Below are 57,671 nucleotides of genomic sequence, written 5' to 3' on the forward strand. Positions count from 1 at the left end.
TCTCCGATGGCGACATGCTACAGCTTTTAGAAGCGAGTTTTTTTTAAAGGGCACTCAAGCCCCTTAGCATCCAGGAATTTCTCAAACTCCTTGTAAAAATCATCGCATCTAACGAAGATTTCTACTAACTTTATATCTGTCATTAGTTCAGCATTTAGATTGTAGTTTTTGTTTCAATTACAAATTTAAAGCTGAACTTTTGTTTTTAGTACAATATCCAACCCTAATATATTAATAACTAAACGCTTAATTGCCGAACTCACGTTAATATAAAACACCGCCACTAACAGCCGGCTATATGTAAAAGGATCTCATGGATTTCACAGACAGGCACTGCCTTAAAATGATCCGATACGAATCTGTGAAAGTCTGTGCCATCAGTAAGCATAAAAAGCGCAACGGCTGGATTGTTATATGGAATTGCCGCGGACGGGCAATCTGGCCCTTACAATGATGTTTTCTGTCTGCATGACCAGCAGGCATATTTTCCAACTGGTCTATCTTCCAAAAAAAACCGCCCCGGTTAAGGGAGCGGTCTTAAAAAGATCCCGGATGGCGGTTAAGCAACCGGCTCCAGGTATTGCGAGTAGGCATATCCTTCAGTACCATCATCGGTACGTACGGATGACCATTGGTCGTTTGCCTGGCTGATCAAGGTGATGATCTCATCTTTCTGAGCCTTGCCCACGATTGGCTGGTCGGTACCCGGTCCTTTGCGGATGTTCAGCGCGGTTTCCTGTGTGGCCACCCGCACTTTGGAGCCGGCCTCGGCCCTGGCATTGACATTTAAAACCAGGTCGCCGCTGGTATAATTTGGATCAATCTGATCATAGATGCTCCAGAGCTGATCCTTTACGGCTCCGCTGGGGGCATCGCCGTCGATGTATAAAACGCCGTCCTGTTCTCTTACTGCAAGGTTAGTGACGCCGGCAGTATTGGCCGCATCAATGAGTGCTTTGTATTTTTCTTCCAGTGCCATAGTAAGGTCCTCCTTTTATTTTACGGTTAATTTTTGTTCCACTTTTTTGGGGTGAATCGCATTCACTTTCTGCATCAAAGTAGCCAGATCTGCTTTTTTGATCTCGCCGGTAAGTGTTACCACGCCATCTTTTACTTCAGCCTGTACACCCGGATGATCCTTGATCGCGTCTTTGATGGCGGTATTTAACAGGTCATCAGGATTGATGGCAGGGGGAGGAGGAGGGGCCGGTACGGTCGCATTGTTTACAACGGATTTTACACCTTTTACTTCTTTTACAGCAGGATCTACTGCTGTTTTGGTAGCGTCGTCCTTTACAGTGCCTGAGATGGTAACGGCACCTTCTTGAACATCAGAAGTGAGCTGTGCAAAATCAGGATTTGCGGCCAGTTTAGCATCTACTTCCGTTTTAATGTCTGCATCGCTTTTTCCCTTGCAGGAAGGCAGCGCAAAAGCAAATGCAGCAATGGCAATCATGGCCAGAACTTTTTTCATTTGATTCGGGTTTTAGTGAAGAAATTTAATTACAACGAATATAAGTTAAATCCGATATAAAAAATTTAGGGGCAGGTTTTTTATTTCTTAATTTTTAAGCCCGGATAATTTGGCAATTTGAAAACTTGAAGATTTGAAAATGGGGGCTTCTCTGTCAACAGGGAACAATAAGGGAACTTTAATCCCCTTCCTCCAGCTCCATCAGCCGGGTAAAAATGGTTTCATAGTCTTTTTCCAGCCGCTCATTTTCACGGGAGGCCTGCGTGTAATCCTGCTCGGCTTTTAAGAACCGGTCCTTGTCTGAATAGATATCAGGGTTTGCCAGATCCTTTTCCAGCTGCGCCATCTCCGCCTTGTTTTTATTCAGCGCTTCCTCCGTTTGCTGAAACAATTTCTGCTGTCGCTGCAATTCTTTTTTGTGCTCCTTGCTGATGGGGGTATTAACGGCCGGTGCCGGCGTACGGACCGGTGCTGCTGCGACCGGCTTTTTTTTTGAAGCTGCCGCTTCTGTTTTTGCTGCTGCCTGGTTTTTACGCATCCGTTCGTTCCAGGCTACCCATTCATCATAAGGCCCTTTAAATTCCTTGATCTGCCCGTCAACGATCTCCCAGATCTTGTTGGCTGTTTTGGAAATAAAATGACGGTCGTGGCTTACGAGGATCATTGTACCCTCGTACCGCTTCAGCGCGTTGATCAGCAGGTCTACACTGTGCATGTCCAGGTGGTTGGTCGGCTCATCCAGCATCAGGAAATTGGCCTTGCTCACGATGGTCTTTGCCAATGCCACCCTTGCTTTTTCACCGCCGCTGAGGATGCGGATCTTTTTATCGGTGTCATCGCCACTGAATAAAAAACAGCCCAGCAGTGCCCGCAGTTCCAGGTCCGTCATCTGGCTGCCGCAGCCCCGCATCTCTTCCAGGATCGTATGGTCAAGGGCCAGGGCCTCCAGCTGGTGCTGGGCGTAGAAGCTTTCTTCCACATTATGCCCCCATTTCCGGTTTCCGGCGTAGGATTCCGCATCGGCGATGATCCGCAGCAGGGTAGATTTTCCTTTGCCGTTGGCGCCGATAAGAGCGATCTTATCTCCCCGGTCGATCTCGGCCTTTGCATCCCGGAGGATCACGTTCTCTCCAAAGGCTTTCGACAGGTGATCCAGCTCCACCAGCACCCGCCCGGGTACTTTATCCACCCGGAAGTTGATCCGCAGATCGGGGCGCTCAATGGCTACGTCCTCGATCCGGTCCAGCTTGTCCAGCTTTTTCATAATGCTCTGGGCCATGGCCGCCTTGCTGGCTTTGGCCCGGAACCGCTCTACCAGCCGTTCGTTCTGGCGGATATAGTCCTGCTGGTTTTCATATGCCTTTTGCTGCATTTCGATCCTTACGGCTTTTTCCTTCTCGTAAAAGTCGTAGTTGCCATTATAAATATGCAGTTCGCGCTGGTACAGCTCTACGATCTTCGTTACCATACGGTTCAGGAAGAATTTATCGTGGCTCACGATGACGACCGCTCCCTGGTAATGCTGCAGATATTTTTCCAGCCATTCGATGGAAGGCAGATCCAGGTGGTTGGTTGGCTCATCCAGCAACAGCAGGTCAGGCTTGGCGAGGATCATTTTCGCCAGCAGCACCCGCATCCGCCAGCCACCGCTGAACTCTTTATAAGGACGGTTCAGGTCGGCATTGGAGAATCCCAGCCCCTGCAGTACTTCTTCGCTTTTATGTTGGATGTTGTAGCCGCCCAGCAGCTCCATTTCATGAAGCTTGTCCGTATAATCGATCAGGGTTTTTTCATCGCCGGTCTTTTCAAGCTCCCTTCCCAGGGCTTCGATCTCTTTTTCGAGCTGCAGCACCTTTTCAAAGGCGCCCATGGCTACCTGCAGGATCGATTCATTGGTATCGAAGCTCAGCAGGTCCTGATGAAGATAACCTATGGTGGTCTCTTTGCTGCGTTCTACCGTACCCGCAGAAGGCATATATTGGTTGACAAATAATTTCAACAGGGTAGACTTGCCGGTACCGTTGTAGCCGATCAATCCGATGCGCTCATTGGGCTGTATGTGCCAGGTGGCATCTTTTACGATCACTCTTGCGCCAAATTCAAACGTAACATTCTGTAAGCCGATCAACATATTTGCTGCTATTTTTACCCTTCAATTAAAATAATTGATTGTTTATCAGTATTTTTGTCTTCTTGAAACCTGCAAATTTAGTTAATACGAACGAGTAAATGACATTATAGGTTCTTATGAAAAAGCTTTTGATCCTGATCGCAGTCTTAATCGCTGCTTTGGTAGTTTATCAATTTGTATTAAAAAAGGAGAAACCTCCCCGGGAAAAACCGGTGCCCATTGCCGTGAGCAAACACAGCGATGTGTTCAACCATTCCATGGATGCGGTGCTTGCCAGCTATTACGTAATGACGGACGGGTTTGTGAACTGGGATTCAGCGTCGGTTGGCAAGGCCGCGCTTACCCTGCAAACAGCGCTTACCGATTTTAAAGCGGAAGAGCTCAAACAGGACAGCGCCATCTATCAAACGGCTCAATATCCGCTGGAAATGGCAAAAACCAACACCGGTGTTATTGTAAGTACAACGGACTGGACGGAAAGACGGCATGCATTGAATGATCTGTCGGATGCGCTGAGGATGTTGTTGCTGACGGTAAAATATGACCAGGCTTCTGCATATTGGCAGGAATGCCCGATGGCCTTTGGAGAGGGGCGGCCGGCAAACTGGCTGAGCAGTAAAAAAGAGGTTGTGAATCCGTATTTGGGAAATAAAGATCCGAAATATGGAAAAACCATGTTGAATTGCGGCGAAAATAAAATGGTCATCGATTTTACCAAACCGGATTCTGCTCAGACAAAATAAATCACTTATATTTGCAACCCCAAAAGAATGATCGGGTGATTTCAGACTCCTTAGCTCAGTTGGTAGAGCTACTGACTCTTAATCAGTAGGCCCAGGGTTCGAGTCCCTGAGGGGTCACTTCATGGGACAAGTCTAAAAAGAAAAGCTTGTCCCATTTTTTTGTTCCGTAATTTGCTGGTATTCTGATAGATAAGGCTCCTCGCAGAATTTACTCTTTGAACCCGATGTCATGTGCCGTCAAATACTCAAAATTCGGGGGACATCGAACTTAGCCCTCCCATCAAGAATATCCCGAACATCAAAAAACATCTTTTTTTCACTAAGCGGTTCATGTTGCCCTGTCACCAAATACATAAGCTATCTACTCAAAATGTTTTTAGTTACAAATTCGGTGAAAAAGAAATCCCTGTAAATATTCCCGATAGGGATTTCATTAGTACCAATATACACCGTATTATTATCCACAGACTCAATGTGTTTAACATTAATAATATATGACTTGCTCACACGTACAAACACTTCTTTCGGTAATTGGTCATGGATAGTTTTGATATTCATTGCCGTAATCACTTTCTGATTTTCGGTATGCATCACCACATAATCCTTTAAACCCTGTATAAAATGGATGTTATTTAAATAGACCTTGAAAATTCTGCGGTCTGCTTTTACAAAGAAAAAATCGTCGGTTACCTGCCCTATATTGTTATCGGCATCGTTAGCTTTGAGTAGTTTTGAATAAGTAAGGGCTTTTTCAACTGCTTTTTGAAAACGCTCGAATTTTATGGGTTTTATCAGATAATCAATCGCATCTACCTCGTAGCTGTCTGTAGCAAATTCAGAATAAGCAGTTGTAAAAATCACAAATGTTGCTTTGGGGATGGTTCGGGCAAATTCAATCCCATTAATTCCCGGCATTTGTATATCAAGAAATATCAATTCAACGATATTGCTTCCCATAAAATCGGCGGCAGCATTCGGGGTATTGAACGAACCGGTTAAGTTTAAATTACCAGTTTGATCAATCAACATCTCTATGGCTTCCCTTGCCAAAGGTTCATCATCTATAATAATACAATTCATAATTGCGCTCTTTATAATATATAACGAAATAATCACCTGTAATATTCAAATTTCCTTTTTTTAGTGCAATGGAGTAGTCTTTTCCACAAGTCATAATATTATGGTCAAGGATACACAATATGTTTCCTGGTTATCTTCTATGGACAAACTATGTGATGCCGGAAACAATAGTTCCAGTCTTCGACTGATGTTTGCTAACCCCACCCCCCCGGTGTTGGTATTGTTAACTGATTTCAAAGCGGGTTTTGAATTAATACATTTAAAGAAAAGCTCGTTATTTCTAATATCAAAAAAAAGGTGTACATAAGATAATTTAGCCGGGTCGTTATTGTGTTTAACCGCATTTTCTACAAAGGAAATAAATAGCAATGGAGGAACCTGTACACCGCCTAAATTACCTTCTTTAGAAATCAGGAAATCAAAGCTATCCCGTCTTACTTTTTCCAGATTTAAAAAATCTTCCAGAAAATGAATATCAGAAGTTAGGAAAACTTTATCCCTTGCACTGTCGTATAACTGGTAACGCAGCAAATCACTCAGCTTTATTAGAACCTGCGATGCCTTCTCCGGGTCTTTTTTGATCAAGACATTGGCATTGTTTAGCATATTAAAAAGAAAATGCGGGTTAATTTGGTTTTTTAGCTGTTCTAATTCTGCATAGGTCTTTGACTTTTCCAGTTCATCAATTAATTGCTTATCCACCATCCATTTCTGAAACAATTTTACTGATGACGAGGCTGCAACAAGCACCATGATCAAAAAAGAAAAAAGAGGAATGTTCAAACCGTTTTCATTAGTGGCGGAGTTGTAAAAGTAGCCGCTAATAGCAGATATAATTATTACAGCCAAAACGGATAAGCAGTATTGAACATTTTTGTTTTTAAAGAGCAACTTCGGAACCAACAAATACATATTGACATAGAACAATAGGAAAAAGAATATTAAAATCAGCGTAGGCTTTGAAATTTCCGGAGTACTGTTATATAGCACTATAGTGATTAAAATAATCAATAGTAAATGTCGGACTAACCTGTATTTGGATGATATTAAAAACTGGAATACCCAATTCCCATTAATAGACTGTTTATGCGAAAAATCGTTCATTGCGATATAATTTAAGTCGGACATCAAAACAAATTTAAACTTTAAAATAGGAGCTATATCCGTTTTATACCAAAGCACCCATTTTTTATACGAAAGTGAGAATTACCTCTAATACAGCGAAAACTGAGATCTTTTTTAGTAGTAACACGGTACATTTTGCTATAAAAAACATCCCATTTGGTATAAATCCCAAAACTACAGTACCATAAAAGAATAGTTTAGCCACCAAAATTGTAATCCATCTTATATCTTAACAATGAGATACAAACTCTTTTATTCGCTACTGTTTGTAACAATTTCATTCGCGGCTTACTCACAGGAAAGATTTACTTTAAGCGGGACAATTGCTAGCCAATTAGATAACGAGACAATCATCGGTGCAAGTATTTTTATCCCTGAAGTGAATGTTGGTACTGTTACTAATTCGTATGGCTTTTATTCAATCACCCTACCCAAAGGAGAATATACAATTGAAGTCAGCTATTCGGGCCTTGAGAATATTGAGGAACATATTTCTCTGACGGAAAGCATCAAGAAAAATTTTTCAATGACTGAAAGAGACGAATCCTTGGAAGAAGTAGTGGTTACAGCTAATACTTCGACAACCAATATCCGAAAGCCGGAAATGAGCGTAAACAAACTTTCCATTGCCACCATCAAAAAGATGCCGGCAGTTATGGGTGAAGTTGATGTCTTGAAATCTATTTTAACACTTCCGGGAGTTTCAAGTGCACAGGAAGGGGCAACCGGCTTTAACGTCAGGGGCGGTTCGGTTGACGGCAATTTGGTGCTATTAGATGAAGCTGTTGTTTATAACACCTCGCACTTGTTTGGCTTTATCTCGGTCTTTAACGCCGATGTAATTAAAGATTTAAAACTGTATAAAGGTGGAATACCTGCCAACTTCGGCGGACGCACTTCTTCTGTTTTGGATATTTATCAAAAAGAGGGAAACAATAAAGAGTATCATGTTAATGGCGGATTTGGTGCCGTTTCCAGTAGATTATTGGTAGAGGGGCCTATTGTAAAGGAGAAAAGCTCTTTTGTGATAGCAGGAAGAGGTTCGTATGCTCATTTGCTCCTGAAACTGGCAGACGAACCAAATTCAGCATATTTCTATGACTTGAATGCCAAATTAAATTACAGATTGAACGATAAAAATAACTTATTCCTATCGGGATATTTGGGAAAAGACAATATGAGTTTCAACAATGTGTTCATTAACAACTATGGAAATTCATTCGTTAATTTACGTTGGAGCCATATTTTTTCCGATAAATTATTTTCCAACGTATCAGCTATTTACAGCAATTACGATTACGGATTGAAAATAAAAATGGTCGGTATTGATTGGAAATCGGATATTAAGAACTACAACTTCAAATACGACTTTAAACACTATTTATCGGATAAGCTGAACTTGAGTTACGGTGTTAATTCCATTTACTACAAGTTTAATCCCGGAACAATAAAATCTTTTGGTATGTCTTCCGGCATCAATCCCGATCAGCTTGCGAAAAAATACGGTTGGGAAAATGCGATATACCTTAGCGCGGAGCAAAAGCTTTCGGATGAAATTTCATTGAATTACGGGCTTCGATATAGCAATTTCCAAAGATTAGGCGAACAGGAAGTAAATGTTTATGCCAATAACCAGGCAGTGGTGTATAATTCTGAGTTGCATATTTATGAAGCAGGAACGCCAACAGGTACTGTTAAATATGGTAAAAACAAGAAAATTACTGGTTTTGGGAATTTAGAACCTCGTCTTGCAATTTCTTATGCTATTAATAATGACCAATCCGTGAAAGCGAGTTATAACCGAATGAGCCAATATATCCATTTAATTTCCAACACAGCTTCGGTTTCCCCATTGGATATTTGGGCGCCAAGCGACCGGTCTTTGAAACCTGAAATCTCGGACCAACTTGCTTTAGGATATTTCCGGAATTTCAATAGCGGAAAATATTCTTTAGAAGCAGAAACATTTTACAAGAAAATTAAAAACAAAGCCGATTATATTGACGGAGCCGAATTGATCGCTCAAAAAGCTATTGAACAAGTATTGTTAAATGGAGAGGCAAGAGCTTACGGTTTGGAAGTGATGCTAAAGAAAAATACCGGAAAATTGACTGGCTGGCTCGCTTATACGCTTTCCAGAGCAGAACAAAGAACACCAGGGAGGAGTGCAGATGAACCGGGCATAAACAACAGGGAGTGGTATAGGGCTAACTACGATAAAACACACTGCCTTTCGCTTGCAGCCGCTTTTCAATTGTCCAAAAAATGGAGCCTCGGCGGCATTTTCACCTATCAAACCGGAAAGGCCGCAACTTACCCAGTCGGCAAATATCAATACCAGGGCATTACGATTGCTAATTATGGAGAAAGAAACGGCAGCTCTATTCCGGCATACCATCATTTAGACTTATCGGCAACGTGGACGCCAAAACCCGACAGCAAAAAAAGATGGAAAGGCGAATGGGTGTTTAGTATTTACAATCTTTACAACAGAAGCAATGCCGCATCTGTCATGTTTGGTCAAAATACCGAAACAGGGCGCAGCGAAGCAAAACAAATGTCCATTTTCGGCATCATTCCGGGTGTAACCTACAATTTCAAATTTTAGTTAATAAAATCGAACAATGAAAATATTTAAAATTTATCTCATAATACAATTGAGCATTTGCCTGGTTTCCTGTACTGAAAAGGTAATCGAACCAGATTTGAAAACCGTAATGCCAAGATTGGCAGTTGATGCCTCTATTGATTGGGTAAAGAATACTTCCGGCAATGAGCAAAAAATTAAACTGACCACAACGACAGGATATTATAGCAATGAGTTTCCAACAGTTTCGGGAGCAAATATAGTGATTGCAAATTCAACAAATACAATTTTTCACTTCATAGAAAACCCCGGAACAGGCGAATATATTTGTAGCGACTTTCAACCAGTCATCGGAGAAACCTATACGCTTACCGTTTCTTTAAATGGAGAAAGCTACATCGCAACTGAAACGTTGATGAGCGTTCCAGATATTGAGAATAACATCGAACAAAATAATAAAGGTGGAATGGGTGGCGACGAAGTGGAAATCACATATTATTATCATGATAATGCAACACTGCAAAACAATTATCTGTACAGCGTTAGAAATCCTCGTGTAGCATTCCCCGAATATGAGGCGGAGAACGATGAGAATACTCAAGGCAATTTAGTTCCTGTCTATTATTCTAATAAAGATTTAAAAGCCGGGGATTTAGTAAATATCAAGATATATGGAATATCAAAAAGATATTATGAGTATTTCAGAAAGTTATTAGCTGCTTCTGGGGCTGATACAGGCCCCTTTCCGACCACACCAGGTTCTGTAAGAGGAAATATACTCAATCAGACCAACTCTGCAAATTTCGCTTATGGATATTTCAGATTATCAGAAGTGGATGTAAAGGATTATACTATACAGTAATGATTTTTGCGATTGATGATGTATAGGCTCATCATAAATAAAGCAATAGATTATCTTCCATATACCGTACTTGCATAATATGTAAAGCATCGTATTCAGTTCACTAAACAAACAATAACTTTAAAAATTAAAGAGCTGGGCTACGAGCAGGGTAATTCTTTAACGTCCTATGAAAAAGCTGCTGAACTTATTTTGGGTAAAACAACCGAACTGAAAAATCGTGAGTTAAAAAATGGATTTGAGAAATTCTTGACAGTTGCACTCATCCTGTTTTAAAGAAGATAGATCCATTATCTTGTTTGATGTTGCTTACGCCATATCCGTTTTTGGTGGTTCGGCGCGAGACGCCGCGCAGGATAAAAATGATCGGCGCCCACATGCCAAGACAGCCGGGTGCTCAGGCTATCCTGATCATAACCCTTTTTTCATTATATTTAATCCGTATATACAATAGCAGTCCGTGAATTTTTTTAATACATACCGGCCCTGTGAAGAACTGGAAGATATCGTCGAGTTCTACTGGCGTTCGAGGTCTTATTTGAAGCGATCACTGATCCAGGAAATGTACACGCCTACTTTTCAGGCAATGACCTTTAATCTCAGCGGTCAATATGAAGATATCGTATCCGAAGGAATGTCCTTACGGATGGATAAGAATTGCTATCTGATCGGTCAGCCGCTTTCCAAAAGGGTTTCTATAAGTAATCCTTCCGGAATTGATATTCTGGGCGTAAAATTTACTCCCCTGGGTCTGTACCGGATCACCGGGATCGATATGAGACATGTTTCGGATGAGATCATTGACGCCAGTGATGTGTGGCATCGCAAGATCGATCTGCTCTACGAAGAAATTCTCGATAAAGAAAGTATTGCTGAACGTATTAATGCAATAGAGCATTTTCTTAAAAGAAAAAAAGCCCGTCAGAGCAGCAGCGAAAAGATTTATCTGCTAAGCAGCAGTATCCGTCAAATGGAAGCAAAAAGGAGTTACGATGTTTCCAGGCTACGCCAGGATCACTTTATCACAAAGAAAACGTTTGAACGTTATTTTTTGAATTATATAGGCGTTACCCCCAAGCAATATGCCAATATCTGCCGTTTCAACAATGTCTGTATGTATCTGGACAGAATATCGAAACAGCCGGATTGGCAGGATATTGTAGTGGAGTTCGGTTATCACGACCAAAGTCACTTCATACGTGAATTTAAGCGGTACTCCGGTAAAACACCGGTAGAATACCATTCACCATCACGCAATGTTTCCGCTTCTCCGCCGGAAGCGTCACTCCAACAGCTCTTCGGTTAATTCTCCTCTTTTATTTCATCTCAGATCGATTGTCTCTTTTATACAATGGAGAAAGGGTCTTTCGCGCTATTTTGCCCTCAATTTTTAAACACTTAAAGATGAAAAAAATTGTTAGGGGTATTTCCGGAATGCTGTTCATGGTCTCCTTATTCAGCGCATGTACCAAGGATAAGCCATGTGATCCGGAGGACGAAGAAAGCCCGTGCTATGCGGGGATCATGAACCGTCAATATTTCAACATGAAAATTGATGGTGTTGAATGGAACGCCACAAATGTGCCGGGTCATTTGTTCTTTGTTGAGTCGCCCAACCCGGAAGTGGACGGGGATACCGGAGCTCCGTTTTTCCGGGTTGAATTGGTGGGGCTTACAGGAACGAAACCCAACGGCGTCACCATCGAATTACAGTTGCCCCAAGATCGGTTCTCCAATCCGAAAGGGACTTATCCGGTAATTGCCGATCCCAGGAAACTACAGAAGGCAGGCGGCTCGTCGGTATGGGTGTATGCGATCAACGGCACAGAAGCGGAGTATGGCTCCTTATTTCCTGAATCTATTGTTGAAGATGTGCCCCTGATGCCCGATGTGGGAACGGTGACCATTACAGATTTTGAATTGGGTGATACCAAAGAGAACAGTAACCGGAAAAGACTGTACCGCATAAAAGGTACATTTTCCGCTTCAACAATCTATGGTTATGATGTGCCTGACGGATTTAACGGCGACACGAAGTCTATTGCTGAAGGGGAGTTCAATCTTGTCAATGCTTTATCCCTCAAATAATTCAGGCAGACAGTTGTTGTGCAACCTGATTGCTAAAGGCTACAATACCATCAGGCTGTCTACCTTATCCTGGTCGATCTGTTTTACCAGCGCCTCAAGCGAATCAAATTTGACCTCTTCCCGCAGGAATTGTTTTACGGATACGCGCAGGGTTTGCTCATAGATCGAAGCGTCAAAGTCAAAAATGTTCACCTCCACAGTACGACTGGTCCCATTAACGGTGGGACGCAGACCAATGCTCATCATGCCCTTAAAGCGTTGCGGAAGCCCGAGGAGGGTCACGTACACCGCGTAGATCCCGTTGCCGGGTATGATCTTTTCCTCATCGGTAATCTTCAGGTTGGCTGTAGGATACCCCAGCTCGCGGCCCAGCTTGTTTCCGTGGACTACTTTTCCCTCAAAAAAGAAATCGTAACCCAGCAGATGGTTGGTGGTGATGGTATCGCCTTTGAGGATGGCTTCCCGTATTTTGGTAGAGCTGATGGAAATATTGTCGAGGATGTGCTTGGGGATCTCCTGCAGGGCGTAATCGTATTTTTGCTGAAGCTGTTCCAGCAGCTTGTAATCGCCCATGCGATCCCGGCCAAACCGGTGGTCATAGCCAATGATGATGGTGTGCGGTTTGAATTTAGCGATCAGGAAATTGCAGAGATAGTCTTCGGGGAGCTGGTTGGCAAACACCTCGGTAAACGGAATGATCACCAGGTGGTCCACATCAAGGGCATCCAGCAGCTCGATCCGTTCATCAAGGGTATTGATCAGGCGAAGCCCGAGAATCGAAGAGTTCACTACTTTGCGGGGATGCGGGTGGAAGGTGATGATCACGGATTCCCCGTTTACGGCGCGGGCCTGTGTGGTAAGCTGGCGGATCACTTTGCGGTGGCCTTCGTGTACTCCATCGAAGGTTCCAATGGTAATGACGGCATTTTTAAATCCGGGCAGCGCCTCAATGTTCCTGTGAATTTGCATAAAGCGCAAAATTAGCTCTGAAACTTCAAACTTCAAACCTCAAATATCAAATCCTGTCTTATCTTAGCGGCCTTAACCAACAGGATTAATCAATGTCGTTGTATTCCAAAAGAGGAGTTTCCGCGCAGAAGGAAGAAGTACATGCCGCTACCGAAAAGCTGGATAAAGGTCTTTATGAAAAAGCTTTTTGCAAGATCTACCCGGATGTACTGGTTGGAGATGCCGGCTGGGCAAATGTAATGCATGCAGACGGCGCCGGAACCAAGAGCATCCTGGCTTATCTCTATTGGAGGGAAACCGGCGATGTCAGTGTATGGAGCGGTATTGCACAGGACGCTATCGTCATGAACCTGGATGATCTTTTATGTGTGGGGATCTATGACCAGCTGGCGTTTTCTTCTACCATCGACCGCAATAAGACCGTTATCCCCGCCGCAGTTTTGTCGGAAGTGATCAACGGAAGCCAGGCCTTTTTTGATACCATGCGGAGCTTCGGGATCAATATTACCTATATGGGAGGTGAAACGGCGGATGTGGGTGATGTGGTGCGCACCATCGCCGTAAATGGCACGATGACCGCCCGCTGGCCACGGGAAAAGCTGGTCACCAATGAAAAAATAAAGCCGGGAAATGTGATCGTGGGACTGGCATCTTTTGGTAAAACGCATTACGAGCAGGATTACAACAGCGGTCTGGCCAGCAACGGACTCACCAGCGCCCGGCACGATGTACTGAAAAAAGAGTACGGTCAAAAATATCCCGAGACCTTTGAGCCCGGTTTGCCGGATGACGTGGTATATATTGGCCCGCACCGGATGACGGATACTGTTGACACAGGCAACGGCCAGACAACGATCGGAAAACTGCTGTTAAGCCCCACCCGAACTTTTGCCCCTGTGCTGAAAGTATTGCTGGAGCAGCATTTTGATGCTATTAACGGGCTGATCCATTGCAGTGGGGGCGGGCAGACCAAGTGCATGAAATATGTACCTGACCAGGTGAAGGTCATTAAAGATCAACTATTTACCCCTCCGGTCATTTTTGATATCATCCAAAAAGCCAGTGGGGCAGATGCACGGGAAATGTACCAGGTGTTCAATATGGGAACGCGGATGGAGATCTATACCAACGAAAAAGATGCGGACACCATTATTGGTGTGGCAACGGCGCTGGGCGTGGATGCCCGGGTGATCGGCAGGGTAGAAGCCAGCGAAAAACAATCATTGGAAATTTTTACCGGCAGCGAAACCATCCTGTTTTAGCTTTCTGAAATTTACTTCTTTCCCGGGTCTCCTGAAAGGGCCCCGGAAAAGAAAAATCCAGGCTGATGTCCATCCGGTTACTCATTCCCCGGCGTCTCTTGCGGAAGACACCGCGGGGAATGTATCCGGCTGTAACGGCTCCTCAGAGAGACATCGTGGAAATGCGGCTACGGTCTCTTAAGCCTTCAGCGCTTCCACAATGCGGTTGTATAATTCTTCATCGCTCACCGGCTCCGGCTGAAACGCGGTCCCGATCACCTTTTCATAGAGCTCTATGTAGCGGTTAGAGATGGTCCCAATCCACTCGTCGCTCATTTCAGGCACGGTCTGTCCCTCCTTGCCCATAAAATTGTTAGCGATCAGCCATTCCCGTACAAATTCTTTACTGAGTTGTTTTTGTTTCTCACCAGCTGCAAGCCGTTCGCCAAAGCCATCGGCATAAAAGTACCGGGAGCTATCGGGCGTATGGATCTCATCCATCAGGATGATCCCGCCGTCCTTTTTACCAAACTCATATTTGGTATCTACCAGGATCAATCCCTGCCTGGCCGCCAGCTCCTGTCCGCGTTTAAAAAGCGCAAAGGCCAGCCTTTCCAGCTCATTCCACTCGGCTTCTGTGGCCAGCCCCTGGCGGACGATCTCCTCCTTACTGATATCTTCATCATGTCCTTCATCGGCCTTGGTGCTGGGGGTGATGATGGGGGCCGGAAAGGCTTCGTTCCCTTTCATCCCTTCCGGCAACGGCACACCGCATAGTTCCCGTTTCCCGGACTGGTACGTTCTCCAGGCATGGCCGGTCAAATGACCCCGTACCACCATTTCTATTTTGAAAGGAACGCACCGGATGCCAATAGAGGCGTTAGGGGCGGGAACCTGTTGCAGCCAGTTGGGACAAATATCTTTGGTGGCCTGCAGCATGAATGCAGCGATCTGGTTCAGTACCTGTCCCTTAAAAGGAATAGGACGGGGCAGGATCACATCAAAGGCCGAAATACGATCCGAAGCGATCATGACCAGCAGATCGTTATTGATCGTGTACACATCTCTCACTTTGCCTTTATAAAAAGCGGTTTGACCAGGAAAATTAAAATTTGACATGCTGCGAAAATAATCAGGCTTTGGTTATGAACAGCGGGTTGACCGGAAAAATTTCAGGAACCCTTTTTCTCGTTAAAAATTAAATTTTTATTTTTAACTAACAAATGTTATTTTAACATTGAAATAACTAAACCTTGAAATTTATGAGCTTCACTATTCGCCTGTCATTTGCTGCATCTCTGATTTTATTGTTGGTTACGGGAAGTTTTGCTCAGATATCTGTTTCTGTATCCGGAACCATTAAAAACAGCGAAACGGGGGAAGCGGTCAATGCCGCTTCGGTCGTTGTTTCCGGAAGTGTAACAGGCACCTATTCCAGGCCCAACGGAAATTTTGAACTGAAAGCCGCCAGCTATCCCGTCAATCTGATTGTCTCTTCAATTGGCTACGTGACCCGGGAGGTCGCGGTTACAGACGCTGCTCCTGTATCGATATCCCTGGAGCCCCGGAGCGATCTGGGACAGGAGGTTGTCGTTTCCGCCAGCCGGGTAGCAGAGCGGATCCTGGAGTCGCCCGTGACCATCGACCGGATCAACAGCTCCGCCATCCGGAACATGGCTGCCCCCAATTTTTATGAGGCCTTGTCCAATGTAAAGGGAGTGGATCTGACCACTTCCAGCTTAACATTCAGAACCATCAGTACAAGGGGGTTTAATGGCAGCGGAAACCTGAGATTTAACCAGCTGGTTGACGGCATGGATAATCAGGCGCCGGCTTTAAACTTTTCGGTGGGCAATGTAGTGGGAATGACGGAGATGGATGTGGACAATGTAGAATTGTTGTCCGGAGCGTCTTCTGCGCTCTATGGTTCGGGCGGCATGAATGGAACATTGTTGATGACGAGTAAAAATCCATTCAAATACCAGGGACTAAGTGTAAACATCAAACAGGGGATCATGCATATCGCCGATCCCGAAAGCAAGGCCAAACCGCTTTACGACTGGTCGGTCAGGTGGGGGCAGCAAATCGGTCAGCGGTTTGCATTTAAATTATCCGCATCTTATATGAAGGCGCATGACTGGGTAGCCAATGATACCCGCGATCTGAATCGTAATAATGTGATCAGCTCCTTAAAGCCGGGTGGAACAAGATCAAATGATCCCAACTATGATGGTGTAAATGTTTTTGGGGATGAGGCAAGTGCCAGCATGGCCAGTATTGCGCAGGTTTACCAGGCGCAAACAAGGGCTGCAATGCTGCAGGCTACCGGTGGTGCGGTAGACATTGTGAACCTTTTTAACACGCTTCCGGCAGATGCCTCACCCACACAGATCGGGACATTGATCGCAGGATTGCCTGCCGCTTTACAGCCAGGGGCTACCAACCTGGTACCGTTTTATTTTGGATTGCGGAATAATGTGTACGGCGGGCAACTGGTGAGCCGCACGGGCTATAACGAAAAAGATCTTGTAAATTATGATGCATACAGCCTGAAGACCTCCGGGGGATTGTATTACAAGATCACCGATAATATCGAAGCTTCGTTACTGGGATACTGGGGGATGGGAACCACGGTTTATACCGGCGCAGACCGTTATTCGCTGCTGAACTTTAAGATCGGACAGTATAAAGCCGAATTAAAAGGAAAAAACTGGTTCCTGAGGGCTTACACGACCCAGGAAAATTCCGGTGATTCCTATACGGCAACAACGGCTGCCCTCTATCTGAACCGGCAATGGCGCTCTGATGCGGATTGGTTCGGATTGTACTCCGGAACCTATTCCGCAGCCCGGTTGCAGGGTGCTTCGGAGGAGGCGGCTCATGCTGCCGCAAGGGGCGCGGCCGATGCCGGCAGGTATTTGCCTGGTACGGCGGCTTACGACAGCGCCCTGGTCAGGGCTAAAAATACAAGCATCAAAGATGGCGGGGCAAAATTTGCCGATAAGTCGGACCTGTTCCATTATGAAGGTCAGCTGAATCTTTCAGAACAAATAAAATTTGTGGAAACCATTCTGGGCGCATCTTACCGGGTGTACTCGCTGAATTCGGAAGGAACCATTTTTGCAGATACAACAGGCCGCATAAAAATAAACGAGTATGGCGGTTATGTGCAATTACAAAAACAGTTGCTGAATGATGTGCTGAAACTTACCGGTTCCGTGCGTTTCGATAAACGGGATGGTTATAAAGAACGGTTTACACCAAGGGCCAGTGCCGTAGTGCGTGTGGCCCGGGATAATAATATCCGTTTTTCGTTCCAGACAGCCTACCGTTTTCCTTCAACGCAGGATCAGTGGATCAACCTGAATACCCCGGGCAGCCGGCTTATTGGAGGCGATCCCAGTTTTGTGGATTATTTCCAGTTTAATACCAACCCGGTTTATACATCGGAAAGCGTGGCTGCTTACCGGAGTTCGATTGCATCCGGAGCTCCTGACCCCACCTTATTAAAGATGGCGCAGTTCACCTCGGTAAAGCCCGAGCGCATGAGTTCCTTTGAACTGGGATATCGGGGATTGGTGACCAAAGAATTATTGATCGACGTTTATGGATACCGGAGTGAGTTTAAAGATTTTATTGCCCGGGTTGCGGTAGCAAGGGGCAGCAGCGGCGACCCTGCAAGAGCCGCAGCGGATCTTGCCAGCCCGTTTACTTCCACCAATTATTCCTTTGTTACCAATACGGATGTAGCCGTAACCTCCTATGGCTGGGGGTTGGGGTTTGAATACCGCTTTCGTAAGGGATACGTTTTGGGCGGGAACTTATCCAGCGATCAGTTAAAGGATGTGCCCGCAGGTTTTATCTCTTTCTTTAATACACCGAAGTACCGGTTCAATGTAAGCCTGGCAAATGAGAATGTAGTAAAGAATGTCGGGTTCAATCTGATCTATCGCTGGCAGGACAAGGTAAATTGGGAAGGAACCTTTGGATCCGGACCGGTACCGGCATATGGCACTTTAGACGGGCAGGTTTCTTACAAAATGAGCCGGATCAACACCAGCATCAAGCTGGGAGCATCTAATTTGCTGAATAAATACTATTCCAGTGCTTTTGGAAATCCCATGGTAGGAGGATTGTATTATATCAGCCTGGGGTATAATCTTTAACAGCGCCGCTGCGTGCAGGCTTTGCGTTGTGTGCAACGGCCACAGAAGCGCTGCAACACTGAAGCCCATTCCCGTTCTCCGGACCCGCCGGCAACGGCAACGCCGCGTTCACCGCTCCTTTGCGCCGTCGTATGAAAACGTTGCATCATTGCGTGGAACTCACACGAATGTTCCTCCAATTAAAAAAGCTGCCCCGGAAACGGGACAGCTTTATATGATCTTGGCGGCTGGCGATTAACCAAAGATCCCTTTCCTCAGGCTACGGATGCCTTCGCCAATCTTAAATCCGTTATGATATACTTCGATTTTATAATCACCGTGTATGAATCCTTCCGGGTTCCGAATGGGGAACGTTACACCTTTACGGGTTCCCTGCTCATATTCAACAGGTACTTTCGCCGTAAAGTTACGATCGCCGTCCTGACGGGTGGTCATGGAACCGGAAGACAGCTCTGTGTTCTGAACAACCTGGCCTTTCGGATCTGTAACCACTACATAAAGATCAGCGGGCCCGGAAGTGGTGATCCTGTTCTCAACATTGAAAGCAACGCGCAGCTTATCAACCTTGCGGGCAAAGTTGGTTTGCTTTTCTTTGCCATTCCGTTTTTCTTTATACGGGGTAATGGACATTCCGGATGCTGAAAGCGTGCTGCCCACATCTACAGTGCTTGCCAGGTCATCGTTTTCCTTGGTTCTTGTATCCAGGTTCTGACTCAGGATATCTTTCTCCGCGGTGAGATGTGTGTTCCTGGCTGTCAACTCCATGTTTTCTCCTTTCAGCTGTGCTACCTGAACTTCCAGCCGGCCGATCTGGCCATTTAATTCGCCAATTAGATGACGGGCTCTCTGAAGGTCAGAGGCGGTAGCATTTTTATCATTAAGGATCCGGGTGATCTCCGATTTACGGTCTTCAATTTCTTTCTGAAGCGCGGTCTTTTCGCCCTGTAAACTGTTGTTTGCCCCGGTAATAGAGTCCAGGCGCATTTCCGCAAGGTTAAACATTTGTCGCAGGGAATCCGACTCGGACATTGCGGTAGCTACTTCCGTATTGGTTGTTTGAGAACTGCCGGTACCACCGGGCGCATTTTTGCTCCAAAGGATATAACCCCAGGTGCCCAGCAATGCAGCAACCAATAAACCGATTAACACATTTCTGCCGGTATTATTACCGTTTGGAGAACTGGAAGGAGAACCGGTTGTTTGCGAAGAAGCTGACGGGTAATTCGTATTTGCCATAATCAAAATTTAAAATAGTTTTTTATAGTGTATGAACTCTAAGTGCCAACAGTATATATAAAAAATAAATATGTATTGGGCGCCATTTATGATTCTAAACACAAATTATGCCAAACGACTTTTTTCCCGGGGACACATACGTATTTATATAATATTTACAAATTGTTAAAAACCCTATCTTGCAACTTATGAGCGTGGAAAAAATTCTCGGTGAATGGAAGAAAAAGATCTACAAACCAATTTATTGGCTCGAGGGAGAGGAGGATTATTATATCGATCAGCTGGTTGATTATGCAGAGGCACATATCCTCACAGAAAGTGAAGCTTCTTTCAACCTGACCATATTTTATGGAAGGGATGCTGCCTGGGCCGATATTATAAACGCCTGCCGTAAGTACCCCATGTTCTCAGACAAACAGGTAGTGATCCTTAAGGAGGCGCAGCAGCTGAGAGAAATGGATAAACTGGAGGCGTATTTTAATCTGCCCCTGAGCTCCACGATCTTTATAGTGGCTTACAAAGAAAAGAAGTTAGACGCACGTACAAAATTTGCAAAACTGGTAAAGGAACGCGCTGAGTTCCTGAGTACAAAAAAGATCTATGACAGCGCATTGCCGGAGTGGGTGAATACCTATGTAACCCGACTGGAGTACACCATATCGCCCAAGGCAACGATGCTGCTGGTAGATCATATCGGAAATGACCTGGCTCGTATCGAAAATGAGATCCAGAAGATCCTGATCAACCTGAAAACAAGAAAGACGATCACTGAAGAAGATGTAGAGAACTTTGTAGGGATCAGTAAGGACTTTAATATTTTTGAGCTGCAGAGCGCAGTAGCTGCCAAGGATCTGGTTAAAGCCGTACGGGTGATCCGTTATTTTGGCGATAATCCCAAGGCGGCTCCCATCCAGCTGGTGCTGCCTTCCCTTTACGCTTTTTTTAGCAAGGTATTTATGATATTTGGCGCTTCCGGTCCGGAAGATGCTATCGCCCGGCAGATCGGGGTGAACGGGTTCTTTTTCAAAAATTATTCACAGGCTTCCCATACCTATGGATATGAGGGCGTTGAAAAAGTATTGCTCCTGCTGCACCAGTATAATTTAAGAAGCATTGGCATCAATGCCACCAGGATCGAAGACGAGGCCCTGTTGAAAGAAATGGTGGTAAAGATGATGATGTAAAGAATTGAGCATACAGCTTCTGGGAAACTGTTTAGAAACGATCCGGGAGCATCCTTATCGTCACAAAAAAGATATGGGCTTTTTATCGCCGCTACTTTGGGCTTTACTGTAGCCGCCATCTGTAAAAAGCGGGGTTCAACGATCATTTTAGCAAAAGAGGCATGGCCTCGGAAGATCCGGCAAGAACGGGTTTCAACCCGTTTATACGTCCAAAAGAGCAACAGAGAGCCATGGGCTCGGGGCATAATGATCCGTGCCGACGGCACTTATGAAATTAGGCTTCGTTAAAGCCGTGCTAAAGCGCGGCTTTAACGACAACTACGCGCCGGATGGCGCTTATAGGGAGCATCAAAATTTTATCTTTAAACAGCTTCTGGGACTCAAGATGGTATTGTCCGGTCTCCATTCATAGATCCTGTTCCAATAGTTACTCAATGCGCGTCACGATTGAAAAAATCTGTTCAGGGTGCCCCCTGGATATCCGCTGATCTGTTCATCGTATCCAATAAAGGCAGGGAACATACAAAGTGGCGGTCTTTTTAACCTCGAGCGCCGGACAGATCTTCCAGCCGCAGCGCGGCGGTAGTCCCATACGCCAGCCGGTACAACATTGCAATATTACAGGTGGTTATCAGTTGCCAGTGTTTGAGAAAAAGATCAGTGTCACCTCGGAGCTTTCTGATGCTGAAAATGAACCTGGCGCAAACGCGATAACGAACAGGGCTCTAATCCCGATCCCCGATTCCCGGATCACAGATCTGTCTACGCCTTTTCCAATGCCTGCTCTATATCATCAATGATGTCACCCACATATTCCAATCCTACAGATATCCGGATCAGACCGGGTGTAATGCCCACAGCCAGCTGATCGGCCGGTGGCACTTTTGAGTGGGTTGTGCTGGCAGGGTGGGAGGCAATGCTGCGGGAATCGCCCAGGTTGGGGGTCAGCGACAACAGCTCCAGGGCATCCATAAACCGGCGCCCGCTTTCGAGCCCTCCGCTCAGTTCAAAACAAACGATTCCCCCGCCGGCTTTCATTTGTTTTAGCGCAATTTCATATTGCGGGTGCGAGGGCAGGAAGGGATATTTTACCCATTTTAATTTGGGATGGTTTTCAAAATGCCTGGCCACTGCCAGTGCGTTTTCCGAGTGCCGTTGGATGCGCACGTCCAGCGTTTCCAGGCTTTTGGAGAGTACCCAGGAATTGAAAGGGGAGAGTGCGGGCCCCGTGTTGCGGCAAAAAAGGTAAATATCGTGGATCAGCTCCTTTTTGCCCACCACAACACCTCCCAGAACACGGCCCTGCCCATCGAGCCACTTGGTGGCGGAATGGATCACCAGGTCGGCACCGAAATCAACCGGGGTTTGCAGCACCGGTGTGGCAAAACAATTATCCACGTTGTAAATGATCCCGTGCTTGCGGGCCAGCAGGCCAATTGCTTCCAGGTCGATCAATTCCAGCTGGGGGTTGGTGGGCGTTTCCAGGTAGATCATTTTTGTGTTTGGCCGGATCGCCGACTCCCAGGACGCGATATCATTGGCGGAAACAAGGGTATATTCAATGCCAAAGCGCGGCAGGAACTTGGTAACCACCGTATTGGTACCGCCAAACATAGAACGGCAGCAAAGCAGGTGATCCCCGGCCTTCAGCAGGGCAAAAAAGGACATGGAAACAGCCGCCATGCCGCTGGCCACTGCAAAACCGGCTTCTGCTTTTTCCAGCAACGCCATTTTATGAGCAAACTCATCTACGTTGGGGTTACTGTAACGGCTGTAAATATTGGCTTCGATCTCATCTGCGAACGCTGCGCGCATATCCTCTGAAGAGTTGAACGCAAAACTGCTGGTCAGGTAAAGAGGGGCGGAATGCTCCATTTGCGCGCTGCGCTCCATTTGTGCGCGAACGGCTAATGTAGCGGGATGTAATTTTTTATTGCTCATTGATGTGGATAGTAAATGATGAATAGTGAATGGTGATCCCGATAGTTCAACCATTGCGGTCTGATGGTTGGAAGCTGTCAAAGACCAAAGTTAATCCGAAATTTGAAAGCGATTCACAACCGGAGTGAATGGCGGATCGGGTTGACACCTTAAGCCGCAGGGTGAACGATCACTTTTGTGCGGATGGTGGCGCCCGCTTTTGTAAGGGTAATGGCAACGGAGCAATATTTGGTCAGGGAAATATCCACAGCCCGTTGTGCCTTACCTTCATCTACATTGCCGGTTATTTCAAATACCAGGTCTATTTCCTTCCATAAAGAAGGCTCAACGCCGGCTTCCCGTTCTCCCGTTACAGTTACTGTATACGATTTTACGTCCTGGCGCTGCTTCTTCAGGATGCTAATAACGTCGATGCTGGCGCAGCCGGCAAGGGCATTTAGCAATACCTGCATTGGCCGGGCGCCGTATTCGGTTCCGCCCATATCCGGGTTGCTATCCAGTTTTATTACTGTTCCGTTTTCATTAACGGTATCAAAACCATAGTCTCCGCTTACTCTTTTTAGTACAACTTTAGCCATATGCTCTGTCTGTTTAAGCGGCAAAATTATTGAAAATGCGGAAACTTGAGGATTTCAAAGTTTGAAAAGTGAAAATGGGGAAATGAAAATCCGCCACTAAACACGGAGCCTTGATCATAAAATCAGGAACATCAGCAGAGCTCCAGATTATCGATCAGCCGTACATCCCCCAGGAATGCGGCGATCAGGCCGGTGAGGGGACTTTGTCCATCCCAGAAGCGGCATGCTTCCAGGGTTCTTGTGTACGCAATAGAAACATAGTCGGGACGGAACCCATTGCGAACCAGCAGCTCCTGTGCATCCGCCTGCAGGGCAGAAAGATCGCCCGGCGCCAGGTGTTCCTTCAGGTATTGCAATGTCTGGTAAATAGCCGGGGCCTTCCGGAGCTCCCCCGGGCTCAAACGGGTGTTCCTGCTGCTCATTGCCAGGCCATCGGGTTCCCGCAAAGTAGGTACTCTGTTCATTTGGATCTTTTGAAAATCGGGATTGCCGGCAATCAGCTTTTCAATGATCTTACATTGCTGCAGGTCTTTCTGTCCGAAGAAGACCCTGTCCGGGCCGATCGTATAAAAAAGGCGGCTTACCACATCCGCCACACCCTGGAAATGCCCGGGACGGTATTTGCCTTCCAGGATGAATTCCAGCTGGCCCAGGTCATAATGCGGACGATGCTCCCCGGTTCCGGAAGGATACACCTCCGCCACATCCGGATAAAAGACCGCGTCACAATTATGGAGCGCCAGCAGCCGGAGGTCCTTTTCAATAGTCCGGGGATATTTTTCCAGGTCTTTGGGATCGTTAAACTGGGTAGGGTTTACAAAGATGCTGCAGACGGTAAAATCCGACTGTTGCCGGGCTGCTTCTATCAGGCTGATGTGCCCCGCATGTAAGGCTCCCATGGTCGGAACAAAGCCGATTACCTGTTTTTTATCGTGCAAATGACGAATAAAACCCTGAATATCATCCTTCTTTTTGAACACTCGCATCCTGCAAAATAGAATATTCGCACCAATTCTGGCTATAATAATGTACCTTTGCAGCCTTTAAAGTTTGTAAAACATGTCAGCAAAGAAAAGAATTTTATTTATAGCCAATGAAATGTCGCCCTATCTTGAATTGACAGAATTCTCCGAAACAGTTAACAAACTTGCGATAAAGGCCAATGACAACGCTTTTGAAGTGCGTTGTATCATGCCCCGTTTTGGCAGTATTAATGAGCGCCGGCACCGCCTGCATGAGGTAGTACGGCTTTCGGGAATCAATGTAACGGTAGATAATGATGACATGCCCCTACAAATAAAGGTGGCTTCTTTGCCCAGCGCCCGTTTGCAGGTCTATTTTTTGGAAAATGAAGAGCTGTTCAAACGGAAAACGCTTTTTCATGATGAAAACGACCAGTGGTTTGAAGACAATGACCTGAGAACGGTTTTTTATTGTAAAGGTGCCCTGGAAACAGTGAAAAAATTCGGATGGTCGCCGGACATCATACACTGCAGCGGATGGATGACCGGGCTGATCCCCGCCTATCTGAAAACAGTATACAAAAAAGAACCCGTATTTGCCCACAGCAAAATTGTGTACACCATCGGGGAAACCACTTTTAAAGAAAAGCTGGGGAAAGGATTTATACAAAAAGCGCTGATCCACCCTTCCTTGAAGGAAAAGGACCTGGAAGTGTACAAAGAGGGAACCAACATCGCGCTCATGAGAGGCGGCGCTACCTTCTCTGATGCCATTAGCTTCGGCTCACCGGATGTGGACAAAAAACTGGTTACCGAGTTCTCAAAAGTCCGGGGAAAAAAGACCCTGTTGTTTAAAGAAGATTCTGATTTAACAGAGTATTTACAACTGTATCACGATCTTGCGAGCTGATGAATCTATTACGCTTATTAAATTCGATATTTTTTGTGAAAAAAACGCATTTTTTTGCACTGGGTCTGTTCCTCCTGGCTTCAGGATTCATTGTTTCCTGCAGCAAGATCAATCTGGCCACAGAACTGGGGCAGGATCTGATCCCGGAGGTGGACAATATTCATACCTTTGATACCACCCTTGAAGTAGAAGCATTTAACGGGTTGTTTACTGCAGCAAACGACAGCTTCCGGGCTTCATACACGTTTCCGCAGCTGCTGGGCGTGATCAACAATGATCCGATCTTTGGAAAAACCAATGCCCGGCTCTATTTCCAGGTGAGTCCCAATACAAAAACACCGTTCAAGAATGCGCCTTCAAAGCTCGTCCTCGATTCGGTGATACTGGTACTCAATCATACATTTACTTATGGAGATACGGCATTGCCGCAAACGATCAATGTGTCTGAAATAGACCCGGCAAACGATTTCCAGGGAGATACGTCTTACCTGCTGTCCCGGAGCATGACCACCGCCGGGCTGCTGGGCTCAAGAACAGTGACCCCGTTTACCCTGAAGGATTCAATAACCGTTATAGATTTCGAAAGCGGTACACCCGATACGGTTAAGGTTGCCGATCAGTTGCGTATCCGGCTGGATGATGCTTTTGGGCAACGCCTGCTGGCCTACGATACTATCGGGGCCAACGACGGCTATTCTACGGATTCTGTATTCCGGTCGAAATTCAAAGGATTTGCACTGGAATCTGCGGGTGCCGGCAACGCACTGCTGGGCTTTAGCCTGAAGGATGCACAGCTGCAGGTATTTTACCGGTATGAGAACAAGACCACATCCGGAGATATGGACACGGCTACCAGCGTCTTTAATTTCATCAAGGCCTCCAGCAAGACTTATACCGGCAATGAGAACGGCTCTGCCAATAACATTACGCGCGACTACAGCGGCACCGAGATTGCTGCTACCAGCGGGGATGAAACAGCGGATCCATTTGTGTATATCGACAATACCCCCGGAACCTATGCCACCTTGAAAATACCCGGACTGGCAACCTTTCCAAACTCGGTGATCCACCTGGCAGAACTGCAGATGGAATCTGTTTTTGACAATTCCGATTCAGTGTTTGGTGCCCCGCGCAATGTGTTCCTGGATGTGTACGACTCCACCGATCAGAAATTCAAGCTGGTTCCTTATGTTTTTGGACTGAGTTACTCCGGCGGGTATGCTATTACCAATTTTCCGGCGTTTTACAGTGTGAATGATCCCAGCAATACGGACCAGACCTATTACTTTAAAAAGGATCCGATGGGCAATATCGTACGGCAATGGCGTTTCAATATCACGGGTTACGCACAAAAGATCGCTGTAAAGAAAGTACCCTTATTCAACTTCAGGCTGTATGCGCCGGCCGCTGTAGGACTGCCTCTGGGTGACCGGGATCCCGTAACCGGAACCACGTTGTTCAGCGTTCCGCAATCCGGTACCTTCTTTGGGTTATCGGGCGCGGGCAGGGTGCGGATAGGCGGCGGTAACCATCCAAGTCAGAAAATGAAGCTGCGGATCGTCTATTCAAAGCTTTAATCTACAATTGATATTTTTTATTTAAATACGAACGGGTGCTATATTTGCACCCGTAATTTTAATTATTCCTTAATAACCCAAATCGTTTATGCCGTATTTATTTACTTCCGAAAGTGTTTCTGAAGGACACCCGGATAAAGTAGCAGACCAGATCTCTGATGCGCTTATTGATAACTTTTTAGCATTTGATCCGCAGTCGAAAGTTGCGTGTGAAACACTGGTAACCACCGGGCAGGTTGTTTTAGCCGGGGAAGTAAAATCAAAGGCATACCTGGATGTACAGGAGATCGCAAGAGGGGTGGTAAGCAAGATCGGATATACCAAAAGCGAGTATATGTTCGAGGCCCGTTCCTGTGGTGTACTGTCGGCGATCCATGAGCAATCTTCGGATATCAACCAGGGCGTGGTGCGTCAGAAGAAGGAAGATCAGGGCGCCGGCGATCAGGGAATGATGTTTGGTTACGCCACCAATGAAACATCCAATTACATGCCGCTGGCCCTGGACCTGGCGCATACCCTGCTCATTGAGCTGGCCGCCATCCGCCGCGAAAATAAAAAGATCCCTTACCTGCGTCCGGACTCCAAAAGCCAGGTAACACTGGAATATGACGACAATAACAAACCGGTGCGCATAGAGGCCATTGTGATCTCTACCCAGCACGATGACTTTGATACAGAGGCAAAGATGCAGGCAACGATCAGCAAAGATATCCGGGAGATCCTGATCCCCCGCGTCATCAAAAAATACCCGCAGTACAAGCACCTCTTCAACAACAAGATCAAATATCACATCAATCCTACGGGGAATTTCGTGATCGGCGGACCGCACGGCGATACCGGCCTTACCGGAAGGAAGATCATTGTGGATACATACGGTGGCAAGGGCGCTCACGGCGGTGGTGCTTTTAGCGGTAAAGATCCCAGCAAGGTAGACCGTTCTGCAGCCTATGCCACCCGGCATATTGCCAAAAACCTGGTTGCTGCCGGTGTGTGCGATGAAGTGTTGGTGCAGGTTTCCTATGCCATTGGTGTGGCGCAACCTACCAGCATCAATGTAAATACTTACGGTACTGCAAAAGTCGACATGAGTGATGGCCAGATCAGCAAAGTGGTGGAAACCATTTTTGATATGCGGCCCTACTTTATTGAACAACGGCTGAAGCTCCGGAACCCGATCTATAGTGAAACAGCCGCTTATGGGCATATGGGCAGGGAGAACCGCGTTGTAGAAAAAACGTTTGTTGCCCCCGATGGTAAAAAGGTGAACAAAAAAGTGGAGCTGTTTACCTGGGAAAAGCTGGACTATGTATCCAAAGTAAAAAAAGCATTCGGTCTGAAATAGAAATAATCCGGATCAAAAGATCTGCAAAAGCTGCTCTTTTAGAGTGGCTTTTTTTATTGTTCAGGGTTGGGGCGGTTTAAAGTTTCATGTCCCGGTTGAACGTTAGACCCGGTTTTATATCCAATGCACCCGGCTGCTCGTTTAGAGTTGCATTTTCACTTTTAACCGGGTACCAGGCTGAGGGCCCCGGGGTTTAAAGTATAAGTGGAAAGCCGAATGATTGTGCATATCGGATGTTCCCCGAAGACCTGGGACACGCTCCCGGACTTTCGGGGTCCAAATTCCCAAATTTCCTGCAAAAAACCCGCCCTCAGAAGCACAAATACGGCCCGGAAAAGTTAAATTTGCATATAGTGTATTTTGCACTAATTAGAATGATTTAGAATATATTAGATGGAAGAAAATTTAGATCCGCAAGCAACACAGGACGGCAATCGCATCATCCCCGTAAATATAGAAGAGCAGATGAAAACGGCCTACATCGACTACTCGATGTCGGTGATCGTTGGTAGGGCGTTACCCGATGTCCGGGACGGTTTAAAACCGGTGCACCGGCGCATCCTTTATGCCATGAATGAATTGAGCCTCCGGTCCAACCGCCCGCACCGGAAATCGGCGCTTGTGGTGGGTGAGGTGCTGGGTAAGTACCACCCGCACGGTGATAGTTCCGTATATGACGCCATGGTGCGGATGGCCCAGGACTGGAGCATGCGCTATACGATGGTAAACGGGCAGGGTAACTTTGGTACCCAGGATGGCGACGGGCCGGCAGCCATGCGTTATACGGAGGTAAAGCTGGAGAGCATTGCGGAACATATGCTGGACGATATTGAGAAAGAAACGGTGGATTTTCAGCCCAACTATGACGATTCGCGTACAGAGCCGGTGGTGCTGCCTACAAGGATCCCGCAGCTGCTGATCAACGGATCCAGCGGTATTGCCGTTGGGATGGCAACCAATGTAATGCCGCACAATCTTTCCGAAGTGATCGACGGCTGTGTGGCATACATCCAGAATAAAGAAATTACCATTGACGAACTGATGCAGCACGTAAAGGCCCCCGATTTTCCAACAGGAGGGATCATTTACGGCATGGAAGGCATCCGGGCGGGAATGCATACCGGCCGCGGCCGCGTGGTACTGAGAGGGAAAGTGCGGGTGGATACCAAGCCCAGCGGACGGGAGCAGATCGTGATCTCCGAAGTGCCTTACCAGGTGAACCGGGATGCGCTTACCAGCCGCATCGGGGACCTGGTCAACAACAAGATCATTGATGGCATTGCGCACGTAAATAATGAATCCAATAAAAAAGAAGGCACCCGTATCGTGATCGACCTGAAGCGGGACGCCATCGCCAACGTGGTGATCAACCAGCTGTATAAGAACACCGACCTGCAGACCTCTTACGGGATCAATAATGTGGCCATTGCCCATGGCCGCCCCAAGATCCTGAACCTGAAGGACCTGATCAGTGAGTTTGTGGCCTTCCGGCACGATGTGGTGGTGCGGCGCACAAAATTTGAGCTGAAAGAGGCAGAAAAGCGCGCCCATATCTTACAGGGCTACCTGATCGCCCTGGATCATCTGGACGAAGTGATCCGTCTGATCCGGAACTCACCCACACCGGAAGTGGCAAAAGATAACCTGATCAATGCCGGATGGGGGCTTGATGAGATCCAGGCAAAGGCCATCCTGGAACTGCGTCTACAGCGGCTTACCGGGATGGAACGGGAGAAGATCAAAGAGGAGTTTGATGAACTGATGAAGCTGATCACCCACCTGAAGGAGGTGCTGGCCAACGAAACGCTGCGTTATGACATCATTACAACGGAGCTGCAGGAAATAAAAGATAAATTCGGCGATGCCCGCAAAACAGAGATCACCTATCTGAATGACGAGGTGTCCATAAAAGACCTGATCAAAGAGGAAGATGTGGTCATCACCATCTCGCATCTGAGCTATATCAAGCGGACCCCGGTTGACGAGTTCCGCGCCCAACGGAGAGGCGGAAGGGGTGTGATCGGCGGCAAAACCAGGGAGGAGGACTTTATCGAGCATTTGTTTGTGGCATCTACCCACCATACGCTTTTATTCTTTACCGAAAAAGGAAGATGCTACTGGCTGAACGTATATGAGATCCCGGAGGGGGAAAAGACCGGTAAAGGAAGAGCCATTCAGAACCTGATGCAGCTACCGCCCGATGATAAGATCCGTGCGATCATTGATGTAAAGGATCTTAAAAATGAAGAATTTGTTCGCAGTCACAATATTGTACTGTGTACACAGAAAGGGATCATTAAAAAAACAGCGCTGGAAGATTTCAGCCGTCCGCGCCAGACAGGAGTGAATGCGATCACGATCAATGAAGGCGACCGCCTGCTGGAAGCCCGCCTTACGGACGGGAATTCGGAGATCATGATGGCGGTAAAAAGCGGCCGCGCCATCCGTTTTTCCGAATCAAAAGTACGGCCTACTGGTCGCGGTGCTATCGGAGTTGCGGGGATCGAGGTAGATGATGAGCATGATGAAGTGGTCGGCATGATCTGCCTGGCCACCGATGATCCGAAATCCGTGCTGGTTGTGAGCGAGAAGGGTTATGGGAAGCGTACAAAAGTAGATGAATACCGCTTTACCAACCGTGGTGGAAAAGGGGTAAAGACCATTAATGTGACCGATAAAACAGGAGCGCTCGTAGGCCTGCTGGATGTGGATGAAACCCAGGACCTGCTGATCACCTGCAAAAGCGGAATCACGATCCGGATGCGGGTGCGCGACATCAGCGAGCTGGGCCGGGCCACACAGGGGGTAAAACTGATCCGTTTGGAGGAAGACGATCAGATCGCTGCGATCAGCCAGGTGGAGGAACAGGAAATGAACGGAGAGCAGGAAGAAACCGGTGAAGATGCCGCACAAAATACAGGGGAGGAAAAAACGGAAAAAGATGTAACTTCAGACGGCGATGCGGCCGGTGCCCCGGATGAAGAAAAAAATAATAACGAAGCAACATCAGAAAATTAATGCTTTAACGTTATAACTTCGGAACGAAAATTGCGTCTCAGTAATGATAACAGTCGAACTGCAGAGACGTTAAAAGTTTGCAATTCAAAAAAAACTTAAAAAGAATATGATGAAGAAAACGACACTTTTTGCTGCCATATTGCTGTTAGGATCAGCAGCATATGCGCAAAAATATGAAGGAATTAAAGGCGCGTTGCTGATCAACAACATTCCGGAAGCACATAAGCTTTATGACAAGGAATCTGCCAATGAAAAGTTCTTTTCAAAGCCTGAGGGATATATTATTAAATCGTATATCCTGGCGTTTGACGCGTTAGACAGCGCAAAAGTGGCAGATGCAGACAAGAACCGGGAAGCGGCGCTTGAAGCCTTTAAGAAGTATAAAGAAGCGGACCCGACGATGAAGGACCTGGATACATATAAGAACGCACCTTACCAGTTGTATGCTTCTTATTTTAACAGCGGCGTGGCAGACATCAATGCCAAAAAATATGAAGCAGCTTATGCCAAATTCAAAAATGTGGTGGAGCTTTCGGATCTGCTGATCGAAAAGAAGATCAACCTGCCCGGTCCCATTGATACCAACGCCATTTATTATGCAGGGGTGTTGGCCGAAACCAACAAACAGATGGATGATGCTGTAAAGTACAACACCCGCCTGGCCGACCGGAAAATTACCGGGCAAAACTATGAGCAGGTGTACCAGAGCCTGGTACGGTACTATGCGGGCAAAAATGATGATGCCAATTTTGAAAAATACCGGCAGTTGGGTAAGGAACTATACCCGCAAAGCGAATTCTTCAACTACAATAAGCTGGATTTTGCGATCGGAAGCAGCAACAATTTTGACGAAAAGGTAGCCAACCTGGAAAAGATAATAGCGGCCACCCCGGATGACTATAAGGCCAACCTGGCCCTGGGAGAAGCGATCTTTGAGAAGCTGAACAGGGCCAAAGAAGGAGAGGAAAAACCAGCCAATGCTGCGGAGCTGGAAACAAAGATGCTGGCGGCTCTTAAGAAAGCGGCATCGGTAAATGCCAATGAACTGCAACCGACTTTATTGATGGGCGATCATTATATGAACAAAGCAGGCATCAAGGAAGAGGCAATGCGCAATGCGGAAAAGGAAATGGATAGCAAGGGCGCAAAAGTAACGGCAGCCGACAAGCAAAAATATGCCGATGCCAAAAAAGCCTATGTAGCTGAGTATGCATTGGCGGCCGAGCATTTTGAAAAAGCGGCCGAGGTACTGGGCAAACTCCCGCAGCTCGACAATGTGCAGAAACGTCAATACCGGGTAATTGCCGGGAACCTGGCACAGTACTACTTCTTCATCGGACAGGACGCCACCGGCGCCACCAAGACAAAGTACAGTGCCCTGGAGAAAAAATATGATACGCTTTATAAAAGCATGAAATAACCGTAATGTACGTACAAGATATGAACGGCTGTGGATTACCACAGCCGTTTTATTTTCCGGTCATTAAGGACATTGATCAGCGCGCGGACCATGATTTGTGGTCTTCATCAATCATTGAAGGGATACACATTTTAATAAAATGAATACCGGTCCATTATGATAATTCCTGCGCCCTGCAGATCTCCGCGTCTTTGCAGGAATCCCGAAATAAGCCTTTGGCACCATGATCCTCCGCGTATTCTATGCGCAACTTTGTGTCGTTAGGAAAATAGCCACAGAAGCGCTGAAAATCATTGCATATTCCCGAACCTGCCGGTGGCGGCGGGCACCGTGTGCGCTACTCCTTTGCACCGCTGCGCGAAATAAACATTTCTGCAACCGTATTTACAAGAAACAGATGCATAAAAAAAACCGCCCCGGTTGGACCGGAGCGGCGGTTAATAACCTTTTGCTAAAAAAGAATAACTAAATTATTTTTTAGTTGTATCAGCTGCAGGAGCTTGAGAAGCTGTATCTTGACCAACAGGAGCTACTGTAGTATCAGGAGCCGGAGCCGGAGCAGGAGTTACATCTGTAGTAGTGTCCGCACCCGGTGTAGTTTCTTCGGGTTTTGTTTCAGAACTGTTACAAGCTGCAAAAGAAACCGCGATCAAAGCAATTGCAAATAATTTTTTCATTGTTTGTTTTTTTAATTTTAAAATTATAATTTGATATTAATACCGGTTTTTAAAAAAGGTAACCGTTCCAATAAAAAAATATCAGCAACGCAACTATTTGATTATAAATATTTTAAACATTCATTCAAAAAAAATATCCGGAACCGCCGAAAAAAGATCACAAAACGGGGTTTTGCCGCACCAGGCTGTTGAATTTCACCGAAGACGCTTCTTCTTTCTCGATCAGGTCGCTAAGGGTTATTTGCACCAGCAGCTTATCAATGGTTAATTGCAGTATTTGCCAAAGCGACCGGGCTGAGCAATCCACCGAATTGGTGCAGAACCGCATATTGCCCTTATGCGCACCACAGAAGCTGGTATCGAACAACACCCCTCCCAGGGCTTCCAGCACGTCTTTTATGACCACTTCGCCGGCGGGGCGGGCAAGGATATAGCCACCCTTATTACCCGGGGTACTGCGTATAAAATTGGCCATACGCAGGGTGCGGGCAATTTTAGCGGCATAATGCGTTGTCAACCCCTCGGCTTCGCTGAGCTGGGGAATGCTTAATCCTTCTTCATCCTTGCATGAGGCCAGGCGGATCAAGATTCTTAAGCCATATTCTTCCTGTGCGGTAATTTTCATTACAAGTATCTCCCGGATTTTTTGTTCCTGTTTTTAATGTTTTTTTATAAAAATCCCAATTCCAATTGGGCCGCCTCACTCATCATGCTTTTGTTCCAGGGCGGGTCCCAGGTAATGGTAACCTCCACATCACTGACTCCGTCAATGGCGCGCACTTTCTGGTCTACCTCCACGGGCAAGGTCTGCGCCGCCGGGCAGGAAGGAGCGGTAAGGGTCATCAGTATTTTTACATAATCATTGTTAAGTACTTCAACCTTATACACGAGCCCCAGTTCAAATATATTTACCGGGATCTCCGGATCATAAATGGTCTGTAGCTCCCTGATTACTTTTTCTTCAATGGTATCTGTATCCGGTTCCATTTTCTTTTGTTTAATGTTTGTGCCCAATGCCTAATGTTAAATATCAAGCATTAAACCTTAGACTTTTGAATGCCAGCGCATAATGCTTCATTTGTTTTACCATCGCCCGCAACCCGTTCGAGCGGGTCTGTGCCAGGTGGCTGGTCATGCCGATCTTATTGATAAAATCCATATCCGCGTTTAAGATCTCATCCGGCGTATGACCGGAGAGTACGCGGATGAGCATACTGATCAGCCCCTTTACGATGATCGCATCGCTTTCTGCCTTATAAATTATTTTACCATCCTGGTAATCTGCCACCAGCCATACGGTAGACTGACAGCCCTTTACCTTGTTCTCCTCTTTTTTAAACACCTCGTCCAGCGGCGGCAACCGCTTTCCAAGGTCAATAATATATTCGTATTTATCATCCCAGGAATCAAAAAGCGAAAATTCGTCCACGATCTCAGCTTCTATTTCCTGTATTGTTTTTGTTGTCATGAGTGTCATCTTTTTGTCCTTAATCAATCCATGCGGCCCTGGATCCGCGGTTCCGTCCGTTAACAACGTTGTATCCAAGCGAGACCCGCTTCCTGTTTTCGCCTCTTTCAATCGTGTAGTAAACGTCTAACACAACCCAACTGTTCACCTCCCGTCCGTTGAATCCACCGGGCTTCCAAAAACAGGCTGACGCTTTTATCGCGCGGATCAGCGCAGTTTTAAAAAGGGGGTTCGGAGTTTCAACCGCCAGGTTGCTCATTACAGCGTTGCTGCCTAAAATAAACCGGACCCTGGCCGTATCCGTGAAGCCCCGTTTTTCCCCTGAACTTCGGAGGTATTTCTGTTTTTGTAAAAACCGCGTTGAGCGCATAACTCCTCTTTGAATAACAGACGGAAGAATCGGCATTGCTTACAGCCTGTGCATGGAAAACTTCCGGTAGTAAAAGAAGCAGCAAACAGATCATATATACCGGGAAGTTCATCGTACTATCTCAAAATTTTTATTGCTTTTTTCAATGCTTCCGCAAAGAGATCTATTTCAGCCAGCGTGTTGTACACCGCAAAAGAAGCGCGGATGGTTCCGGGAATGCAAAAGCGGCTCATGAGCGGTTCTGCACAATGATGCCCGGTCCGCACCGCAATGCCTTTATTGTCCAGCAAAATGCCTATATCCTGGGGATGCACGCCGTCGATCACAAAGGAAAGCACACTGGCCTTTTGTTCTGCTTCACCAATGATCTTTACCCCTTCTGTTTCTTTTATTTTCTCTGTAGCATAGGAGAGGAGCGCATCTTCGTGCGCACGGATCTTTTCCTTGCCTAGCTTGTTTATGTATTCAATAGCGGGCTTAAATGCCACAAAGTCTGCAATATTGGGTGTACCCGCTTCAAATTTGTACGGGAGCTCATTGTAGGTCGTTTTCTCAAACGTTACCTCTTTGATCATTTCGCCACCACCAAGGAATACCGGCATTTCTTCCAGCAGGCTGCTTTTTCCGTATAAAATGCCCGCTCCGGTGGGGCCCAGCATTTTATGTGCCGACAGTGCAAAAAAATCGCAATCCAGATCCTGCACATCAATATCCAGGTGCATGGAAGACTGGGCGCCATCGATCAGTACCACGGCACCTTTTGCGTGCGCCGCGTCGATGATCGCTTTAACCGGGTTGATGGTGCCCAGGGCATTGGATACATGCACTACAGAAACGATCTTTGTCCGTTCGGAAAGTAACTGATGAAAGACCTCCATGTCGAGCTCACCTTTGTCCGTAATCGGTATTACCTTCAGCACGGCATTTTTCTCTTCACAGACAACCTGCCAGGGAACAATATTGGAGTGGTGCTCCATACCGGATATGATCACTTCATCGCCCTCCCTAAGGTGTTTTCTGCCCCAGGTATAGGCTACCAGGTTAAGGCCCTCGGTGGTGCCTTTGGTATAGATGATCTCTTCCCGCTGCGCGGCATTGATGAAGGAGCGTACAACATCGCGGGTAGCCTCAAAGGCAGCGGTAGCCTCTTCTGCAAGCGTATGAATGCCCCGGTGCACATTAGCGTTCAGATGTGTGTAATAGTGCACCAGCGCGTCAATGACCGCCGCTGGCTTCTGGGAGGTGGCCGCATTATCCAAATAGACCAGGGGATGCCCTTTTACCATCCGCTGAAGTACCGGGAAGTCGTTCCTTATTTTTTCAATATCCAATACCTGATTTTCTCCGGTTGCTGCTATCATTGTTTCATTACTCATCACCTGTATTTTTTTATGGAGTTGGATCGATCCCTTCTATTGTCATCTGCATGGCTCAGCCAAGCTTCAGGCTTGCAGTTACCAGTGCATTTACATACTGACGCACATCTTCCGACCCGATCTTTTCCAGCACGTCCAGCGCAAACCCATGTAAAAGGAGTGAACGTGCAGTAGCGTCGGAGATGCCGCGTGCTTTCAGATAAAACAGCGCCTCTTCATCCAGTCGGCCTACGGTACAGCCATGCGAGCACTTTACATCGTCCGCAAAAATTTCCAACTGTGGTTTTGTATTAACGGCTGCGTTCTCAGAAAGTAAAATATTCTTATTGGTCTGATACGCATTTGTTTTCTGCGCGATCTGGCGCACAAATATTTTCCCGTTAAATACGCCGGTGGAGTGGCCGTTCATAATGCCTTTATACAATTCATTGCTGAGGCAATTGGGCTGCCGGTTGTCCACCACCGTGTGATTGTCTACATGAGTATGCCCGTTTTGCAGGTACAGCCCGGAAAGGTTGGCCTCGCAATAGGGGGCAGACATGACCATATTCAGGTTGTTCCGGACCAGCCCCCCGCTTAAAGAGATGGTGACCACATTGGCAACGCTTTTGCCTACCTGGTGTACATGAGTAGTGCTGACGATCGTGGAATTGGCCGCATCATTCTGGATCTTATACAAATGCAGCACCGCATCTTCTTCTACCGCTATTTCAAATACCTGGTTGGTAAAACTTTCATCAGCGCCCATGGTCACAAAGGTTTCCAGGATCTCCACCTGCGCATTTTCGCCCACATGAACCAGCGCCCGTGGCTGGGCAAAGATATTTCCGGAACGGGCGTCCGTTACGTTATAGATATAGACAGGGTGGTTGACCGTTTTCCCCTTTTGTATGTGGATGAATACACCTTCCTGTATAAATGCGGTATTCAGCGCATTGATCCCGTCCCTGTGGTAATCGGCGCTATGCCCCAGGTGCGCTTCCACCACCGGTGCGTACTGGTTGTGCGCTGCGGTTTCCAGCGAGATCACTTCCAGCTCCTCTGAGCGTAACACGGAATGCTCTGCATGATAATGCCCGTTTATGAAAACAATGCTGTTTGCATCTTCATGTCCCGGCAGTAAAAACGGCTGAAGTTCGGCCGCCCGGAACTGCAGTTCCTTCAGATCTGTTGTAAAGTGATAGTCCTTTCCAAAAAAATCATTGATACGGGTATATTTCCACTCTTCATGCTTTACGGTAGGGATGCCGGTTTGTTCAAACTCGTTAAAAGCATCATCACGCAGCGACCGTAGCCGTGAATCCAGCTGTGCTTCCTGTAACTGTTCAAACCGTTCTTTAAAATATGTTATTGTGTCCATTGTTTAATTTGAAAATGTGAGAATGTGGAAAATGCGGAGATGTGGAAAATTTGAAAATGTAAAAGATTACTGATGTGTCAGCGCTCACGTTCTCATATTTTCACGTTCTCACATTATTATACCAGCTCGTTCTTTATAAAATCATAACCTCTTTCTTCCAGCTCGTATGCCAGTTCCTTCGTGCCGGATTTTACAATACGCCCATTGTACAGCACATGTACAAAATCGGGAATGATATAGTCCAGCAGGCGTTGGTAGTGCGTGATCACCAGGATGCCATTTTCCGGGGTACGGAGTTTGTTAACCCCATTGGCTACAATGCGGATGGCATCAATATCCAGGCCCGAATCGGTTTCATCAAGGATGGCCAGTTTGGGTTCCAGCATCGCCATCTGAAAAATTTCATTCCGCTTTTTCTCTCCTCCGGAAAAACCTTCATTCAGCGAGCGGCTCAGCATGGACTGGTCGATCTCTACCAGGGCCATTTTCTCTTTCATCTTCTTTAAAAAGGAAACCGCATCCAGTTCGTCCTGTCCGCGATATTTCCGGATCTCGTTCACTGCGGTTTTCATAAAATTGGTGGTGCTCAGTCCGGGTATTTCAACGGGATACTGAAAGCTGAGGAAAATGCCTTCACCCGCCCGTTCTTCCGGAGCCAGCTCCAGCAGGTCTTTGCCTTCAAAGGTTACGGAGCCTCCGGTAACTTCATAGTCTTCCTTACCCGCCAGTACAGATGCCAATGTACTTTTACCGGAGCCGTTGGGCCCCATGATCGCATGTACTTCGCCCGGTTTAATGTTCAGGTTGATCCCTTTTAATATTTCTCTGTCTTCAATACCTGCGCGGAGGTCTTTAATGCTTAACATTTTTTATTTCTGATTTTTCGTTTATTTCAATTCAAAAATCTGAAGTTTCAGGTTTCAAGTCTGAAGTTCCAGGTTAGACCCCGGACTTGAATTTATTACCCTGGAAACTACTTTTATTATCCATAATTGAACCTGAAGAATCTTTGACCTGTCCTAACAACTTGAAATCGTTCCTAAGATCCGTTTCAACCGAAATTGTGTGAATCTCTCTGCAAATTGCTCTCGCATCTCTCCAGATATCCAGGTCTTCAAAGCGTTTTATGGTCATAGGTTTGACATTTAACTTCAATGTGGTCACTTGCAGCCCTGCACTATATACTTCCAGGAAATCATGTTTCGGCAGAAACCTGAAACTTGAAACTTCAAACCTGGAACTATCCCACCGACCCCTCCAAACTAATTGCCAGGAGCTTTTGAGCTTCCACTGCAAATTCCATGGGCAGCTGATTCATGACCTCTTTTGCAAAACCATTGATGATCAGCGCCACGGCTTTTTCCGTATCGATGCCTCGTTGGTTGCAATAGAAGATCTGGTCTTCCCCGATCTTGGAAGTGGTTGCTTCATGCTCCACCACGCCGGTATTGTTTTTTACTTCAATATAGGGGAACGTGTGTGCCCCGCATTTATCACCCAGCAAAAGGGAATCGCACTGTGAAAAATTACGCGCATTGCTGGCATTCTTGCCCACACGCACCAGGCCCCGGTAGCTGTTCTGGCTCCGGCCTGCAGAGATCCCTTTGGATACGATGCGGCTCCGGGTATTCTTACCGATATGCAGCATCTTGGTTCCGGTATCGGCCTGCTGAAAATTATTGGTCACCGCCACTGAGTAAAATTCACCGGTAGAGTGGTCGCCCTGCAGGATCACACTGGGATATTTCCAGGTGATGGAGGAGCCGGTCTCTACCTGTGTCCAGGAGATCTTTGAATGGGCGCCTTTACAAATACCCCGCTTGGTTACAAAGTTGTAAATGCCCCCTTTTCCTTCTTTGTCGCCGGGATACCAGTTCTGCACGGTTGAGTATTTTACCTCGGCATGGTCCATCGCCACAATTTCCACAATAGCCGCATGCAGCTGGTTCTCATCCCGCATGGGCGCGGTACAGCCCTCGAGGTAGCTGACATAGGAACCTTCTTCAGCAACGATCAATGTGCGTTCAAACTGCCCGGTATTTTCCGCATTGATCCGGAAATAGGTCGAAAGTTCCATTGGGCAGCGTACACCTTTGGGAATATAACAAAAGGAGCCGTCGCTGAAGACCGCCGAGTTCAATGCGGCATAAAAATTATCGGTAACCGGAACCACCGATGCCAGGTATTTGCGTACCAGTTCAGGATGCTCCTGTATGGCTTCGCTGATGGAGCAGAAGATAATCCCCAGTTCGGCCAGCTGTTCTTTAAAAGAAGTACCAATCGAAACACTGTCGATCACTGCGTCCACTGCTACCCCCGAAAGGCGTTTTTGTTCCTCCAGGGAGATCCCCAGTTTTTCGAAGGTTTTGATCAGCTCCGGATCTACTTCATCAAGGTTTTTGGGCTTTATCTTTTGCTTTGGTGCCGCGTAATAGATAATATCCTGGAAATCAATGGTCGGATAGGTAAGGTTGGCCCAATGCGGCGGCTTCATCTTCTGCCATTGTGCAAAGGCTTTCAAACGCCACTCCAGCATCCACTCCGGCTCATTCTTTTTGGCAGAGATAAACCGGATGGTATGCTCATCCAACCCCTTAGGTGCCGATTCCATTTCGATATCTGTCACAAAACCATACTTGTATTCGCTATTTACATGATTTTCAATAACATCCGCTTCTTCGGCTACATTATTGTGCAATAATTGATCTGTTTCCGTACTCATGCTGCAAAAGTACGTTTTTATTTGTACAAAAAAGTATGAATGAGGAAAAATATGAAAGGCAAGCCTTTAGACAGTGGTGAAAGCGGGAATTTACGGCTGTTGTGCGCAGACTGATCACCTGATTCGCACGATTGCAGCATCAGATGTTTAAATTACTGCTGACGTCCAGAAGAAAGCGGCAAGTGGCGATCGGCCATTGCTTTTATAGCAACACCAAAAAACGCAACATAAGAAAGCTGTACTCTAATAAATAAGGCTATCCCAACCGGGATAGCCTCGTTCCTTCAGATAAACCATGAATATTTAAAAAGTGTATCGTGCAGACACACCAGCATTGGGATAAAAACTGTTATAGTAATCGTAAGCTTCGATAACATGAATGGTCGGACGTACATCTGCGGAAACCGCAAGTGGGATATTTTTGAATTTATAGTCCGCACCGGCCGTCGGGTACAATCCGAGGTTGAATCCCTTACGATCATCGTAGTTGGAAAAGGAATTGGATGCGACGAGGCCGCCGCCAATGAACCATTTCAATCCTTCAACCGGTTTAATCGGAAAATGATGCTGGTAGGTGGCCGCCGCCGATGCGTTGAACCACTTGTATCCTGCAACACCATAAGGACGGAAACCGACGTTGATCTCTATTGCAGAGGCATCATTAAAAAAGGTTTTGTAAGCAGCAGAAGCAACATCATAATAACCGCTTCCAAGACGTAAACCAATCGATTGCTTGTAATCGCTTTGGGCAAATAAGGCAGTTGCAGTAAAAGCGAGTGCCACACATAAGGTCATTTTCAATTTCATAATGCAAAAAATTTTTTTGCAAAAGTAAGACACCGGAGCGCTGAAAAAATACCTGTTTTCAGGTAGTTTTAAGAACCGGTTTTTTTTGTAAGGAGATACGGAAAATACCAGAAGTAACAGTGGCAACCATGCAGATCATACCGCCATTTAGCCGCTGGCGGGGGTGAACCTGTCGGTATTGGATAGACCGGCAGTAGGATGTTTTGAATGCCGTTGCCCCGGTGCAGCAGGTTGCGCAGGCAACTACGGTAGGTATCAGTCTGCCGTTAGTTTTGATCGCAGCGTTCAAAAACCAAACCCGTGCATCTGCACCTGTAAATTTATATTGCGGCCGGGGGGGGCGGTGAGTTGGAAAAGAATACGGATTTGAATATATTTGTAGGGAATAGTACTGCTGATGATGATTTTTTATAACGCTGTATCTAATCTATTTAAAATATGAATGCTTTTTTTGAGGGCATGCCCTCGCTGCTCCAGGGTTTCTGGTGGGTTGCCATCATTACGAGTATTGTCTTTTTGATCCAGACCATCCTCACCTTTACCGGCGGACATGGTGCCGATGGGATCAATGCCGATTTTGACGGTGATCTTACCGGCGCAGATGCCCCCTTTCAGATGTTCTCGCTGCGGAACCTGATCAATTTCCTGATGGGCTTTGGCTGGACGGGAGTGGCTTTTTTCCGTACCGTCGAAAGCAAGGCGCTGCTCGTTGCACTGGCGGCATTGGTGGGCATATTTTTTGTCCTGCTTTTCTTCTTTGTGATCCGGCAGATCATGAAACTCACGGAGGACAATACCTTCAACGCGGAACGCCTCATCGGCAGATCCGGGGAGGTGTATCTGACCATTCCCGAAAACAAGAGCGGCGTGGGAAAGATCCAGATCAGCTACAACAACACCAGCCACGAACTGACCGCCGTTACAGAAGGAGAGCGCCTGCTGTCGGGCACCCTCGTAAAGGTACTGGGCATTGAAGACCGTATATTAATTGTTACTAAAATCTGATAAAAACAACCCACTTATGAATTTTGACGGACCATTCATCCTGATCCTTGTAGGCGCATTGATCTTGTTTGTGACGATCGTATCGCTGATCTCCCGGTACAAACGCTGTCCTTCCGACAAGATCCTCGTTATTTATGGTAAAACAGGCGGCAGTTCCGCGCGCTGTGTGCACGGTGGCGGGGCCTTTATCTGGCCGGTGATCCAGGACTTTGCTTATCTCGACCTGAAACCCATTTCTATTGAAGCCAACCTTACCAACGCATTGTCGCGCCAGAACATCCGTGTGGATGTGCCCTGCCGGTTTACCATCGCCATCTCCACCGAGCCGGATAGTATGGGGAATGCGGCAGAGCGTTTGCTGGGACTGAGCCCGGATCAGATACAGGAGCTGGCCAAGGATATCCTGTTTGGGCAGTTGCGCCTGGTGATCGCCACCATGACCATTGAAGAGATCAATTCCGACCGGGATAAATTCCTGGATAATATTTCCAAGAACGTAGACACCGAGTTAAAGAAGATCGGCTTAAAACTGATCAACGTAAACGTTACCGATATTAAGGATGAATCGGGCTATATCGAGGCCCTGGGTAAAGAAGCTGCCGCCAAAGCGATCAATGAGGCCAAGATCAGCGTGGCGGAGCAGGAGAAGATCGGTGAAACAGGGAAGGCCAGTGCCGACCGGGAAAAGGACACGCAGATCGCCGAAACCAACCGCGACCGTGATGTAAAGATCGCCATCACCCAGAAAGATAAAGAGGTCAGCATCGCATCCGCCGGTAAGGATGAAGCCATCGGTAAGGCAGAAGCAGAAAGGGATGCGCGGATCGCTACATCCGAAGCAAACTCCCTCGCTGTAAAAGGAGAGAACGATGCCAAGATCACCATTGCCAATTCGGATGCACTGCGCCGGGAGAAGGAAGCAGAGGCATTGAAGATCGCCGTAACCGCCGAAAAGGTACAGTCGGCCCGTGCATTGGAAGAATCTTATCTTGCTGAGCAAAAAGCAGAGCAGGCCCGTGCCGAAAGAGAGCGGTCGACACAGAACGCCAATATTGTGGTGCCGGCCCAGATCGCGAAACAAAAAGTCATTATTGACGCCGAAGCAGAAGCAGAACGCATCCGGCTGAAAGCAAAAGGGGAGGCGGATGCCATCTTTGCAAAAATGGAAGCAGAAGCAAAGGGCCTTTTTGAGATCCTGACCAAACAGGCCGATGGTTATGATAAAGTGGTAAAAGCCGCCGGGGGCGATTCCACCAATGCCTTCCAGCTGCTGTTGCTGGAGAAACTGCCGGACCTGGTACGCACACAGGTAGAAGCTGTTAAAAATATCAAGATCGATAAAGTAACGGTCTGGGATGGAGGAAACGGAGAGAACGGGAACGGTTCGACTGCCAATTTTGTACAGGGGCTGATGAAATCCGTACCACCGTTGAACGACCTGTTTAACATGGCGGGGCTTAATTTGCCCAGCTATTTAAAGGGAACAGATCCGAAAGAGCCGCAGGCACCACCGGCTGATACTTCCGCCGATCTAAAAGGATAAACGGTGTAAAAGCGCTTCTCAACGGAGCGCTTTTTTATTGCACTTGGACGATACGCGCACAGGCTTAATCCGGGGTCGCATCCAGGTATTGCCAGAGATGCAGGCAGGCATAAGTACGATAAGGTTTCCACGGTTCAGTTATCGAAAGCACGCGGGTCTCAAATTCCTTTTTATTGGTATAAGCAATGTTGTAGAGCTCCCCGACAGCCTTCTGCAGCCCAAAGTCGCCAATAGAAAATACATCTTCCCGCCCCAGGGAAAACATTAGCAGCATTTCCGCCGTCCATTTTCCTACTCCCTTTATCTGGGTGATCAGGCTGATGAATGCTTCATCCGTCAACCGGTGGATCTTTGCATCCGTTAGTTTATGCTCTAAAAAGAAATGACATACGTTTTTTATATAGACGGCCTTTGCGTTTGATAACCCGATGGAGCGCAGGGTATCATGAGGAAGATCGAGGATCTTCTGCGCCGTTGGCCGTTTCCCTTCAAACAGCTCCAGGAAACGGTTACGCAAAACAGCCGCTACTTTTGTGCTCAATTGCTGCCCCATGATGGAGCCGCATAAACGGAGCAATATATTTTGCTGCAGTTGCAGGGAATGCACCCCCTGCTGTTTGATCAGCTTTTTCAAAATCTTATCCTTCGAAAGATGTTTCTGATACGACATAACCTAAAATTAGTCAAAGCCCCGGGGTTATACAATAATGCGGGGGATATTTTCTTCTGCAATGGCCGGATCAGAGCGGCAGAGGGGCGTCATCCATTTTAATGATGATTTTTCTTTTCTCTTTAAACCGGAATCGATAGCTTTGCGCAAAATTTCATCCTTGTTTAAAAGAATCATGGCCTTGTTTTTTTTGACGACGTTTGCAATGCAGACGTTCAGCCAGGCTATCATGATGCTTGATTACAGGATAAACCGGCAGGCCTACGCGAAGAACTGTGTCAACAAGTTCCGCCCCAAAATGCATTGCAACGGGCATTGCCAGCTTATGAAGAAAATACAGGAGGAAGAAAAAAAGAACCAGCAGAATCCGGAAAGAAAACCGGACTTCAAAAATGAGATCACGCTTTTTTCAAAATCCTCTTTTCCGGAACTGCCCTTTATGATACGGAGCACTTCATTTGTTTACTGGCTCATGAATATGGGTGCCGAGATCAAAATGCCCCGCTTCGTTTTTCATCCCCCCGCTGTTCTCCGCAAAGGCATTGCCTGAACTTTAAGCATTGCCGCTTCAGATGATCCGCAACGGATCCTTTCCCTTCTTATTTTCCAGGAGGTGCCGCATCGTTTTTTGGTTTGCATCTGCACGATGGGCCCTCAGAAGATGCATCCTGCCCACAGAATGACTTTACCGGGCGGGCATTTAGATGGACCGCCGGCTTTTCATAAAGCCATGATGCTATGGAAATAGGAAACGGATGTACCCTTTTTCCAGGAACTGCTGCATGATATATTCCGCAGCTTTCTCCCGGATGATTGTTTAACCGGCACCGGGGATGCGTGTCTGAAAAAATATCCACTTCCGGCTGTGCCCGATCAGGACGCCTGGCCGGTACCGTTTTTTTAGATCCGCGCCCGGTGCGCTATTACCTTTTCAAAAATGAAACGACTATACTCTTTTTATACGGCGTTGTTCGCTGCCATCCTGTTACTGGCATCCTGTTCCAAGGATCCGGTGGAACCCTCTTATGATCAAAATGCGCTGGCGCCGTTATCGGTTGAATTTGACAATATCGTTGGTGGCCAAAAGCTTGTTTTAAATACCGGGGCCTACACCAACGCCCTCGGCCAGGAATACAACATACAATTGCTTCAGTATTTTATCAGCAATATCCAGGTAGGAAAAGCGGATGGCACCACCTATACCGTAAACCCGGACAGCAGCTATTTCCTGATCCGGCAGGACGAACCGGGAACCCGGTTTGCCCATGTGCGGGTACCGGAGGGCAATTATACTTCTCTTACATTTACCCTGGGCGTAGACAGTCTGCGCAGCACGATGGAGGTAGGCAAACGTACCGGCGTGCTGGATCCCGGCGCGGGCAGCGGGATGTATTGGGGCTGGAACAGCGGGTACATCTTCTTTAAAATGGAAGGCATTTCCCCGCAGGCCCCTTCGGATCCTACAGGGCAGCATAAATTCCGTTACCACATTGGTGGCTTTGGCGGTTACAGCACGCCCACGATCAATAATATCAAGACCATCAGGATCGATCTTACCAGCCGGGGAATTGCCCAGGTACGTAAAGATCGCTCTGCCAATATCCACCTGATGGCGGATATTTCAAAAGTGCTGAGTGGCTCCACCAATGTAAGTTTTGCCGCCAATCCCCAGGTAATGTTCATCGATTACAGCGTAAACATTGCCAACAACTATGCTGGAATGTTTGTGCACGATCATACTGAAAACTGATCCGATGAACCGCAAACATTTTATTGTGACCACAGTGCTGATCCTGCTGGTATTTGCCTGCTCGCGCGATCTGCCGGGAACGCATAAACCTGAAGCATTTGAAGGATTCCGGCAGCCCGGCAACTTTCCGGCTCCGGCATATCACTTTGAGACCAATCCCGTTACAAAAGAAGGGTTCGAGCTGGGAAGAAAACTCTTTTACGAAACGCGTCTTTCCAGGAACAACACGATCAGCTGTGGAAGCTGTCACATTCAGTCATCAGCATTTACCCAACACGGGCACGATGTCAGCCACGGGATCGACGACCGCCTGGGCAGCAGGAATACGCCTCCGGTCATGAACCTGGCATGGAGCCCCCTGTTCATGTGGGATGGAGGCATCTTCGACCTCGACCTGCAGCCGGTTGCACCCATAACGACCCACGAAGAGATGGACGAAACAGTGGCCAATGTTGTTGCCAAATTACAGCAGGCACCGGAATACCGGACCCTGTTTCAAAAAGCATTTGGAAACGACCAGATCAGCACCGGCAATTTGATGAAAGCCCTTTCCCAGTTCATGCTGCTCTGCGTAAGCAGCCGTTCAAAATACGATAGTGTGATGCGCCGGGAAGGGACCGCAGCATTCACAAGTGAAGAAGCAGCGGGTTATACACTGGTAGTACAAAAATGCGGAGGTTGTCATAAAGAGCCCCTGTTCACCGATGGCAGCTTCCGCAATAACGGTCTGGACACCGGCACCAACAAGGACCCGGGAAGATATGCCGTGACCCTGCGGCCGGAGGACCGGTATAAATTTAAAGTACCCAGCCTGCGGAACCTGGCGTACACGGCGCCCTATATGCACGACGGCCGTTTTTATACCCTTGATGCCGTGCTGGATCATTACACAAAAGGAGTACAGGCCGCGCCGGGGCTCGACCCGTTGCTTACCGGTAACGGAGCACCGGGTATTCCGCTGACAGCCGGCGAGCGGGACCAGGTCCGCGCATTTCTGAGCACACTGAACGACCGGGCATTTATCACCGATCGGCTGCTGGCGGAACAATAGAACGCAGAGTCGGCCGGCAGCTTTTCAAATAAAAAAGAAACAATGAAAAAACAATGGATCCAAATCGGATTGTTCCTGTTCCTGTTCTGGACGGTTCCTAAATCCTCAGTGGCCTGTGATATCTGCGGCTGCGGAGTAGGGAACGATTATATCGGCATCCTGCCGGATTTTCACAAGCATATCTTTGGCCTGCGTTACCGGCATAATTCGCTGTGGAGTCATTTGGGAGTAGGCGGACAGCGTACCTACCTGACCACATCCGAGCAATACAATACCGTGGAAGCCTGGGGCGGCTGGAACATCGCCGAAAAATTCCGCGTGATGGCGGCCGTTCCTTACAGCATCAACCGGCGCAGCAACGATGGGCAAACCCTTACCAAGAGCGGGATGGGCGATGTAACGCTGTCTGCATTTTATCAGCTGATCAATGAACGGCGGTCCCTGGGAAATAAGCTCCTGGTGCAAAGCCTTTGGTTGGGAGGGGGACTGAAGCTGGCCACGGGGAAATACAGTCCTGCAGACCGGACAGCCACGGCCGAAAGCGCCAACCTCTTTCAGCTTGGCTCGGGCAGCACCGATTTTTCGCTGAACGGGATGTATGACCTGCGGTTGCAGGATGCAGGCATTAACCTCGGGGCGCATTATAAGATCAATACGGCCAACCGGTATGACTACCGCTACGGGAACAAGGTCAATCTCAATGCGCAGGCTTATTATAAGTTCCGGATCGCTGGTCAGGTGATGATCGCTCCCAATGCGGGTGTACAATACGAGAACGCGAAGACCGACGTGGATAACGATGTATTGGTAACGGTATCCGGCGGAGACCTTCTGATGGGAACGGCAGGGGTAGAAACAGCCTATAAAAAAATAGCGATCGGCGCCAATATTCAAACGCCCTTTTCTCAAAACCTGGCGCACGGCATTGTGAAAGCCAATAACCGGGTAATGGTGCATCTGTCGATGGCGCTTTGAGGATCGCACGGCCGGCTTCAGGCGGTCCGTTAAGGAACCATTGCCGCCGTTGCTTCTTTGTACCGTTGCGGGGAATGCGATCAGAGATATCCGGAGATTGAGCATTGAGTATCGAAACGATGCCCTGAATATTAAACCTTAAACGGCATTTGCCATATGAGCGCACCTCCGCGTTCCTTTGCCCGTTGGGTGAAACAACAATTGAGCAGAACGGGAACATATAATTGTAAATTCCGGATATTTGCGGAATGGATTTTATGGCGCCCATACAAATGGAACCCTTATTGCCGCCGATCGGTTACGGGAATAAGATCTTGCTGATCGGTTCCTGTTTCACCGAGCACATTGGGAATGCACTGGCGGAACATAAGTTTGCTATCCTTCAGAACCCGCATGGGATCCTGTTCGATCCCGTCAGCGTATATCACAGCATGGTGCGCTATATCGAGAACAAGCCGTACACGGTGGATGATCTTTTTTATCTCAATGAAGTGTGGCAATCCTGGCATCATCATTCCCGTTTTTCAGGCGGCAACCCGGAAGCCGTACTGGAGCAGATGAACGGCACACTGGCCAGGGCACATGCATTTTTGAAAGAAGCCGATTGGGTGGTCATTACTCTTGGTTCATCTTTTTCCTACCGGCTGAACGGTAACAACCCGCAGGCCACGCTATCCGGATTAAACGTAGCCAATTGCCACCGGGCGCCGGGACAATGGTTTGATAAGAAAATGCTGGCGATCGAAGAAACGGTTTCCCTGCTGGATAATTTATATCACCGGCTCCGCATCTTTAATCCTACCCTAAAAATATTGTTCACCATCAGCCCGGTACGGCACCTGCGGGATGGTGTGGTGGCCAATAACCGGAGTAAGGCCCGGCTGATAGAGGCCGTGCATCATATGGTAGACAAATTTGACCGGTTGTACTATTTCCCTGCCTATGAGCTGGTGATTGACGTGCTGCGGGATTACCGGTTCTATGATGTGGACCTGGCGCACCCCAATTATCCCGCTACCGAATTCGTACTGGGAAAATTTACAGAAAGCTGTATTGATGAAACTTCCCGGCAGCTCATGAAAGAGATCCGGCCGTTGATGATCGCAAGAAGGCATAAACCCTTTCATCCCGAAACAAAAGCACATCAGCAGTTCCTGAAGACCCAGTATGAAAAAGCGAAGCGGCTGATGGAGCAATACCCGTTCCTGGACCTGAAGGAAGAGATCGCCTATTTCAGCCAACGGCAAACCTAAACCCCAAACTTTCCACCAAAACTTCTCACTCCTCACTATAAAACTACAACAACATGATAAAAGCAAAAGGATACGCCGCCCATAGTAAAACAGATGCCCTGCAACCCTGGGATTTTGAGCGCCGGGAACCAGGTGCGGATGATGTAATGATCGACATTTTATATTGTGGTATCTGTCATTCCGATATTCACCAGGTACGGAGCGAATGGGGGCCTGCCAGCTACCCGATCGTACCGGGGCATGAGATCGTTGGCCGCATTACGGCAGTGGGTACGAATGTCTCCAAATTTAAGGTAGGCGAACTGGCCGGTATTGGTTGTATGGTCAATTCCTGCCAGCATTGCGATAGCTGCGATCATGGCCAGGAACAGTTCTGCGACAATAAGCAAACTGTATGGACCTACAATTCCCGGGATAAAGACGGATCGGTCACCTATGGAGGCTATTCCAACAAGATCGTTTGTGATCAGCATTTTGTGCTGCATGTTTCAGATAAGCTCGATCTGAAGGGTGTGGCGCCATTACTTTGTGCGGGTATCACCACCTATTCACCCCTCCGGAAATGGAAAGTGGGCAAGGGCCACAGGGTAGGAGTGCTGGGCCTGGGTGGCCTGGGTCACATGGCGGTGAAATTTGCGGTTTCCTTTGGTGCTGAAGTAACGATGTTGAGTACTTCTCCTGCAAAAGAGGCGGATGCCAAACGGCTGGGCGCTCATAAATTTGTACTGACCAAAGATCCGGAACAGGTAAAAAGTCTCGATCGTTATTTTGACTTTATCATCGATACCGTTTCTGCTCCGCACGATTACAATCTATACCTGCAGATGCTCAAAACAAACGGGGTACAGATCTGCGTTGGCCTGCCACCGGAGCCGCTGCAGATTGCGGGTAACAGTTTGATGCGGGGCAACCGGGTGCTGACCGCGTCTTCCATCGGCGGGATCCCAGAAACCCAGGAGATGCTCGATTACTGTGCTGAATACAATATTGTAAGCGACATCGAACTCATCGATATCAAAGACGTAAATACAGCTTACGAACGCGTGTTAAAAAGCGATGTAAAATACCGGTTCGTGATCGACCTGGCTACGCTTTAGTTTTGAGAATTGAGAATCCGGATTTTAATTTATTACCGTCAATATGTGTGATTGATAAATGAGTTGATGAAATAATCTGCATTAGGTTTCCCGGGTCATTAAAGTAACAGGAAAGACAGGGTTGATTAGTGCCGTCTCAGGTCTCAACTCTCAATTCTGATAACTTTAAAGCTAACGCTTCTCCGTAAGCCGGTAAACGGTCTTTGCCTGGTATACTTCGCCCGGACGCAGGATGGTATTGGGAAAAGAAGGAATATTGATGGCATTGGGATGTACCTGTGTTTCAAAACAGAAAGCAGAGAAGGCTGTGTATTGCTGTCCGCTCTTGCCGTTGATCTCCGGTGAGCCATAGCTGTTGTACAGGTGCACCAGCGGCTCTGTGGTATATACTTCCAACTTTACATCTTCCTCATCGCACCATGCTTCGGCTGCTATGTTCTGCATGCCCGGGTTGTCCAGCGGATAGCTGATGTCGATGCCCTGCTCCGGGTTTGCAATATTCCCGGTTTCGTTGTAAGTACTAAAGTCATTGCGGGTTCCTTTTACCGGAAGTACATTGCCGGTAGTGCAATAGTTGGCGTCCTGCTCCAGGTAACGGGAGGCATGAATGCGCAGGTGCTGCTGATCAATACGGCCCTTGCCGTTGTTCAGGTTAAAATAGCTGTGATGGGTAATGTTCACCGCGGTTGGCTGATCGGTTGTGGCCCGGTATTCGTAACTGAACTCATTGTCCTCGTTCAGCGAAAAAATGATCTGCACCGTAAGGTTACCGGGATAGCCTTCCTCACCATCCGGACTTACATATTGTAAAACCACATGGCCATCGGTTGCGGAAACCCGGTCCCATACTTTTTTATCAAAGCCTTCAACACCTCCGTGCAGCTGGTAGCCGGGGTTCGCGCTGTTTAACCGGTATTCTTTTCCATCGATGGTGATGGCCGCATGATTGATGCGGTTGGCATAACGCCCGATGGCGGCACCATAATACGGATAATTTTTAAGGTAGGCCTCCGACCAGTATTCCTGCGGGGTATCAAATCCTAAAACAATATCATTAAAAGTTCCATCCGATTTCCGTACTTTTATCGCCATAATAATGGCGCCATAATTCGTAACCGTTGCTTCTGTACCGGAACCGTTTTTCAGGGTGAACACATAAACATCTTTTCCATTGGGATGCTGCGTAGCAAGCTGCTCAGTTATTTCAATCATGAACGTTTAATTTTGATAAAAATAATATAATTGTTATGACCATAGGGGATTTACAAAAAGAATTTGAAAAAATTTACCACAAACCGGCAGCGCATATTTTCTTTTGCCCTGGCAGAGTGAACCTGATCGGAGAGCATATTGATTACAACGGTGGTCAGGTAATGCCCTGTGCCATTTCTCTCGGAACAACCCTGCTGATTGCAAAAAATGAAGACCGGCAATTCCGTTTTCATGCGCTGGATTTCCCCGAATCCACCGCGATCGCATTTAGCCAGGATGGTTACAGCAAACAGGGACCGGAATGGTTCAATTACCCGCTGGGCGTCATCAACGAGCTTCAGAAAAAAGGGGTGGAGCTTACAGGGATGGATTTTTTATTCTCAGGCAATCTGCCCATTGGCTCGGGCTTGTCGTCCAGTGCCTCCATCGAGGTATTGACGGCCTTTGCTTTGAATGAGCTGTTTGAGGCAGGGCTTTCCAGGGTGGAGCTGGCCGTATTGGGCAAAAGTGTTGAGAACGATTTTATGGGGCTCAACAGCGGCATCATGGACCAGTTTGCCGTAGCGATGGGCAAGGAAGCCCATGCCGTTCTGTTGAATACCGATACGCTGGAATATGAGTACCTTCCTTTTGAGATCGGCGATTATGTACTGGCCATCATCAACAGCAATAAGCCCCGGAAGCTGGTAGAATCCAAATACAACGAACGCTTTAATGAATGCCGCACAGCATTGAAGGCGTTCCAGCAAAAATTACGGGTGCAGCATCTTGCAGAGATCAGCGTGGAAGACTTTGAACAAAACAAAACCCTGCTGAACGATCCGGTGCTTGAAAAACGCGCCCTGCATGTAATTGCAGAAAACGAACGTGTAAAAAAAGCAAAGGAAGCGCTTACCAGTGGTGATATCGAAACGTTTGGGGCATTGATGTATGCTTCGCATGATTCCCTGCAGGACCTGTATGAAGTATCCGGGATCGAACTGGATACCATTGTTGATTTCTGCAGGACCTACAAAGACTGCATTGGCGCACGGATGACCGGAGCGGGCTTTGGCGGCTGTGCCATCGCATTGATCAAACAGGAATGTTTTGATGATTTTGCGGAAAAGATAACGGCGGCCTATGAAGAAAAAATCGGTTATAAGCCAGGCGTCTTCTCTTCGGTGATCGCAGAGGGGGTACGTACGTTAGTGTAAAATATATAATGATCAGATAAAAGATCCCGGTTACAAAATAACCGGGATCTTTTGTGTTGTGTATTTAATGGTGTTGCCCTGTCACCTGAAAGTTATGGCCGGCCAGGCTTACTTCAGCACCCACCTCTTGTACCGGTCCAGTGCCTCCATAAAATAGTAGTCGGCATAGGATAAGGATACATTCACTTCCGATCTTCCCGGAAGGTTTCCCACGCTTCGGGTAAGGATAAAGCCCTTGCTGCCGCCGGGTTGCGACCGGTAGGTAGTTGCCATTGAGCGGATCATTGTAGCAGCGCTGGTGCGATAGGATGCCTTTTGTTTCGGATTGCTGTACTGTGCCAGCTCCAGCAGGGCAGAAGCCATTACCGCAGCGGCAGACACATCCCGCGGTGCATTGGGGATATCCGGCGCATTAAAGTCCCAGTAGGGCACTTTGTCTTCAGGGAGGTTGGGATGGTCCAGGATAAAGGCGGCGATCTTATGCGCCTGCGCCAGGTATTCCGGCTTTTTGGTAAAGCGGTACATCATCGTATAGCCATAGAGCGCCCATGCCTGTCCACGCGCCCAGGCAGATTCATCGGCGTAGCCCTGGTGGGTCACCTTTTTTAATACCGCCCCGGTTGCCGTATCATAATCCACCGCATGATAACTGCTGCCATCCGGGCGGAAATGATTCTTCAGGGTGGTGTTGGCGTGGTTCTCTGCAATTTCGGCCAGCAGCTTGCTTCCTCCGTTCCGGGAGGCCCATTCCAGCAGCTCAAGATTCATCATATTGTCGATGATCACTGGAGCATTGAATTTCTTGCTTTTATTCCAGGATTGAATAGCCTTCATCCCCTGCCGGTAACGCTTTGTTGCCGTTTCTGCGGCAGTCAGGATTACTTCTTTATAATGAGGATCTTTTGTAATGGCATAAGCGTTGCCAAAACTGCAAAAGATCATAAAACCAATATCATGATTGCCCGTATAATATTGCATAGGCGCTTCCTGTACCAGGCGCTTTTTTGCCTCCGTCAGGATCTCCGGATCTTTGGTGGCTTTATAGATCAACCATAAGGTGCCCGGATAAAAGCCACTGGTCCACCATGCTGTGCCGGAAGCCACCAGCTTATCTTTAGCGGGGTCATAGTTCTGCGGCATTTTGTCCGGCGGTGTGTTTTTCATCAGCAGCTTGTACTGGTTGGCGGCAAAGACCTCATTGTTCCGGATCAGCGTGCGCATGTCCTTTTGGGCGGCGGCGCTTAAAAAGAAGCAGACCAGGCCGGCGGTAATTCCCGGTTTTAAAAAAGATTTCATCAAAGAAGGTTTAAAATTTAAGGGATCAAACGGGCAAAATAAGAAAAAATAGAAAGTTCCGGTAATAATCCTGATTACTTAAGTATTTTTAGAGGCAAAATATGATTCATGAAACCGATTGCGTGTATATTTTTCGGCCTGCTGCTTTTACTGGGTAGCCACGCCTTTTCGCAGAACGTATTAACCGATGCCATCGCACGCACTGCACATCCGCGCTTATTGCTGGCAAAAGGGGAAGAAGGGCAGATAACAACAGCCATCCGGAGTAACGCGGATCTGAAGCGAGTGCACGATCTGGTCCTGGAAGCCGCCGGCCGTATTTGCAAGGCAGCCCCGCTGGAACATAAAAAAATAGGGAAGCGGCTGCTTTCGGTTTCCCGGGAGGCCATCCGCAGGATCTTTTTTCTTTCGTATGCCTGGCGCATGACAGGAGAGCAGCGGTACCAGGATGCTGCCGAACAGCAATTGCTAACCATCACCGGATTTGCAGACTGGAACCCCACGCATTACCTGGATGTTGCGGAAATGACCATGGCTGCTGCCATTGGGTACGATTGGTTGTACAACGACCTTTCCCCTGAGTCGAGAAACAAAATCAAAGACGCGATCCTGGAAAAAGGGATCCGCACTTCCTTTGATTCGAAATACAACTACTGGCTCAAGGTAGAGAATAACTGGAACCAGGTTTGCAATGCCGGGCTGGCTTATGGCGCCCTGGCTGTTTTTGAATCGGATCCGGAGCAATGCAGCCAGGTGATCCACCGTGCCGTTGAATCGATCAGCATTCCCATGAAGCAATATGCACCGGACGGTGCTTACCCGGAGGGTTATGGCTACTGGAGCTACGGCACAACCTACAATGTATTCTTCCTGGATGCCCTGGAACGGCTGACCGGGGGCGAAGGATTGAGCGCCTTGCCGGGCTTTCTGAAAACCGCAGACTATTTTCAACACATGATCGCGCCAAGCGGACGGCCGTTTAACTATGCTGATTCCGGACCGGGTGCGGAAGCCAATGGCGCCATGTTCTGGTTTGCCCAAAAATTAAAAAGACCTTCACTGGCCTGGAACGAGCTGCAATATCTCCATAATGATAAAAACCGGAGGGCGCTGGAAGGTGACCGCTTTTTACCAACACTTTTAATATGGGGTAAACAATTGACGGGAAGCGTTACCCCACCGGAGAAAACATACTGGACGGGTGGCGGTGCCAGCCCTGTGGTAATGATGCGTACCAGCTGGACCAACCCGGATGCACTGTTCCTTGGTTTTAAAGCAGGCTCACCTTCTGTGAACCATGCCCATATGGATGAAGGCTCCTTTGTGTTTGAAGCGGATGGCGTGCGCTGGGGAATGGATTTCGGTATGCAGAATTACGAATCGCTGGAATCCAAAGGCCTGAATATCTGGCAGCGGACACAGAACTCCCAACGCTGGACGGTTTTCCGCTATACCAATTATGCGCACAGTACCCTTACATTTGACGATAGCCTGCAGCGGATGAGTGGGGTAACCGCCATTACGCGGTACGGCAACCGGCCGGAATTTTATTTTGCACAATCAGATCTGTCCCCGGTATACCAGGGGCAGGTAAAACAAGCCATACGGGGCGTAGCTATAAAAGACAAAGCCTATGCACTGGTTCAGGACGAGATAAAAACCGGCGGCCGGCCGGTCAGGATGCAGTGGCGTATGCTAACCCCTGCAACGGTGGAAATAAGATCGCCCACAGAGCTGTTGCTGAAAAAGGACGGCAAAACGCTGCTGGTGCAGGTGGCAAGCGATGTGCCGGTTACGCTGAAAACCTGGAGCACGGCTCCATCGAACGACTATGATGCGCCCAACCCCGGAACGGTTATCGCAGGTTTTGAGACCCTGCTGCCAGCAAACAGCAGCCACCGGTTTGTGGTGAACCTTGTGCCTGGAAACAACATGAAGGCCGATAAAAAAACAATGGCGCTGAAAGACTGGAAGTAAGCCAGCCCTTTGTGCTTTGAAATACGCATATATGGAAAACGAAAGGAGCAGTAGCATAAACCGGGAACTGCGCGTGAGTGGTGTACTTGAAGCACCCGTTGAGCTGGTTTGGGAAGTATGACCAACCCGGAGCACCTGAAGAACTGGTGGGGCCCGCAGGGCTTTACCAGCACCATTACCCGGATGGAACCGACTATAAGAACAAAAGCGGCTTTGACGAAATTGTGCCGTACAAAAAGATCACGTATGCACATCTTTCGGGACCAAAATTCCTGGCCAGCATTGCGTTTGAAAGCAGGGACGGGCAAACGGCCATTGAATGGCAGATGTCGTTTGATATCCGTGATGCGTTGATCCAAACGGTAAAAACATTCAGGGCAGATGAGGGCCTGCAACAAAATCCGGATAAGCGGCGCACATATACCTCCCGGTTAAAAGACCGGCAATAGCGCCTGTGGCCCCGCCTCCGGCTGGGATCAGGCAATGGTGATCAGCGGGCCGCTGCCCTGTGGCTGCAGCCGGCCAAAGGGCTTCAGATCGTAGCCCTGTTCCCGCATCAGCTGTTCGAAGGCTCCCGTTCCATTTGCGGCTACAGCCACCAGCAGGCCACCACTGGTTTGCGGATCCGCCAGGATCTGTTGCTGGCGTTCCGTAAGCGGTCCGATCGTATCACCATAACTGCTCCAGTTACGATGGGTGCCACCCGGCACACAGCCCTGGTCCAGGTAGGTGGAAATACCCGGTATGACCGGAACTTTTTCAAATTCCACCACGGCAGAAACTCCGCTGCCCGCACACATCTCAGCCAGGTGCCCCAGCAGGCCAAAACCCGTAACATCGGTCATGGCCGTAACGGCATCCAGCCTGCCCAGCAGTGCCCCGGATTTGTTGAGCGTGGTCATACTCTTTAATGCAATAGCCGCATCTTCCGGTTGTAATGATCCGCGTTTTTGCGCGGTGGACAGAACGCCTACACCCAGTGCCTTGGTCAGGTACAGGTGGCAGCCCGCAGCAGCCGTGGCATTTTCTTTCAGGTGGGCAACCGGCACCACGCCGTTCACGGCAAGACCAAATACCGGCTCCGGGCAATCGATACTGTGCCCGCCGGCCAGGGTAATACCGGCTTCTGCACAAATGGCCCGTGCGCCTTCCAGCACCTGGCCCGCCGTTTCGGGTGGCAGTTTGCTGATGGGCCATCCGAGTATAGCAATGGCCAGTACGGGTTGCCCACC

General features: G+C 47.6%; 49 protein-coding genes and 1 tRNA gene (1 of these 50 running past the window's edge). 25 read left to right on the plus strand and 25 right to left on the minus strand.

Translation table 11 applies throughout. The annotated features are described in order from the left end of the window. Positions 1 to 559 precede the first annotated feature (559 nt). The 3 genes from B160_RS0111335 to B160_RS0111345 form a co-directional block, all read right to left on the minus strand. Positions 560 to 979 carry an SH3 domain-containing protein gene (locus B160_RS0111335; protein ID WP_018628031.1) on the minus strand — a complete coding sequence of 140 codons (420 nt, stop codon included), beginning with the start codon at positions 977 to 979 and terminating at the stop codon, positions 560 to 562. Positions 980 to 994: 15 nt separating this feature from the next. Beyond that, complete coding sequence (locus tag B160_RS0111340; RefSeq protein ID WP_018628032.1) at positions 995 to 1,474, minus strand: BON domain-containing protein; 480 nt, start codon at positions 1,472 to 1,474, stop codon at positions 995 to 997. A 178-nt stretch (positions 1,475 to 1,652) separates the two neighbouring features. Then, complete coding sequence (locus B160_RS0111345; protein WP_018628033.1) at positions 1,653 to 3,605, minus strand: ABC-F family ATP-binding cassette domain-containing protein; 1,953 nt, start codon at positions 3,603 to 3,605, stop codon at positions 1,653 to 1,655. 116 nt (positions 3,606 to 3,721) lie between these two features. Here B160_RS0111345 and B160_RS0111350 point away from each other — a divergent pair, with 116 nt between their 5' ends. Together B160_RS0111350 and B160_RS0111355 are read left to right on the plus strand one after the other, a co-directional pair. After that, positions 3,722 to 4,348, plus strand: coding sequence for a DUF3347 domain-containing protein (locus B160_RS0111350; protein ID WP_018628034.1), 627 nt, complete (start codon positions 3,722 to 3,724; stop codon positions 4,346 to 4,348). Positions 4,349 to 4,392: 44 nt separating this feature from the next. Further along, positions 4,393 to 4,465, plus strand: a tRNA-Lys gene (locus tag B160_RS0111355). Positions 4,466 to 4,705: 240 nt separating this feature from the next. Here the strand turns inward: B160_RS0111355 and B160_RS0111365 are convergent. After that, on the minus strand, positions 4,706 to 5,428 hold the full coding sequence (locus B160_RS0111365; protein ID WP_018628036.1) for a LytR/AlgR family response regulator transcription factor: 723 nt from the start codon (positions 5,426 to 5,428) through the stop codon (positions 4,706 to 4,708). A 90-nt stretch (positions 5,429 to 5,518) separates the two neighbouring features. Continuing rightward, on the minus strand, positions 5,519 to 6,532 hold the full coding sequence (locus tag B160_RS0111370) for a sensor histidine kinase (protein ID WP_071597027.1): 1,014 nt from the start codon (positions 6,530 to 6,532) through the stop codon (positions 5,519 to 5,521). Positions 6,533 to 6,788: 256 nt separating this feature from the next. Here B160_RS0111370 and B160_RS0111375 point away from each other — a divergent pair, with 256 nt between their 5' ends. From B160_RS0111375 to B160_RS0111390, 4 genes are all read left to right on the plus strand, one after another. Next, the gene (locus B160_RS0111375; RefSeq protein WP_018628038.1) at positions 6,789 to 9,161 is read left to right on the plus strand and encodes a TonB-dependent receptor; all 2,373 of its coding nucleotides are present in this window, start codon (positions 6,789 to 6,791) and stop codon (positions 9,159 to 9,161) included. Positions 9,162 to 9,177: 16 nt separating this feature from the next. Continuing rightward, entirely contained in the window at positions 9,178 to 10,002 is an 825-nt protein-coding gene (locus B160_RS0111380; protein ID WP_018628039.1) for a DUF4249 family protein, read from the plus strand. A gap of 460 nt (positions 10,003 to 10,462) precedes the next feature. Further along, positions 10,463 to 11,308 carry a helix-turn-helix domain-containing protein gene (locus tag B160_RS0111385; protein WP_040679789.1) on the plus strand — a complete coding sequence of 282 codons (846 nt, stop codon included), beginning with the start codon at positions 10,463 to 10,465 and terminating at the stop codon, positions 11,306 to 11,308. A gap of 98 nt (positions 11,309 to 11,406) precedes the next feature. Then, positions 11,407 to 12,090, plus strand: coding sequence for a hypothetical protein (locus tag B160_RS0111390; RefSeq protein ID WP_018628041.1), 684 nt, complete (start codon positions 11,407 to 11,409; stop codon positions 12,088 to 12,090). Between the two features lie 39 nt (positions 12,091 to 12,129). Here B160_RS0111390 and B160_RS0111395 read toward each other — a convergent pair whose 3' ends face one another. Beyond that, the gene (locus tag B160_RS0111395) at positions 12,130 to 13,059 is read right to left on the minus strand and encodes a bifunctional riboflavin kinase/FAD synthetase (protein ID WP_018628042.1); all 930 of its coding nucleotides are present in this window, start codon (positions 13,057 to 13,059) and stop codon (positions 12,130 to 12,132) included. A gap of 92 nt (positions 13,060 to 13,151) precedes the next feature. Here B160_RS0111395 and B160_RS0111400 point away from each other — a divergent pair, with 92 nt between their 5' ends. Further along, positions 13,152 to 14,321, plus strand: a complete 1,170-nt coding sequence (locus B160_RS0111400) for an AIR synthase related protein (protein ID WP_018628043.1) — start codon at positions 13,152 to 13,154, stop codon at positions 14,319 to 14,321. A 177-nt stretch (positions 14,322 to 14,498) separates the two neighbouring features. Here B160_RS0111400 and B160_RS0111405 read toward each other — a convergent pair whose 3' ends face one another. Next, the gene (locus B160_RS0111405) at positions 14,499 to 15,419 is read right to left on the minus strand and encodes a phosphoribosylaminoimidazolesuccinocarboxamide synthase (RefSeq protein WP_018628044.1); all 921 of its coding nucleotides are present in this window, start codon (positions 15,417 to 15,419) and stop codon (positions 14,499 to 14,501) included. 143 nt (positions 15,420 to 15,562) lie between these two features. Here B160_RS0111405 and B160_RS0111410 point away from each other — a divergent pair, with 143 nt between their 5' ends. Then, on the plus strand, positions 15,563 to 18,466 hold the full coding sequence (locus B160_RS0111410) for a TonB-dependent receptor (protein WP_040679790.1): 2,904 nt from the start codon (positions 15,563 to 15,565) through the stop codon (positions 18,464 to 18,466). A gap of 234 nt (positions 18,467 to 18,700) precedes the next feature. Here the strand turns inward: B160_RS0111410 and B160_RS0111415 are convergent, their stop codons facing one another. Beyond that, entirely contained in the window at positions 18,701 to 19,702 is a 1,002-nt protein-coding gene (locus B160_RS0111415) for a hypothetical protein (protein ID WP_018628046.1), read from the minus strand. A gap of 188 nt (positions 19,703 to 19,890) precedes the next feature. Here B160_RS0111415 and holA point away from each other — a divergent pair, with 188 nt between their 5' ends. After that, positions 19,891 to 20,886 carry a DNA polymerase III subunit delta gene (gene holA / locus B160_RS0111420; RefSeq protein WP_018628047.1) on the plus strand — a complete coding sequence of 332 codons (996 nt, stop codon included), beginning with the start codon at positions 19,891 to 19,893 and terminating at the stop codon, positions 20,884 to 20,886. 762 nt (positions 20,887 to 21,648) lie between these two features. Here the strand turns inward: holA and B160_RS0111430 are convergent. The 3 genes from B160_RS0111430 to panC form a co-directional block, all read right to left on the minus strand. Then, positions 21,649 to 22,827: a trans-sulfuration enzyme family protein gene (locus B160_RS0111430; RefSeq protein ID WP_026309707.1), complete on the minus strand. Its 1,179-nt coding sequence runs from the start codon at positions 22,825 to 22,827 to the stop codon at positions 21,649 to 21,651. Between the two features lie 149 nt (positions 22,828 to 22,976). Next, the gene (locus tag B160_RS0111435) at positions 22,977 to 23,405 is read right to left on the minus strand and encodes an OsmC family protein (protein ID WP_018628050.1); all 429 of its coding nucleotides are present in this window, start codon (positions 23,403 to 23,405) and stop codon (positions 22,977 to 22,979) included. Between the two features lie 131 nt (positions 23,406 to 23,536). Continuing rightward, positions 23,537 to 24,391: a pantoate--beta-alanine ligase gene (gene panC, locus B160_RS0111440; protein WP_026309708.1), complete on the minus strand. Its 855-nt coding sequence runs from the start codon at positions 24,389 to 24,391 to the stop codon at positions 23,537 to 23,539. A 73-nt stretch (positions 24,392 to 24,464) separates the two neighbouring features. On the opposite strand from panC, the gene B160_RS0111445 reads away from it, so the two are divergent. The 5 genes from B160_RS0111445 to B160_RS0111465 all read left to right on the plus strand — a co-directional run bounded on the left by B160_RS0111445 (position 24,465) and on the right by B160_RS0111465 (position 32,634). Continuing rightward, positions 24,465 to 25,277 carry a glycogen/starch synthase gene (locus tag B160_RS0111445; protein ID WP_018628052.1) on the plus strand — a complete coding sequence of 271 codons (813 nt, stop codon included), beginning with the start codon at positions 24,465 to 24,467 and terminating at the stop codon, positions 25,275 to 25,277. A gap of 35 nt (positions 25,278 to 25,312) precedes the next feature. Next, positions 25,313 to 26,854 (plus strand): DUF4270 domain-containing protein, encoded by a 1,542-nt coding sequence (locus B160_RS0111450; protein WP_018628053.1) that lies wholly within the window; start codon positions 25,313 to 25,315, stop codon positions 26,852 to 26,854. 88 nt (positions 26,855 to 26,942) lie between these two features. Then, positions 26,943 to 28,196 (plus strand): methionine adenosyltransferase, encoded by a 1,254-nt coding sequence (gene metK, locus B160_RS0111455; protein ID WP_018628054.1) that lies wholly within the window; start codon positions 26,943 to 26,945, stop codon positions 28,194 to 28,196. 393 nt (positions 28,197 to 28,589) lie between these two features. Beyond that, positions 28,590 to 31,214 carry a DNA gyrase subunit A gene (gyrA, locus tag B160_RS0111460; protein ID WP_018628055.1) on the plus strand — a complete coding sequence of 875 codons (2,625 nt, stop codon included), beginning with the start codon at positions 28,590 to 28,592 and terminating at the stop codon, positions 31,212 to 31,214. 106 nt (positions 31,215 to 31,320) lie between these two features. Beyond that, the gene (locus tag B160_RS0111465) at positions 31,321 to 32,634 is read left to right on the plus strand and encodes a hypothetical protein (RefSeq protein ID WP_157558018.1); all 1,314 of its coding nucleotides are present in this window, start codon (positions 31,321 to 31,323) and stop codon (positions 32,632 to 32,634) included. Between the two features lie 470 nt (positions 32,635 to 33,104). On the opposite strand, the gene B160_RS31630 is transcribed toward B160_RS0111465, so the two are convergent. The 9 genes from B160_RS31630 to B160_RS0111535 form a co-directional block, all read right to left on the minus strand. After that, positions 33,105 to 33,311, minus strand: a complete 207-nt coding sequence (locus tag B160_RS31630; protein WP_018628059.1) for a hypothetical protein — start codon at positions 33,309 to 33,311, stop codon at positions 33,105 to 33,107. A 157-nt stretch (positions 33,312 to 33,468) separates the two neighbouring features. Next, positions 33,469 to 33,936, minus strand: coding sequence for an RrF2 family transcriptional regulator (locus B160_RS0111490; RefSeq protein WP_018628060.1), 468 nt, complete (start codon positions 33,934 to 33,936; stop codon positions 33,469 to 33,471). A gap of 44 nt (positions 33,937 to 33,980) precedes the next feature. Beyond that, positions 33,981 to 34,298: an SUF system Fe-S cluster assembly protein gene (locus tag B160_RS0111495; RefSeq protein ID WP_018628061.1), complete on the minus strand. Its 318-nt coding sequence runs from the start codon at positions 34,296 to 34,298 to the stop codon at positions 33,981 to 33,983. Positions 34,299 to 34,341: 43 nt separating this feature from the next. Further along, positions 34,342 to 34,779, minus strand: coding sequence for a SufE family protein (locus B160_RS0111500; RefSeq protein ID WP_018628062.1), 438 nt, complete (start codon positions 34,777 to 34,779; stop codon positions 34,342 to 34,344). 486 nt (positions 34,780 to 35,265) lie between these two features. Then, on the minus strand, positions 35,266 to 36,525 hold the full coding sequence (locus tag B160_RS0111510; protein WP_018628064.1) for a cysteine desulfurase: 1,260 nt from the start codon (positions 36,523 to 36,525) through the stop codon (positions 35,266 to 35,268). A 55-nt stretch (positions 36,526 to 36,580) separates the two neighbouring features. Continuing rightward, entirely contained in the window at positions 36,581 to 37,885 is a 1,305-nt protein-coding gene (gene sufD, locus B160_RS0111515) for a Fe-S cluster assembly protein SufD (protein WP_018628065.1), read from the minus strand. Between the two features lie 116 nt (positions 37,886 to 38,001). Further along, positions 38,002 to 38,751: a Fe-S cluster assembly ATPase SufC gene (gene sufC, locus B160_RS0111520; protein WP_018628066.1), complete on the minus strand. Its 750-nt coding sequence runs from the start codon at positions 38,749 to 38,751 to the stop codon at positions 38,002 to 38,004. A 374-nt stretch (positions 38,752 to 39,125) separates the two neighbouring features. Next, on the minus strand, positions 39,126 to 40,607 hold the full coding sequence (gene sufB, locus B160_RS0111530) for a Fe-S cluster assembly protein SufB (RefSeq protein ID WP_018628068.1): 1,482 nt from the start codon (positions 40,605 to 40,607) through the stop codon (positions 39,126 to 39,128). Between the two features lie 303 nt (positions 40,608 to 40,910). After that, positions 40,911 to 41,414: a hypothetical protein gene (locus tag B160_RS0111535; protein ID WP_026309712.1), complete on the minus strand. Its 504-nt coding sequence runs from the start codon at positions 41,412 to 41,414 to the stop codon at positions 40,911 to 40,913. 438 nt (positions 41,415 to 41,852) lie between these two features. Here B160_RS0111535 and B160_RS0111540 point away from each other — a divergent pair, with 438 nt between their 5' ends. Beyond that, positions 41,853 to 42,419, plus strand: coding sequence for an NfeD family protein (locus B160_RS0111540; RefSeq protein WP_018628070.1), 567 nt, complete (start codon positions 41,853 to 41,855; stop codon positions 42,417 to 42,419). 16 nt (positions 42,420 to 42,435) lie between these two features. After that, the gene (locus B160_RS0111545) at positions 42,436 to 43,962 is read left to right on the plus strand and encodes a flotillin family protein (protein WP_018628071.1); all 1,527 of its coding nucleotides are present in this window, start codon (positions 42,436 to 42,438) and stop codon (positions 43,960 to 43,962) included. 64 nt (positions 43,963 to 44,026) lie between these two features. On the opposite strand, the gene B160_RS0111550 is transcribed toward B160_RS0111545, so the two are convergent. After that, positions 44,027 to 44,632: a DNA-3-methyladenine glycosylase family protein gene (locus B160_RS0111550; protein WP_018628072.1), complete on the minus strand. Its 606-nt coding sequence runs from the start codon at positions 44,630 to 44,632 to the stop codon at positions 44,027 to 44,029. Positions 44,633 to 44,659: 27 nt separating this feature from the next. After that, a complete protein-coding gene (locus B160_RS30605; protein WP_018628073.1) occupies positions 44,660 to 44,809 on the minus strand; it encodes a hypothetical protein in 150 nt (49 codons plus the stop codon). On the opposite strand from B160_RS30605, the gene B160_RS31965 reads away from it, so the two are divergent. The 6 genes from B160_RS31965 (at position 44,808) to B160_RS0111585 (ending at position 50,758) form a co-directional block, all read left to right on the plus strand. Next, the gene (locus tag B160_RS31965) at positions 44,808 to 45,182 is read left to right on the plus strand and encodes a metallophosphoesterase family protein (protein WP_018628074.1); all 375 of its coding nucleotides are present in this window, start codon (positions 44,808 to 44,810) and stop codon (positions 45,180 to 45,182) included. The genes B160_RS30605 and B160_RS31965 overlap by 2 nt on opposite strands. 387 nt (positions 45,183 to 45,569) lie before the next feature. After that, the gene (locus tag B160_RS0111565) at positions 45,570 to 46,382 is read left to right on the plus strand and encodes an MbnP family protein (protein WP_026309713.1); all 813 of its coding nucleotides are present in this window, start codon (positions 45,570 to 45,572) and stop codon (positions 46,380 to 46,382) included. 4 nt (positions 46,383 to 46,386) lie between these two features. Continuing rightward, positions 46,387 to 47,433, plus strand: coding sequence for a cytochrome-c peroxidase (locus tag B160_RS0111570; protein ID WP_018628076.1), 1,047 nt, complete (start codon positions 46,387 to 46,389; stop codon positions 47,431 to 47,433). A gap of 42 nt (positions 47,434 to 47,475) precedes the next feature. Beyond that, on the plus strand, positions 47,476 to 48,408 hold the full coding sequence (locus tag B160_RS0111575; protein WP_018628077.1) for a transporter family protein: 933 nt from the start codon (positions 47,476 to 47,478) through the stop codon (positions 48,406 to 48,408). 257 nt (positions 48,409 to 48,665) lie between these two features. Beyond that, positions 48,666 to 49,661, plus strand: coding sequence for a GSCFA domain-containing protein (locus B160_RS0111580; RefSeq protein WP_245562194.1), 996 nt, complete (start codon positions 48,666 to 48,668; stop codon positions 49,659 to 49,661). A gap of 53 nt (positions 49,662 to 49,714) precedes the next feature. Further along, entirely contained in the window at positions 49,715 to 50,758 is a 1,044-nt protein-coding gene (locus B160_RS0111585) for an NAD(P)-dependent alcohol dehydrogenase (protein ID WP_018628079.1), read from the plus strand. A gap of 171 nt (positions 50,759 to 50,929) precedes the next feature. Here the strand turns inward: B160_RS0111585 and B160_RS0111590 are convergent, their stop codons facing one another. Next, positions 50,930 to 51,970: an aldose epimerase family protein gene (locus B160_RS0111590; protein WP_018628080.1), complete on the minus strand. Its 1,041-nt coding sequence runs from the start codon at positions 51,968 to 51,970 to the stop codon at positions 50,930 to 50,932. 35 nt (positions 51,971 to 52,005) lie between these two features. Here B160_RS0111590 and B160_RS0111595 point away from each other — a divergent pair, with 35 nt between their 5' ends. Continuing rightward, on the plus strand, positions 52,006 to 53,166 hold the full coding sequence (locus tag B160_RS0111595; RefSeq protein WP_018628081.1) for a galactokinase: 1,161 nt from the start codon (positions 52,006 to 52,008) through the stop codon (positions 53,164 to 53,166). A 108-nt stretch (positions 53,167 to 53,274) separates the two neighbouring features. On the opposite strand, the gene B160_RS0111600 is transcribed toward B160_RS0111595, so the two are convergent. Next, positions 53,275 to 54,462 (minus strand): glycoside hydrolase family 88 protein, encoded by a 1,188-nt coding sequence (locus B160_RS0111600; RefSeq protein ID WP_026309714.1) that lies wholly within the window; start codon positions 54,460 to 54,462, stop codon positions 53,275 to 53,277. Positions 54,463 to 54,570: 108 nt separating this feature from the next. On the opposite strand from B160_RS0111600, the gene B160_RS0111605 reads away from it, so the two are divergent. Next, positions 54,571 to 56,439, plus strand: a complete 1,869-nt coding sequence (locus B160_RS0111605) for a heparinase II/III domain-containing protein (protein WP_018628084.1) — start codon at positions 54,571 to 54,573, stop codon at positions 56,437 to 56,439. A gap of 77 nt (positions 56,440 to 56,516) precedes the next feature. Further along, the gene (locus B160_RS28955) at positions 56,517 to 56,888 is read left to right on the plus strand and encodes an SRPBCC domain-containing protein (RefSeq protein ID WP_211218072.1); all 372 of its coding nucleotides are present in this window, start codon (positions 56,517 to 56,519) and stop codon (positions 56,886 to 56,888) included. Positions 56,889 to 56,915: 27 nt separating this feature from the next. On the opposite strand, the gene selD is transcribed toward B160_RS28955, so the two are convergent. Further along, positions 56,916 to 57,671, minus strand: the 3' portion of a protein-coding gene (selD, locus tag B160_RS0111615; RefSeq protein WP_018628085.1) for a selenide, water dikinase SelD. Its footprint extends 288 nt past the window's final position; 756 of the gene's 1,044 nt are visible here — the last part of the coding sequence; the start codon falls outside the window, past its right edge — the gene reads right to left on this strand; the stop codon is at positions 56,916 to 56,918.

It is taken from the genome of Niabella aurantiaca DSM 17617, from assembly GCF_000374125.1.
GTDB classification, from domain to species: Bacteria; Bacteroidota; Bacteroidia; order Chitinophagales; family Chitinophagaceae; genus Niabella; species Niabella aurantiaca.

What these genes read in the sequence shown, in the direction of transcription:
- B160_RS0111375 (WP_018628038.1), top strand. Translation starts at nt 6,789, where the DNA reads ATGAGATACAAACTCTTTTATTCGCTACTGTTTGTAACAATTTCATTC.
- B160_RS0111565 (WP_026309713.1), top strand. Translation starts at nt 45,570, where the DNA reads ATGAAACGACTATACTCTTTTTATACGGCGTTGTTCGCTGCCATCCTG.
- B160_RS0111445 (WP_018628052.1), top strand. Translation starts at nt 24,465, where the DNA reads ATGTCAGCAAAGAAAAGAATTTTATTTATAGCCAATGAAATGTCGCCC.
- B160_RS0111345 (WP_018628033.1), bottom strand. Translation starts at nt 3,605, where the DNA reads ATGTTGATCGGCTTACAGAATGTTACGTTTGAATTTGGCGCAAGAGTG.
- B160_RS0111395 (WP_018628042.1), bottom strand. Translation starts at nt 13,059, where the DNA reads ATGCAAATTCACAGGAACATTGAGGCGCTGCCCGGATTTAAAAATGCC.
- B160_RS0111605 (WP_018628084.1), top strand. Translation starts at nt 54,571, where the DNA reads ATGAAACCGATTGCGTGTATATTTTTCGGCCTGCTGCTTTTACTGGGT.
- B160_RS0111350 (WP_018628034.1), top strand. Translation starts at nt 3,722, where the DNA reads ATGAAAAAGCTTTTGATCCTGATCGCAGTCTTAATCGCTGCTTTGGTA.
- B160_RS0111585 (WP_018628079.1), top strand. Translation starts at nt 49,715, where the DNA reads ATGATAAAAGCAAAAGGATACGCCGCCCATAGTAAAACAGATGCCCTG.
- B160_RS0111390 (WP_018628041.1), top strand. Translation starts at nt 11,407, where the DNA reads ATGAAAAAAATTGTTAGGGGTATTTCCGGAATGCTGTTCATGGTCTCC.
- B160_RS0111595 (WP_018628081.1), top strand. Translation starts at nt 52,006, where the DNA reads ATGACCATAGGGGATTTACAAAAAGAATTTGAAAAAATTTACCACAAA.
- B160_RS0111435 (WP_018628050.1), bottom strand. Translation starts at nt 23,405, where the DNA reads ATGGCTAAAGTTGTACTAAAAAGAGTAAGCGGAGACTATGGTTTTGAT.
- B160_RS0111405 (WP_018628044.1), bottom strand. Translation starts at nt 15,419, where the DNA reads ATGTCAAATTTTAATTTTCCTGGTCAAACCGCTTTTTATAAAGGCAAA.
- sufB (WP_018628068.1), bottom strand. Translation starts at nt 40,607, where the DNA reads ATGAGTACGGAAACAGATCAATTATTGCACAATAATGTAGCCGAAGAA.
- gyrA (WP_018628055.1), top strand. Translation starts at nt 28,590, where the DNA reads ATGGAAGAAAATTTAGATCCGCAAGCAACACAGGACGGCAATCGCATC.
- B160_RS0111580 (WP_245562194.1), top strand. Translation starts at nt 48,666, where the DNA reads ATGGCGCCCATACAAATGGAACCCTTATTGCCGCCGATCGGTTACGGG.
- B160_RS0111575 (WP_018628077.1), top strand. Translation starts at nt 47,476, where the DNA reads ATGAAAAAACAATGGATCCAAATCGGATTGTTCCTGTTCCTGTTCTGG.
- B160_RS0111430 (WP_026309707.1), bottom strand. Translation starts at nt 22,827, where the DNA reads ATGAGCAATAAAAAATTACATCCCGCTACATTAGCCGTTCGCGCACAA.
- holA (WP_018628047.1), top strand. Translation starts at nt 19,891, where the DNA reads ATGAGCGTGGAAAAAATTCTCGGTGAATGGAAGAAAAAGATCTACAAA.
- B160_RS0111400 (WP_018628043.1), top strand. Translation starts at nt 13,152, where the DNA reads ATGTCGTTGTATTCCAAAAGAGGAGTTTCCGCGCAGAAGGAAGAAGTA.
- B160_RS0111545 (WP_018628071.1), top strand. Translation starts at nt 42,436, where the DNA reads ATGAATTTTGACGGACCATTCATCCTGATCCTTGTAGGCGCATTGATC.
- B160_RS0111465 (WP_157558018.1), top strand. Translation starts at nt 31,321, where the DNA reads ATGATGAAGAAAACGACACTTTTTGCTGCCATATTGCTGTTAGGATCA.
- B160_RS0111410 (WP_040679790.1), top strand. Translation starts at nt 15,563, where the DNA reads ATGAGCTTCACTATTCGCCTGTCATTTGCTGCATCTCTGATTTTATTG.
- B160_RS0111550 (WP_018628072.1), bottom strand. Translation starts at nt 44,632, where the DNA reads ATGTCGTATCAGAAACATCTTTCGAAGGATAAGATTTTGAAAAAGCTG.
- B160_RS30605 (WP_018628073.1), bottom strand. Translation starts at nt 44,809, where the DNA reads ATGATTCTTTTAAACAAGGATGAAATTTTGCGCAAAGCTATCGATTCC.
- B160_RS31965 (WP_018628074.1), top strand. Translation starts at nt 44,808, where the DNA reads ATGGCCTTGTTTTTTTTGACGACGTTTGCAATGCAGACGTTCAGCCAG.
- B160_RS0111335 (WP_018628031.1), bottom strand. Translation starts at nt 979, where the DNA reads ATGGCACTGGAAGAAAAATACAAAGCACTCATTGATGCGGCCAATACT.
- B160_RS0111600 (WP_026309714.1), bottom strand. Translation starts at nt 54,462, where the DNA reads ATGAAATCTTTTTTAAAACCGGGAATTACCGCCGGCCTGGTCTGCTTC.
- metK (WP_018628054.1), top strand. Translation starts at nt 26,943, where the DNA reads ATGCCGTATTTATTTACTTCCGAAAGTGTTTCTGAAGGACACCCGGAT.
- sufC (WP_018628066.1), bottom strand. Translation starts at nt 38,751, where the DNA reads ATGTTAAGCATTAAAGACCTCCGCGCAGGTATTGAAGACAGAGAAATA.
- B160_RS0111590 (WP_018628080.1), bottom strand. Translation starts at nt 51,970, where the DNA reads ATGATTGAAATAACTGAGCAGCTTGCTACGCAGCATCCCAATGGAAAA.
- B160_RS0111540 (WP_018628070.1), top strand. Translation starts at nt 41,853, where the DNA reads ATGAATGCTTTTTTTGAGGGCATGCCCTCGCTGCTCCAGGGTTTCTGG.
- B160_RS0111500 (WP_018628062.1), bottom strand. Translation starts at nt 34,779, where the DNA reads ATGACAACAAAAACAATACAGGAAATAGAAGCTGAGATCGTGGACGAA.
- B160_RS0111490 (WP_018628060.1), bottom strand. Translation starts at nt 33,936, where the DNA reads ATGAAAATTACCGCACAGGAAGAATATGGCTTAAGAATCTTGATCCGC.
- panC (WP_026309708.1), bottom strand. Translation starts at nt 24,391, where the DNA reads ATGCGAGTGTTCAAAAAGAAGGATGATATTCAGGGTTTTATTCGTCAT.
- B160_RS0111535 (WP_026309712.1), bottom strand. Translation starts at nt 41,414, where the DNA reads ATGAAATTGAAAATGACCTTATGTGTGGCACTCGCTTTTACTGCAACT.
- B160_RS0111415 (WP_018628046.1), bottom strand. Translation starts at nt 19,702, where the DNA reads ATGGCAAATACGAATTACCCGTCAGCTTCTTCGCAAACAACCGGTTCT.
- B160_RS0111510 (WP_018628064.1), bottom strand. Translation starts at nt 36,525, where the DNA reads ATGAGTAATGAAACAATGATAGCAGCAACCGGAGAAAATCAGGTATTG.
- B160_RS0111495 (WP_018628061.1), bottom strand. Translation starts at nt 34,298, where the DNA reads ATGGAACCGGATACAGATACCATTGAAGAAAAAGTAATCAGGGAGCTA.
- B160_RS31630 (WP_018628059.1), bottom strand. Translation starts at nt 33,311, where the DNA reads ATGAAAAAATTATTTGCAATTGCTTTGATCGCGGTTTCTTTTGCAGCT.
- B160_RS0111365 (WP_018628036.1), bottom strand. Translation starts at nt 5,428, where the DNA reads ATGAATTGTATTATTATAGATGATGAACCTTTGGCAAGGGAAGCCATA.
- B160_RS0111380 (WP_018628039.1), top strand. Translation starts at nt 9,178, where the DNA reads ATGAAAATATTTAAAATTTATCTCATAATACAATTGAGCATTTGCCTG.
- sufD (WP_018628065.1), bottom strand. Translation starts at nt 37,885, where the DNA reads ATGGACACAATAACATATTTTAAAGAACGGTTTGAACAGTTACAGGAA.
- B160_RS0111340 (WP_018628032.1), bottom strand. Translation starts at nt 1,474, where the DNA reads ATGAAAAAAGTTCTGGCCATGATTGCCATTGCTGCATTTGCTTTTGCG.
- B160_RS0111370 (WP_071597027.1), bottom strand. Translation starts at nt 6,532, where the DNA reads ATGAACGATTTTTCGCATAAACAGTCTATTAATGGGAATTGGGTATTC.
- B160_RS0111570 (WP_018628076.1), top strand. Translation starts at nt 46,387, where the DNA reads ATGAACCGCAAACATTTTATTGTGACCACAGTGCTGATCCTGCTGGTA.